This window comes from Aminobacter niigataensis, assembly GCF_014200015.1.
Lineage (GTDB): Bacteria > Pseudomonadota > Alphaproteobacteria > Rhizobiales > Rhizobiaceae > Aminobacter > Aminobacter niigataensis.
On sequence record NZ_JACHOT010000001.1, the window covers coordinates 1,550,656 to 1,607,744 of the forward strand.

Here is a 57,089-nt window from a genome sequence, read left to right on the forward strand (position 1 = left end):
ATCAGAATGCATTGGATTCTTTGAATAAAGCGCGCTGAGAGACTATACCGCCCAGTCAAGTGCGCTACCCGGCTGCGCTACACTCCGGACCGGTCGCGATGTATCTTGATAATGGCGTCCTGGTCAACCCAATTCGGCGGCTTTCCCGCCAAACTTCTCCATCGCCAGGCAAGATATTGATGCCGCTGGCCAAAATCCCAGTGGAGCCGTTTCAGCGCACCTGATCGAGCAGCCGCTTGCACTCGAGAAGGTCGAACAAGGCCTCCTGCAGCAGGGCGCGATTGTCACGGGAAAGCTTGCCGCTGTCGGCGGCAACGGGCCCGTCATCGTCGCCCTTGCCAAGCCCGAAGAAACGGCGGCTCGGCTTGGCCCGAGCCTCGCCGACCAGCATCTCCTCGTCGGCGCCGCGCGGCTGAGCTGCGGGCGTCATCGGTGCTTCGGCCTGCTTGCGCTGTGCGATCGCCTCGACAGCCTTCATGTCGCCGCTGCCGACCGCGACGAGGAACTGGTTGCCGTTGTCGCGCAACAGCTTCTGCACGCCCTTGATGGTGTAGCCCTGCTCGTAGAGCATGTGCCGAATGCCCTTGATGAGCTCGACATCCTGCGGCCGGTAATAGCGGCGGCCACCACCGCGCTTCATCGGCTTGATCTGGGTGAAACGCGTCTCCCAGAAGCGCAGCACGTGCTGCGGCAGGTCGAGGTCTTCGGCCACTTCGCTTATGGTGCGGAAGGCGTCGGGGCTCTTGTCCATGGTCGCCACTTTCGCAAAAACGATTCGTGATTCATTTCAGCGGTTTGCGCGGCAACATTCAAGCCCGGTGCGAATCACGCACCAGGCTTTCAACCGTTTAGAGCGAGGTATTCGCTATTTGGCGGCTTTCGACTTGCCGTTCTGGTGAGCCCGCAGGATACGGCTCTTGAGCACGTTGGACGCCTTGAAGGTCATCACCCGGCGCGGCAGGATCGGCACTTCTTCGCCGGTCTTGGGGTTGCGGCCGACACGTTCGTTCTTGTCGCGGACATGAAATGTGGCGAAAGACGACAATTTGACTGTCTCGCCGCGCACGATCGCTTCGCAGATTTCGTCGAGAACCGTTTCGACCAGTTGCGCCGATTCGGTGCGCGAAAGGCCGACTTTCCGGTAGACGGATTCAGCGAGGTCGGCACGCGTAAGTGTCTTTCCCCCCATGCGACGGTCCAATCCTCAAAAATCTGAAATTCAGCAAACGCGGCGGAGGTTAAGTAATTGATCCGTCAAGGTCAAGGACCGATGCCATGACCTTGGGGCGGACGCCATACGGGCTTGCCGAGGCGCCGAAATCACCACCTGAGAAGGACGGCACCCCAGGTAAAGCCACCGCCCATGGCTTCAAGCATGACGAGATCGCCCTTCTTGATGCGGCCGTCGGCAACGGCGGTGGAAAGCGCCAGCGGCACCGAGGCGGCGGATGTGTTGCCATGGAGATGCACGGTGACCACGGCCTTGTCTTCGGCGATGCCGAGTTTCTTGGCCGAGGCATCGATGATGCGCTTGTTGGCCTGATGCGGCACGAACCAGTCGAGCGTGTCGGCAGAAACGCCGGTCTGGGCAAAAACGTCCTCGATCACGTCGGTGATCATGCCGACTGCGTGCTTGAAGACTTCGCGTCCTTCCATCTTGAGATGGCCGACCGTGCCGGTCGTCGACGGCCCGCCGTCGACATAGAGCTTGTCCTTGTGGGTACCGTCGGAGCGCAGGCTGGCCGCCAGAACGCCACGGTCGGCGATAGTGCCCTGCCCTTCCTCGGCCTCGAGCACCAGCGCACCGGCACCATCGCCGAACAGCACGCAGGTCGAGCGGTCGCTCCAGTCAAGGATGCGCGAGAAGGTCTCGGAACCAATGACCAGGACGCGCTTGGCAAGACCGCCCTTGATGTAGAGGTCGGCAGTCGTGACGGCATAGACGAAGCCGCTGCACACCGCCTGCATGTCGAAAGCGAAACCGTGGCGCATGCCGAGCCGGTTCTGGATCTCGACTGCGGTCGCCGGGAATGTGTTGTTGGGCGTCGAGGTCGCCAGCACGATCAGGTCGATGTCGTCAGGCGTCAAGCCGGCATTGGCAAGGGCGGCACGGGCGGCCGCCTCGCCCAGCGAGGCCGTCGTTTCGTCGTCGGCGGCGATATGGCGCTGACGGATGCCGGTGCGCTGGGCGATCCACTCGTCCGAGGTCTCGACCATGCCTTCGAAATCGGCGTTCTTCATGATGCGGCGGGGCAGCGCCGAACCGATGCCGCGCACAACTGATCTGATCACTTTGAAAAATCCTATTCCTGATCTTCGACCGCAGCAGCGGGGCGCCCCATCTGAGCATGTGGGTTGCGTGCATGAAACAAATCCAGATCGGCCTCGATGCGGTCGAGCAGCCGGTTCCGGACCATATCATAGGCCATTTCGATGGCGGCAGCGAAGCCGTCCGCGTCGGCCCCGCCATGGCTCTTCACCACGATCCCGTTGAGGCCGAGGAACACGCCGCCATTGGCGCGACGCACATCCATCTTCTCGCGCAGGCGGTCGAATGCGCCCTTGGCGAAGATGTAGCCGATCTTGGCCATCAGCGTGCGGCTCATCGCTTCGCGCAGATAGCCGCCAATCTGGCGCGCGGTGCCTTCGGCGGTCTTGAGCGCGATGTTGCCCGAAAAACCCTCCGTGACAACGACGTCGGTGACGCCCTTGCCGATATCGTCGCCCTCGACGAAGCCCTGGTAGGTCATCGATGCCATGTTGGCCTCGCGCAGCATGCGTCCGGCTTCCTTGACCTCCTCCTGGCCCTTGATCTCTTCGACGCCGACATTGAGCAGGCCGACGGTGGGCCGCTCGATGCCGAACAGCGCCCGCGCCATGCCGGTGCCGAGAATGGCGAAATCGATGAGCTGGTGGGCGTCGGCACCGATGGTCGCGCCGACATCGAGCACCACGCTCTCGCCACGCGTCGTCGGCCAAAGGGCGGCGATCGCCGGCCGATCGATGGTGGCCATGGTGCGCAGGCAGAATTTCGACATCGCCATCAGCGCGCCGGTATTGCCGGCGGACACGCAGGCATCGGCGGTGTCGGACTTGACCGCCTCGATGGCCTTCCACATCGAGGATTTCCAGCGGCCCTGGCGCAGCGCCTGGCTGGGCTTGTCGTCCATCCTCACCGCAACCTCGCAGTGAACGAACTCGCTGACGGCGGCCAGCCGCGGATGCTTGGCCAATTCGGGGCGAACCACTTCCTCGCGGCCGTAGATGATGAAGCGAATATCGGTGCGCCTGGTGGCGACCTTGGCCAAGGCGGGAATGATCACGGAAGGGCCGTGATCGCCACCCATGGCATCAATGGAAATCTTGATCACGCGTCGGTCATCTCACTGTTGGCGTCGCAGGGCAGGCAAAAGTCCGGCGAAAATAGCGGTTCTGGACGACCGCACAACCGGGATTACGCGAAACGGCGGGCGTTTTCAAAGTTTCTTGGATATGAGGCGGAGCTTTTTCTGGAATTCGCTCTCGATCGGCTCGATGTCGTCGTCGCCGGAACTGGCGACCGCAGCACCCGTCTTGCGCGGATAAGGATCGATGGCCAGACCGAAGAATTCCTCGGCAAGGGCGCCTGCGTCAATCGTGTCGCCGGTGAAGGTTTCCGGGCTGTCGGGACCATCGGCATCCAGCAGGATTTCGCCGGCAGAATTGAAGCCCTGCCTGGCAAGCTTGGAATCTTCGGGCAGATAGACGCCTTCGATATCCTCGTCGATGGTCGCTTCGACCGGGTCGAGCGTGACGATGCATGCCTGGGTGATCCGAGCCTGCACGCGGCCGCTGACCTTGACGCCGTTGCGCTTCCATTTGGTGATCAAGAGGTCCGCCTTGTAGCGTTCTACCGACACCAGGTCGTGGGCCTCGGCAAGAGCTGCGCGCTGCGCCGCATCTGCATCTACGACAACGGCCATGCCCTTTTGTGGCAGCCGCGCGATGTTGACCGGGAAGGAAACCGGGCTTCGGGTCTCATCAAATTTCATGGGTCGCCTCCTTCAGGCTGCCTGCGGCACCGGATATGTCAGTTTGCCGGCACATATATCCTGCGAAGGCAGCTCTGCCAGAGCGCGATTCGCCGCAAAGACATAATCCGCGAGTTCCGAGGCCTGGGGCCATTCCTTGGCATCCGGACGAACGTTGCGCATCAGCGCCGCAGCAAGGGCCGCATGATCGACTCGCTCGAGCGCGTCCTTGTAGGACTCAGTGCGGCCGTAGAACATCTTCGCCAGCTTCTTCATGCGCTTGGGCACGCCGACATCGCTGATGCCGAGCTCACGCAGGGAATGATCGACATCGAGGAAGAACTCGTCGATCAGCTGCTGGGCAATGTCGGCGGAAGCCCCGGTTTCGCCGCGCAGGCGATGCTGGAACAGGAACATGTGCAGGGAAAGCATCTCGAAACGGCCAAGCGGCGTATCGGGCACGTCCCAGGCGGAATAAAATGGCTCCTGCCGCGCCGCTGCCACGATTCGTGTATAGAGCGCGTCCGTGATGGCGCGGTTGGCTTGGCGTTCACGGCCAAACAGACGCTGGAACATTTGAGGGCGGTCTCCCGGGGACCCGTTTCGCTAAGTGGCCTTGTTGCATCGGCGCGCAAGCTGGTTTACCGGTTTTGCGGCTTCGCGCAAGCAGAGGCTCTGGCACGACAGGATGGAGTTGTTGTTGCACTCGCTGAAATTCAAGATGCCATTTTCGTTGCGTCCGGCTGGCGCAGTTTCGCTAATCGTGGCCGCAGCCGCGCTTTCGGCGTGCAACACCTCGAAGACCTTCGGTGACCTGACCCCCAGCGAGACGCTGACCCAGGGCTACGTCATCGACCAGCAGTCGATCGATTCCGTGCCCGTTGGTTCCAGCCGCGAGCAGGTCTTGCTTGCGCTGGGCACGCCGTCGACGACAGCAACCTTCGACAACGAGGTGTTTTATTACATCTCGCAGACGCGCAAGCGCGCCGTCGCCTTCGCCAAGCCCAAGCTTGTCGAACAGCGCGTGCTGGCCGTCTATTTCGGCGCCGACGGGCGCGTCACCAACATCGCCAACTACGGCATGCAGGATGGCAAGGTGTTCGACTTCATCTCGCGCACGACGCCGACCGGCGGCAAGGACCAGAACTTCCTCGGCCAGCTGCTTGCAGGCGCGGGCAAGATGGGCTCGAGCGCGGCCAGCAGCATTTTCGGCGGCAGCTAGGCCCGCACAAGACTTTTCAGAAATCTCAGGCAACAGGACCCGCGGGAGCAATCCCGCGGGTTTTTCTTTGCGCCCACCACCGGCACGCGAAAAAACCCCGCCCGCATGGTGCGCGGACGGGGCTGAATCGAGCAGACAGCATCGGCAGGCCAACCGCCTGCCGGGTTTGATCAGCTATGCGCCAGGACGGCGAGCAGCAGGAGCGCGACGATATTGGTGATCTTGATCGCCGGGTTCACGGCCGGACCGGCGGTGTCCTTGTAGGGATCGCCGACGGTATCGCCCGTCACCGATGCCTTGTGCGCCTCCGAGCCCTTCAGGTGCTTGACGCCGTCCTTGTCGGTGAAGCCGTCCTCGAACGACTTCTTGGCGTTGTCCCATGCGCCGCCGCCCGAGGTCATCGAGATGGCCACGAACAAGCCGTTGACGATGACGCCGAGAAGCGAAGCGCCGAGGGCCGCGAAAGCCGAGGCCTTGGAACCGGAGATCAGAAGCACGCCGAAATAGACGACCAGCGGCGCCAGAACCGGCAGCAGCGACGGGATGATCATTTCCTTGATCGCCGCCTTGGTCAGCAAATCGACCGCACGGGCATAGTTGGGCTTTGACGTTCCCTTCATGATGCCCGGATCCTCGCGGAACTGCTTGCGCACCTCCTCGACGATGGCGCCCGCGGCCCGGCCGACGGCGGTCATGGCGATGCCGCCGAACAGATAGGGGATGAGGCCGCCGAAGATCAGGCCGGCGACGACGTAAGGGTTGGAGAGGTCGAACGACACCGTGCCGATATCAGCAAAGTACGGGTACTGCGCACTGTTGGCGGCGAAGTACTGCAGATCGTAGCTGTAGGCGGCAAACAGCACCAGCGCGCCGAGACCGGCGGAGCCGATGGCGTAGCCCTTGGTGACAGCCTTGGTGGTGTTGCCGACCGCGTCGAGCGCGTCGGTGGAATGGCGCACTTCCTTGGGCAGGCCGGCCATTTCGGCAATGCCACCGGCATTGTCGGTGACAGGGCCGAAGGCATCGAGCGCAACGATCATGCCGGCAAGGCCGAGCATCGTGGTAACCGCGATCGCCGTACCGAACAGGCCGGCAAGCTGGAACGTCGAGATGATGCCGCCGACGATGACGATCGCCGGAAGTGCCGTCGATTCGAGCGACACCGCCAGGCCCTGGATGACGTTGGTGCCGTGACCGGTGACCGACGCCTGGGCGATCGAGTTGACCGGCCGCTTGTTGGTGCCGGTGTAATACTCGGTGATGACGACGATCAGGCCCGTTACCACGAGGCCGACGAGGCCGCAGATGAACAGGTTCTGGCCCGTAATCAGCACGCCGCCACCGGTGCCGATCTCGCCCCAGCCGACAGTCAGCGACGTCGCCGCCCCAAGACCGACGATGGACAACAGGCCGGTGACGATCAGCCCCTTGTAGAGGGCGCCCATGATCGAGCCGTTGGAACCGAGCTTGACGAAGAAAGTGCCGATGATCGAGGTGATGATGCAGGCGCCGCAGATGGCGAGCGGATAGAGCATGACATTGGAAAGCACTTCCGTGCCGCCGAAGAAGATGGCGCCCAGGACCATGGTGGCGACGACGGTCACCGCATAGGTCTCGAACAGGTCGGCGGCCATGCCGGCACAATCGCCGACATTGTCGCCGACGTTGTCGGCGATGGTGGCCGGGTTGCGCGGATCATCCTCGGGAATTCCAGCTTCGACCTTGCCGACGAGATCGCCACCAACATCGGCACCCTTGGTGAAGATACCGCCACCGAGACGGGCGAAGATCGAGATCAGCGAGGCGCCAAAGCCGAGCGCCACGAGCGAATCGATGACAACGCGATCAGCAGGCCCGTAGCCCATCGGGCCGGTGAGAATGAGGTAGTAGACCGAGACACCAAGCAAGGCGAGGCCGGCAACCAGCATGCCGGTGATGGCGCCCGACTTGAAGGCGATATCGAGGCCGGCGGCGAGGCTGTTGGAGGCGGCCTGGGCGGTACGAACATTCGCGCGAACCGAGACATGCATGCCGATGAAACCGGCGGCCCCCGAAAGCACTGCACCAATCAAAAAGCCAATCGCCGCGGATGCGGAAAGCAGCCACCAAGCGAGCAGGAACACGACGACGCCGACGATGGCGATGGTGGTGTATTGGCGCGCCAGATATGCCTGCGCACCTTCCCGGATGGCGGCGGAGATTTCCTGCATGCGCGCATTGCCCTGATCGGCTGCGAGAACCGACTGAGTCGCCCATATGGCGTAAAGGACAGATAGCAGGCCGCAGGCGATGACGACGTAAAGCATTGTCATTGCCAATTCTCTTCCCTGATTGTGCCCGGAATTCCCCTCCCCGGGCTAGTGAACGAGACCGGCAGCCTCTACGCGGTTTCCGGCCCCTGGCGAACAATCCGAAACAGGGCAGCGAACGTCAAGACATCGCCAAGCTTTTGTCCCGGCTTTCGCTGCCTGCCCCGAATAGGCTGAACTCAAACGACAAATTCAACTCAGGCGAGATCATGGTCCGGCTGGTTGACGAAGATCAGCACAGCCAGCATCGTCATGTAGAACTTGAATGCGGCCTCCTGGCCGTTCCAGGTGCTGGACTGCCACATGGCGAACCACTCACCGCCGACGACCATGAAGCCGAGGAACCAGACAAGGAAACCCATGGTGGCGCCGATGACGACAAAGCCCTTGGCATCGTTGAATTCCCTGCCGGAACCCTTGCGGGCTTGCCAGAGCTTGAAAGCTGCGACCAGGAACAGCACGCAGGTCAATGCTTCGCCGACAATGATCAGCCAATAACCGGCGGTCCACAAAGCAGGGCTGGTGATCGAGCGATACATCAGCGCATTGCCCGGAAATGTGGTGTCCATGCTGAGCACATGCTGAACGAAGGCGAAATTGGAGCCATAGTCAGTGATGTTGCCGAACGCTACAAGGAAGGCGAAGGCCGCGAGGCAAAGGGACATTACGATCTTTGAGAGACGCAAGGTCATGGCAAGAACTCCTGCAGGTCAAACATCGGGGCATCAACCAGATCAATTGCCGAGTCTCGGCAACGATGCAACCGGCCGCCCGGTCAGCATTTCGCTGACAGCGACGGCAAAAGCATATGTCGGGAAGGCCGGCATCGACGTTGAGCTGGAAGCAATGCGGCTGTCTGCCGACTGTCAGATCGGGGACGTAGTGTCGATATCTTCTGGCGGCACCTCGCATGACTTTGCAGTCATGCGCCGCCGTTGGATCGTCGACCGGTCGCGCAGCCGGCTCGAAGTGACACTCGACCACCCCGTTCGCGGGCGGTGAAACGTCAGGCGTTGCGGGCGCCCTGCCCCATGCGCCTGGCAGCCATGCGCTCCAGCGCCGACAGTGCGTCATAGATCAGCACCGCAAGTGCCGCGACGATCAAGCCGCCCTGCAGGACGAAAGCGAGGTTGTTGGATTGCAGCCCGGCGATGATGACCTCGCCGAGCGTCTTGGCGGCAACTGTCGAGCCGATGGTCGCCGTGGCAAGGCTGATGACAACGGAAAGCCTGATGCCGGCGAGAATCACCGGCACGCTGAGCGGCAGCTCGATCTTGAGCAGGCGCTGCCAGCCCGTCATGCCCGCACCTCGCGCCGCCTCGACGACATTGGCCGGAGTGGTGGTCAGCCCAGTCAGCGTGTTCTCGAAGATCGGCAGCAGACCGTAGAGAAACAGCGCGATCAGGGTTGGCTTCTCGCCAAAGCCGACGGCCGGCACAGCCAGTGCAAGCACCGCCACTGGCGGAAACGTCTGGCCGATATTCACCAGGCTGCGTGACAAAGGCAGGAATTCGACGCCGGCCGGCCGCGTGACCAGGATGGCGAGCGCAACCGCAACGACGATCGCGGCAGCGGTGGCGATGGCGACCGTGCGCAAATGCTGGAACGCCAGCGACGAAAGGCTGCCCTGATTGTAGATCGCAGGTGCGCCATTCTGCGTCAGCGGCTTGAGCAACGGCTCGAACCATAGCGGGTTGCTCAGGAACGCGACCAACAGGGCCAGCAGGCAAAGCCGCAACAGCAGCGGAATCCAGGCCTTCATTGTGGCCTCGCGGCGCGCTTGACTAGGCCTTGGACTGTCACGCGCCCGATGGCCGTGCCATCTTCCGATGTCACCGGCATGGCAGCGCGTCCCGACCAGAGGAGTTCGGCGAGCGCGTCGCGCTGGCTCGCCTCGGCAGCTATGCCCTCGCCATCGGCACTGCCCGGCTCGACCGCATCGCGGACCTCTCCGAGCGACAGGAGCTTGAAAGGACGGTCGCTGGCCCCGACCAGCGTCTCGACGAATCCCGTCGCCGGTTTTGCCAGGATTTCGGCCGGCGATGCGTACTGGATGAGCTTGCCGGCATCCATGACGGCAATGCGGTCGCCCAGATGGACGGCTTCTTCCATGTCGTGGGTGACGAGGATGATGGTGGTGCCGAAGCGCTTCTGGATCGCCAGCAAATCTTGCTGTGCCTTGGTGCGGATGATCGGATCAAGCGCACCGAAGGGTTCGTCCATCAAAAGCACGTTGGGTTCGGCAGCAAGCGCGCGGGCGACACCGACGCGCTGCTGCTGGCCGCCCGACAGCTCGTGCGGGTAGCGCGGACCGAAGGCTGCCGGGTCGAGCTGCAGCAGCGACATCAACTCATCGACCCGGGCCTTGATGCGCGCAGCATCCCAACCGAGAAGCAACGGAACGGTACCTATGTTCTGCGCCACCGTGCGGTGGGGGAACAGCCCGTTGCCCTGGATGGCGTAGCCGATGCTGCGGCGAAGTTCGTGGCCCGGGACGGAACGGTTGTCGACACCGTCGAGCTTGATCGTGCCCGACGTGGGCTCCACCAGGCGGTTGATCATGCGCAGAAGCGTAGTCTTGCCGGAGCCCGAAGTGCCGACGATGACCGTCAGCGTGTGCGGCTCGATGACCATCGAGACATCGTCAACGACCGCGGCGTCGCCATAGCGCTTGGTGATGTTTTCGATTTCGATCATGCGGCCACCGTCGTGGATCTGCGGGTCGCGACTTGTTCGACCACCGCGTCGAGGATGATGGCAGCGGCAAAGGCCAGCGCCACAGTGGGGACCGCACCGAGCAGCACGAGGTCCATTGCCGTCTGGCCAACGCCCTGGAAGACGAAGACGCCGAAGCCGCCACCGCCGATCAGGGCAGCGATGGTGGCAAGGCCGATGTTCTGGACCAGCACGATGCGTATGCCGGTGAGGATGACGGGAAACGCCAGCGGAAACTCGACGCCCGACAGGCGCTGCCAGCCGGTCATGCCCATGCCGCGCGCCGCATCATTGGCAATTCGGGGAACCCCAGCGAGCCCGACGACGGTGTTCGCCACCACGGGAAGCAGCGAATAGAGAAACAGCGCGACGAATGACGGCGCCGCGCCGATGCCGCGAATGCCGAGCGCTGAAGCGCCGGGAACATTGGCGGCGACCCAGCCAAGCGGCGCGATCAGGATGCCGAACAGCGCGATGGAAGGAATGGTCTGGACGATGTTGAGCACATTGAGCACGCCCGCGCGCAGCGCTTCGACGCGATGGCACAGGATGCCCAGCGGTATCCCGACCAGCACCGCAGCGGCCAGCGAGCCGAGCGCCAGCTGGACATGGCGCTTCGCCTCGTTCCAGAAACTGTCGGCACGGTTGGCGTATTCCTTGAGGATCGACAGGCTGTCCCACTGACCCGAGGCGAGCAGAAGCCAAACCGCAGCGGCGGCAATGCCAAGTACTGCGACGCGCCCGACGGGTGAAAGCTGCAGCCTTGTCAGGACATCAGCGAGCAAAAGGGTGAAGGCAAAGATCAAGAGCCAAAAACCAGAGGCCGGCGAGATGCGGGCGAAGGTGTTGCCCTCCGGCGTCAGATAGCTGCCGGCATTACCGATCAGCAGGGCAAGGGAAACCAGGGCAATGGCACTGGCGCCAAGACGCGCGGCCAGCGGCGTCTTGAACAGGGCAACGAGGCCGGCCGCAACCAGGATGACCAGCAGCACAAGCCCTGCCGGAGACGGCAGAGCCTCGAGAATCGAGCGCGGCTCACCGGCCACGATGCGGTTGGCGCGAAAGGTGGCAAATGGCGCCAAGAAGGCGCCATAGGCGGTGATCGCGGCGATCACCACGCCCAGCTTGTCGAACCTGATGCCCACTGTCGCGATGCGTCCCCGGTTCCGGCGGCGCGCCTCTGATGAGGCGCGCCGAGGAAGCTTACTTCAGAAAGCCGTTCTTCTTCAGGAAATCTTCGGCAACAGCCTTGGCCGGCTCGCCGCCAACCTGGACGCGGCCGTTGAGCTCCTGAAGCGTGACGAGGTCGAGCTTTTCGAACACCGGCTTGAGCAGGGTTTCGATCTGTGGGTGCTCCTTGAGAACTGCCTCGCGAATGATCGGGGCCGGCTGATAGACCGGCTGCACACCCTTGTCGTCGTCGAGCACGACCAGGCCCGATGGAGCGATGCCGCCATCGGTGCCATAGACCATGGCCGCATTGGCGCCGTTGGTCTGGTTGGCGGCAGCGCCGATGGTGGCGGCCGTGTCGCCGCCCGACAGCGTGATCAACTGCTCGGGCTTGAGCGTGAAGCCGTAAGTCGTCTGGAACGCCGGCAATGCGGCGGCCGAATTGACGAACTCGGACGATGCCGCCAGCACGACGGTGCCACCGCCGGCGACGTATTTGCCGAAATCGCTGAGGGTGGCGAGCTTGTTGGCGTCGGCGAGGTCCTTGCGCAGCGCGATCGCCCAGGTGTTATTGGCCGGCGACGGCGACAGCCAGACGATCTTGTTGGCGTCGTAGTCGAGCTTCTTGGCGGTTTCGAAGCCCTTGGCGGCATCTTTCCAGACCGGATCATCGGCCTTTTCGAAGAAGAAGCCGGCGTTGCCGGTATATTCGGGATAGATGTCGATCTCGCCTGCCGCGATTGCCTTGCGGACGACCGGCGTCGCGCCGAGCTGGATGCGGTCGGTGGTGGCGATGTCGTTGGCGTTGAGCACGGCCTGGATGATGTTGCCGAGCACGCCGCCTTCGGTGTCGATCTTGGAAGACACGACCACCTGTGCGCTTGCGGCGCTGGTGGCAAGGCCGAGTGCGATTGCCGCTGCGGCGATTGTTCTGGTCTGACGCATGGTGAAGCCCCTTCTCGTTGCCGGAATTCGGTGACCGCATATGAGCATGGCGATCCAGCTTCCGTCGGGGCATACGATTTCACAATGCGCAGGGGCTGCGCAATATTATTTTGTATTTTGAAGTAATCGCCGGCCTCGATTGCCGACATCCTCCTGTCAGGCAGTCCGGCTCCGGCGCGCGAACGACAGAGTCGCCAGCGCGGCCAAGCAAACCGCGCAGATGGGGAAGACGATCCAGGCGAGCATGTCCCAGCCATAGGCGTTGTAAACTGCGCCCGACATCAGCGATGCAAGGGCCACCGAGCTGAACAGGATGAAGTCGTGAAAGCCTTGGACCTTGCCCTTTTCCGACGGGCGATAGGCTGTGGACACAATGGCGGTCGCGCCAATGAAGCCAAAATTCCAGCCGAGTCCGAGCAGGATGAGTGACGTCCAGAACTGCCAAAGCGCGATGCCCGACAGTGCCACGATGGCGCAGCCGATCAGCAGCAAGACGCCCAGGCCGACGATGCGCTCAGGGCCAAAGCGCTGGATCAGGCGCCCGGTGAAGAAGCTCGGGCCGAACATTGCCATGACATGCCAGGAAATGCCGAGCGTCGCCTCGTCCGGCGAAAATCCGCAGCCGACCATGGCGAGGGGTGCACCGGTCATAACGAAGGTCATCAGGGAATAGGTACCGACAGCACAGACGAGGGCGGCGGCAAAGCGCGGTTGCGCCAATATCTCGAGCATCGGGCGCGCGTCCGCCTGCGAGGCTTCGGCATGAACGCCGGTCACTTCCTTCACCCTGAGGAAGGACAGGATGACAGCGCCAACCGCTGCGAGCCCGATAATCGCGGCAAAGGAGCCGGCGAACATCACCGGCGCGAACATTTCACGCGTGAAAATGACGATCTGTGGCCCGAGGATGGCGGTGACAATGCCGCCGGCCAGCACGAAGGAAATCGCGTTCGCCTTGAATTCGGGCGGCGCGTTGTCGGCGGCGGCAAAACGGAACTGCTGCACGAAGGCGCTGCCGACGCCGAGCATCAGAAGGCCGAAGACAAACAGCCAGAACTCCGAGCGGAACAGCGCCAGCGTGGCGATCGCGCCGCCAACGGCGGTGACGGCAGTACCGAACATGAAGCCGCCGCGCTGTCCGAGGCCGCGAATGATCGCGGCAGCGGGAAGCGCACCAAGCGCCATGCCGACGCTGAAGCCGGTGATCGGGGCGGTCGCCAGCGACTTGTCGGTGTCGAGGAGGTAGAAGCCGGCCAGGCCGCCAAGCGAGAAGGCGATCGGTGCGGCGGAGCCGATGATGGCTTGCGATGCGGCGAGGATATATGCTGTCCGCCGCGCTTCGCGTTCGCCACCGGTCATAATGCGTCCTTGCCCTTACCCTCGCCGCGCAGCTTGCGGGAGACACGGTCGAGTACGGCGTTGACGAGCTTGGGCTCGTCGTCGGCGTAGAAGGCCTTGGCGATGTCGACATATTCCGACACGATCACAGCCACGGGAACGTCCTGGCGCTTCATCAACTCGTAGACACCGGCGCGCAGGATGGCGCGCAGCGTCGAATCGAGGCGCGACAGCGGCCAATCCTCGGTCAGGGACTGGCGGATCACCGGATCGACGGTCTTCTGGTTCTCCACCACGCCAGCGAGAATGGCGCGGAACCACTGGGCGTCGGCCTCGCGGTAGAGCGCGCCGTCGACTTCCTTGCCGAGGCGGAAGGCCTCGTATTCCGCGGTGATTTCGAGCAGGCCGCTGCCTGCGACGTCCATCTGGTAGAGCGCCTGGACGGCCGCAAGACGGGCAGCCCCGCGCTTGTTGGCCTGGCGTGCGGGCGGCTGGGCTTTGTCTTCGGGAGACGTCACGACCGTGCAGCTCCGAGTTTTTCGCGAACTGCGATCATGGTCAGTGCGGCACGCGCGGCAAAGCCGCCCTTGTCGCCTTCATTGCGGCGCGCACGGGCCCAGGCCTGGTCGTCGTTTTCGACAGTCAGGATGCCGTTGCCGACGCAGATCGATTCCGAAACCGCAAGGTCCATCAAGGCGCGGCAGGACTCGTTGGCAACGATGTCGAAGTGGTAGGTCTCGCCGCGAATGACGGTGCCGAGGGCGACATAGCCGTCATAATGCGTGCCTTCGTCGTCGGCAGCGTCGAGCGCAAACGAGATAACGGCCGGAATTTCGAGCGCGCCGGGAACGGTCACCACGTCATAGGATGCACCGGCATCGGCCAAGGCAGACTTGGCGCCGTCCAGCAGCGCGTCTGCGAGGTCGTCGTAAAAGCGCGCCTCAACAATGAGGAGCTTCAGTTTCTTGTCGTTGGCCATGTCAAATCTCCGGCAGGAGCGGCTGACTTAGGCCGAACCGGATGAGTTCGCAAGCGAAGTGTTAAGCACTGTGGCAGGAAACCGCTGACCGGCCGACCGGTGGCACGCAGCGTGGCTCAGAGCCCTTCCCTGGCAGCGTCGGCAAGGCGTGCCGCATAGCGCGCCATGGTGTCGACCTCGAGGTTGACGCGGTCGCCGACGTTGCGCTCGCCCCATGTCGTGACCTGCAGCGAGTGATGAATCAACAGCACGTCGAAGCGCGTGCCCTCGACCTTGTTGACGGTCAGCGACGTGCCGTCGAGCGCGACCGAGCCCTTGGGAGCAATGAATTTCGCCAGCTCGCGCGGGGCTTCCAGGCGAAAGCGCACCGCCTCGCCCTCGTCCTCGCGCGCCACGATCTCGGCCATGCCATCCACATGGCCCGACACGATATGGCCGCCGAGTTCGTCACCGATCTTGAGTGCGCGTTCGAGATTGACCTTGCGACCGGCCGCCCAGTCGCTTGCCGTGGTCAGGCGAAGTGCTTCTTCCCAGGCCTCGACCTCGAACCAGCGGGCATTGGACGTGGCTTCGGGCAGCGCCACCACGGTCAGGCAGACGCCGGAGCAGGAAATCGAGGCCCCGATGTCGATTGTCTTCGGGTCGTAGGCGGTGTCGAAGCGTAAGCGGACGCCCTGGTCGAGCGGTTTTGCAGACGCGACTGTGGCCACGTCGGTGACGATCCCGGTGAACATCAGATTTCCCTTATCCATTCGGCGAAGGTGTCCTCGCCGAAGCGAGCTTCGCGCACAAGGCTGAACCCTGCCGGTATATGGTCGCGACCGATGGGGGCCGCAATACCATCCGCCCCGATCGCCTCCGGACCGGAAAACAGCGCGATCCGGTCGACCAGACCTTCGTCGAGGAAGGCCCGTGCGGTGTCGGCTCCGCCTTCGACGATGATCCGCGACATGCCCTGATTGGCGAGATCCTCAAGCAGTTCGGGAAGTGCCACGCGGCCGTCATAGGTCTCTGTCGCCAGGAATTTCACGCCCGCGCGCTCGAGTTCGGCCCGGTTCTTCGGATCGCCTTCCGGGCACGCAGCGACAAACACCGGCACATCATGCGCCGATCGCGCCAGCTTCGACGTCGCCGGCAACCGCGCGAGCCTGTCGAGCACGATGCGTGCCGGCGAACGGTTGCGGAGCCCGGGCAAACGCACGGTCAATTCGGGATCGTCGGCAAGTGCGGTGCCGATGCCGACCAGGATGGCATCGATTTCGGCGCGCATGACGTGGACCTGGCGGCGGGCGACCTGCCCGGTGATCTCGATCTGTCCCTGGCCGCGCCTGCCGATCATGCCATCGGCGGAAAGCGCAAGTTTCAGAATCACTTCAGGGCGCTTCCTCAAGGACCGATTCATGTATCCGGCAAGCTGATCGGCGGCCTCGCGGGCAAGCACGCCTTCCTTGACCTCGATACCGGCGCCGCGAAGAATGGCGTATCCCCTGCCCGATACGCGCGGATCGGGGTCGCTGGCAGCGCCGACAACACGGGTTATGCCGGCGTTGACGAGCGCATTGGCACAGGGCGGCGTGCGGCCGTGATGAGCACACGGTTCGAGCGTGACATAGGCGGTGGCGCCCCGCGCAAGGTCGCCGGCTTCGGCCAGAGCTTCGGCCTCGGCGTGCGGACGGCCGCCGATGGCAGTGACGCCGCGCCCGACGATAACCGGTCCGTTGCCGCCGTCGCGGACAATGAGCGTGCCTACTGCCGGATTGGTCGAGGTCAGGCCGAGATTCTTCCGCGAAAGCCTGAGAGCGGCCGCGATGTAGCGGCGGTCGATCCTGTCCTGCTCGGATGCACTCATGTCCCTGGCCATCGCTCAGCCGGCTTCCTCTTCGCCTTTCAACTCGCCCAATACCTCATGGAAGTCCTTGGCCTCGCGGAAATTGCGATAGACCGAAGCGAAGCGCACATAAGCGACATCGTCGAGCGTCTTCAGCGCTTCCATCACAAGGCGGCCGATCTCGCCCGAGGGAACTTCCGTTTCGCCGGAGCTTTCGAGCTGGCGAACGATACCGGTCACCGCGCGCTCGATGCGCTCGGGATCGACGTTGCGCTTGCGCACGGCGATCTCGACCGACCGAGCCAGCTTGTCGCGGTCGAACGGCACTTTGCGGCCGGTCTTCTTGAGCACGACGAGGTCGCGCAGCTGCACGCGCTCGAATGTGGTGAAGCGGCCGCCGCAGACCGGGCAGATGCGCCGCCGGCGGATCGCAGCACCGTCCTCGGCCGGACGGGAGTCCTTCACCTGCGTGTCTTCAGACTGGCAATATGGGCAACGCATCGTTCGGCCTTGTCATTCGAATCCCCGACCGGGAAAGGCTTAAAGCATGATCCGGAAAAGTGGAAACCGCTTTTGGCGGCAAGCCCGGCCGAAAAGCAGGAGCCCCGTCCCGGACATGCCGGAACGGGGCTCCAAAGTTCTCAAGGGTGGACCAAAGGCCCTCCCCGCATCGGCGACTTAGCCGAGATAAGGATAAAGCGGGAAGCGCTCGGTCATGTCGACCACCTTGCGCTTGACCGCCGCCTCGACGGCAGCGTTGCCCTCGTCGGAATTCGCCGCCTTGAGGCCGTCCAGGACTTCGGCGATCAACTGGCCGATCTCGCGGAACTCGGCCTCGCCGAAGCCGCGGGTCGTGCCGGCCGGGGTGCCGAGACGGACGCCCGAGGTGACGAAGGGCTTTTCCGGATCGAAGGGAATGCCGTTCTTGTTGCAGGTGATGTTGGCGCGGCCCAGCGCTGCCTCGGCGCGCTTGCCGGTGGCATTCTTGGGACGCAGATCGACCAGCATCAGATGGTTGTCGGTGCCGCCCGAAACGATGTCGAGGCCGGTGTCCTTGAGGCTGGCGGCGAGCGCCTTGGCGTTGGCAGCGACATTTGCCGCGTAGGTCTTGAACTCCGGCTTCAGCGCCTCGCCGAAGGCAACCGCCTTGGCAGCGATGACGTGCATCAGCGGGCCGCCCTGGAGGCCGGGGAACACGGCCGAGTTCATCTTCTTGGCGATATCCTCGTCATTGGTGAGGATCATGCCGCCGCGCGGACCGCGCAGCGACTTGTGCGTGGTGGTGGTGACGACATGGGCATGCGGCAGCGGCGACGGGTGCACGCCGCCGGCAACCAGGCCAGCGATGTGGGCCATGTCGACCATTAGGTAGGCGCCGACTTCGTCGGCGATCTCGCGGAAACGCTTCCAGTCCCAGATACGCGAATAGGCGGTGCCGCCGGCGAGGATCAGCTTCGGCTTGGTCTCGCGGGCGAGGCGCGCGACCTCGTCCATGTCGAGCAGATTGTCGTCCTTGCGAACGCCGTAGGACACGACCTTAAACCACTTGCCGGACATGTTGACCGGCGAACCATGGGTCAGGTGACCGCCTGAATTCAGGTCGAGGCCCATGAAGGTGTCGCCCGGCTGCAGCAGGGCCAGGAAGACTGCCTGGTTCATCTGGCTGCCGGAGTTCGGCTGGACGTTGGCGAACTTGCAGTCGAACAGCTTCTTGGCGCGCTCGATGGCGAGTTCCTCGGCGACGTCGACGAACTGGCAGCCGCCATAGTAGCGCTTGCCGGGATAACCCTCGGCGTATTTGTTGGTCATGATCGAACCCTGCGCCTCGAGGACGGCGCGGGAAACGATGTTTTCCGAGGCGATCAGCTCGATCTCATGGCGCTGGCGCCCGAGTTCGTTGCGGATCGAGCCGAAGATTTCGGGATCGGCCTCCGACAGCGGGGTTCCAAAGAAGGATTCGAGGTTTTTCGAGGCGGCCATGGCTGAAGATCCTTAGGTCCGGAGGGGGCATCGGAGAGGTTCGGCGCGCCATTAACACACTTGACCCTGCGTCGCCACGTTTGGAGCGCGAAATTTCGTGGTCGCTTTGCGCCACAACGTCGCGACAACGAAAAAGGCCGCCCCGAAGGACGGCCTTTTCAAAGTCATTGTCGACGTTTCAGAGCGCCGAGGTGATCTGCAGCTCGTCGACCCCGTCGCGGCCATAGATGTCGTCGCGGAACTGAACGACGCCATCACCCGTCGACCAGGCCGAGACATAGGTGAAATAAACCGGCACCGGATTGGAGACGGGGACCGGGGTGTTTTCGCCCGACTTGATGGTCTGCTCGAAATGCTGGCGGCTCCAGCCCGGCGTGTCGCGCAGGATCCAGGTGACGAGGTCGCGGACGTTCTGGACGCGCACGCAGCCCGAGGAATCGAAGCGCATGAGCTTGTTGAACAGGCTCTGCTGCGGCGTGTCGTGCATGTAGACGCCGTCCGGGCTCGGGAAGTTGATCTTCACCGACGCCATGGCGTTGATGGCACCCGGGTCCTGGCGGAACAGGTACTTGGCGGCCTCTTCGGTCGACCAGTCGACGGTCATCGGATCGACCTCGCTGCCATCGGGGGCAATGAGGCGGATCTTGTTGTCCGTCAGGTAATTGGGGTTCTTGCGCATCAGCGGGATGATGTCCTTGCGGACGATCGACACCGGGGCATTCCAGTAGGGATTGACGACGATCTCGTTGATCTTGGAATTGACGATCGGCGACTGACGATCGACCTTGCCGACGATCGCGGTGTGGCGCAGAACGACGCGGTCGTCCTCGACGGCCTCGACCTGGGCGGCCGGAATGTTGACGTTGACATAGCGCTGGCCGAGCGTGCCGGCCTGCGCCTGCAGGCGGCCGAGATTGGTCTCGAGCTGGCCAAGGCGGACCTGGGCGCTGATGTTCATCGCCGCATAGGTGTACTGGCCCATGACACCGTCGGCCGGCAGGCCGTGACGCGCCTGGAAGCGCTTCAGCGCGGCGTCGACATAGGTATCGAAGGAGCTGGAGAGGCCGGCGCGCGCCGACAGGTCGCCGGACACCATCAGGCGCTTGCGCAGGACCTCGACATCAGGGTCCTCGACGCCCAGCTTGAGCTTCTTGGTGGCCGGAACGACCGGCCAGCCGCCCTGGGCTGCTATGTTCTGATACTGGCCGATGGCCTGCTGGGTGTAGGCCACGGTCTGCTGCGAGAACACGGGAAGCGTGCTGGCGACCTTGGCCCCCTGGCTCACCTTGGCGTCGAATTCATCGTCCCAGTTGCCGCGCCGCGACGAACCGAGCACTTCGCCGATCACGTCCTGAGCGCTGGCTGCACCCGAGATGGCTGCCATGGCGATCGCGCCGGCACCGGTGAGAAAGAAACGGCGGCTAGTTTTCATGGACATCCCAGACATATTCGCGCAACTCAACCGGCAGGAGATTTCCCGCGACGATATGACGGCCATACTTAACAATTAGCCAACCATAACCCGGCATCACTACGCGTGAAACGCGACTTCATTGCACGGGTTGCTGACGGCCGAACAGGCAGATCTGGCGCATCACTGTTGTTCGATAGTCATCCGAATATGGCGGCAACATGGCTGGGCCGCCTTTGATCGCACCGGCGCGATCCGAAAAAGGAAGAGCCGGTGCATTTCTGCAACCGGCCCTGCGACTGGAGGTCGTTTCCTTTTGGGCGGACTTGCGGCGCCGCGCGAGCCGTCTTGCTTACATGCGATAAGCGATGGTGTCGTTCCAGAAGCGGTCGAGGCGCTGCAGGGCGCGGTTCATCTGCTTGAACTCGTCGGTGTTGATGCCGCCGACCTGCTCGATTGAGCCAACGTGACGGTCATAAAGGCCGGCCACGACCTCGGCCACGTCCTGGCCCTTGGGCGTCAGGCTGACGCGGACCGAGCGACGGTCGATGCGCGAGCGCTGGTGGTTGATGAAGCCGAGCTCGACCAGCTTCTTGAGGTTGTAGGAGACATTCGAGCCGAGATAGTAGCCGCGGGAGCGCAATTCGCCGGCGGTCAGTTCCGCATTGCCGATGTTGAACAACAGCAGAGCCTGGATCGCATTGATGTCGCTGCGGCCGTTGCGGTCGAACTCATCCTTGATAACGTCAAGAAGACGGCGATGAAGTCTTTCAACAAGCTGCAGCGATTCCATGTAAAGCGAACGGATCGCTTCGTTACGGTCCTCGGAAACCATGGCGGGCTTAGCCACCTGACGCGAATTGATCATTGTCTTTGCCTCTCTGTTGTCGCCTGGTGACTTTTTTGTTTGTTGTCACCTTGATCGCGAACTTATCGAATACCCATAAAATTCGACTTAAACGTCAGGCTTAACAAGGGCTTACCAGCCAGTGGTTTCGAAAGAGGGTTAATGAAAACCCTTCCGAGTAAGAATAATTAACCTTGTATTTTATGGAACGTCCGGCAACGCCCTGAAAGCGTTGGCTACTGCGCGGAGCGGCGCCGTTTCAGGTGCAGGACAATACGGAACGCCGCGTAAATCACAGCCACCGCAATGTGCGAGACGACAATCAGCGGCCGCGAGCCGAACAGATCGGGAAAGCCGGCATACATGACGATCTCGGTGGCCGCGCAAATGAACCAGATGACCGGCCCCCAGGATGACAGCATCCACAGGCCGATGGCGGCGAAGGGAAAAAAGACGGAAAGCGTGACAGCCGCAATCTGCCAGTGAATAGGCATCAGGTCGAAGCGCCAGAGCGGGCCATCGTAGACGCCGATCAGGCGGACCCAATAGAGAATGCCGAACAGCAGGCAGTAGGCCGCAACCACACGCAGGAACCAGGCGAAGGCGTTTTCCGTGGCCGATGGATGCATTTCGTGGAGACGCCCTGCACTGTCGGTCACAGCGCAAGCTCCCTGTCGCCCAGCGTCTGGAAATAGCGGTCGATTTCCGCCGGATCGACATCGGCCAGCCGCGCCGGTTGCCAGACCGGCGTCGAGCCCTTGTCGATGATCGCGGCCCGGATGCCTTCATAAAAGTCGCGACCGGCAAGCATGCGGTTCAGGATGCGGAACTCCATGCGCATGCAGTCGTCCATCGACATCGTCAGCCCGGCCCTGATCTGCCGGAAGGCGACAGCAAGGCTGGTGGGCGAGCGCAATCGCAGGGTTGCGAGAGTCTTTGCCGCGAACTCACTGGTGTCCGCCTCGAGGCTCTCGATGATCTCGGCAAGCGATTGCCTGGAGAAATGCAGGGCGATGGCTTCAAGCGTTTCGCGGTCGGTCTCACGCTTGGCCGGGTGGAAAAACCCACGCAGCACCGCCTCCGGCTCGCCTGTTTCGCAAAGGCGCTCCACGAGCCCGATCTGTCCATCGGCGGCAATGGTGTGCGTGGCCAGACCCGACCAGAGCGCATCGCCATAGCGGATTCGATTGCCGGTCAGCGCCAGATACATGCCGAAATAGCCGCCAAGGTCGGGCAGCAAATGGCTGCCGCCGACATCGGGAAAAAACCCGATGCCCACTTCAGGCATGGCGAACTGGGCATTCTCGGTCATCACCCGGTGGGAGCCGTGGAAAGAGATGCCGACGCCGCCACCCATGACGATGCCGTCGATCAGCGAGACATAGGGCTTGGGAAAGCGCGCGATCTGGGCGTTCAACCGGTACTCGTCGGCAAAGAAGTCGACCGGCGGGCTGCCGGCGCGGCCGGCCTCGTAGATGTGCAAGATGTCGCCGCCCGCGGAGAAGGCCCTGCCCTCGGCCTTGACGACGACAAGCGCAACGTCGCGGTCGGCCTGCCATGCCTCGAGCGCACGAGACAGCGCGCCGACCATTTTGTGGGTCACCGCATTGAGAGCCTTCGGCCGCGTCAGGGTGACGATGCCAGCACTGCCGGTCCGCTCGAAACGGATTTCATCGCCGCCGCCAAAATCCATGTCCAAGAGATTCCCTCACATCGAAACCGCCTGCAGAGCTAATGTGCTGCGCGTGGGTGCGTCAATGCCGCAGGTCCCATCCTGCACCTTGGTCTTGGGCAAATCGGCATGCTAAAAACTGCACAATCCGGAGACGAGCGATGAACAAGTTCACCCCAGCCAAGCCAGCCGGCGCACGCAGCGTCGACGAAATCACCGGCAGCCGGCGCCTGCGCCGCATGCGCAAGGCCGACTGGTCGCGCCGCCTCGTGCAGGAAAACCGCCTCAGCGTCGACGACCTGATCTGGCCGATCTTCATCATCGACGGCGAGAACCGGCGCGAGGCCATTCCGGCGATGCCCGGCGTGTTCCGCCTGTCAATCGATCTCGCGGTCAAGGAAGCGGAACGTGCGGCCAAGCTCGGCATTCCGGCCATCGCCACCTTCCCCAATGTCGAAATGGGCCTGCGCGACCAGACCGGCGCGCATATCCTCGAACCCGACAACCTGATCAACCGCGCCACCCGCGCATTCAAGGCGGCGGTGCCCGAGATCGGCATCATCACCGATGTGGCGCTCGATCCGTTCACCAGCCACGGCCATGACGGCATCCTGCGCGGCGGCACCATCGTCAACGACGAGACCGTCGCCCAGGTGGCTGCGGCCGCCGTACTGCAGGCGGCTGCAGGCTCCGACATCATCGCGCCTTCCGACATGATGGACGGCCGCATCGGCGCCATCCGCGACGCGCTCGACGACAACGGTTTCCAGGACGTGGCGATCATGTCCTATGCGACCAAGTTCGCCTCCGCCTTCTACGGCCCCTATCGCGAGGCGATTGGCACGCAGGGCCTGCTCAAAGGCGACAAGAAGACCTACTACATCGATCACGCCAACTCGGACGAGGCCGTGCGCGAGGCCGAACAAGACCTCGCCGAAGGCGCGGACATGCTGATGGTCAAGCCGGGCCTGCCCTATCTCGACATCATCCGCCGCCTGAAGGACGAGTTCCGCGTGCCGACCTTCGCCTACCAGGTGTCGGGCGAGTACTCGATGATCAAGGCGGCTGGCGCCAACGGCTGGATCGATGGCGAAAAGGCGATGCTGGAAAGCCTGCTCGCCTTCAAGCGCGCGGGCTGCGACGGCATCCTGACCTATTTCGCGCCCGAGGTGGCTGAGATGCTGAAGGGCTGAGGCGGACGCCTCAGCTACAACACGCGCTGAATTTCCTATATCCTGCCTACATGAACAGGTCCGAGGCGGTCAGGAAACTTCAACAGAACGCCGATGCTATCCGCAGCATGGGCGCGACGTCGCTTTACCTGTTTGGTTCGACCGCCCGGAACGAGCAGTCATCCGGCAGCGACCTTGACCTTTTCATCGACTACGAGCCGGGGCGTCGCTTCTCGCTGATCAATCTGGTCGGGATCAAGCAGTTGCTGGAAGAGACCATGGCCGTCGAAGTGGACGTGACCACCCGAGACAGCCTGCACCCGCAACTCAGGGACGACATCGAACGCTCAGCCATCCGCGTGTTCTGATGGTCCGGCGCAAGATCGGTCCCATCCTGGCAGAAATTCTCGATGCACTCGATGGCATCGAGGCTGCGACCGCCAACAAGACGCTTCAAGACTTCCAGGACAACTGGCTGCTGAAGCACGGCGTGCAACGCGGCATCGAAATCATCTCGGAAGCTGCACGGCATTTGCCCGACGAACTCTTCGAACGTGCCCCAGAAGTACCGTGGAAACAGATTCGCGGGATCGGAAACGTGCTCAGACATGAATATCACAAGATTGCGGATCCAATCGTTTGGGCGGTGGTTACCGACCACCTACCGAACTTGCGCAGCGCCGTTCAGCGTCTGATAGCCGACCTCGGCACCGACGAATCTTGAATTCGCGTGTCGATTTCCCCATTTGCAAAGCTGCGCGGGCAATCTTGCCCGCCTATCGAGGGCACAATGACCGCACGCGTTCTGGACGGCGAAATCATCACCAGCAGGCTGGAGGACTCGCGCGCCTATGACGGCGTGCGGACGCGCCGGGTGCTGGCGTTCCTGGTCGACTATCTGATCGTCGGCCTGCTGCTGATTCCGTTTGCCATCATCGTCTTCTTTCTCGGGATCCTGACGCTCGGCCTCGGCTGGGCGCTGTTCGGCATCCTCGGCCCGGCAGTGGCACTGCTCTATGTCTGGACGACCCTCGGCGGCCCGAACCAGGCGACTACCGGCATGCGAATCATGGGCATCCGACTCGACCGCCTCGACGGCAGGCCGGTGGACGGCCTCCTGGCCATCGTGCATTCGGTGCTTTTCTGGGCCGGCAACGTGGTTTTGACGCCACTTGTCCTGCTGGTTTCGCTGTTTTCCGACCGCAAGCGCACGCTGCACGACCTGCTGCTTGGCACCGTTGTCAGCCGCAGCGACAGCTGAAATTGCCATTCGCCGAGTCAAAACGGGCATTTGCGCCAAAATGTGAAGGCAAAGAATCCACTTACCTCCACATTCATGTTGAATTTTTCGCGGGTAGCGCCAAGCTAGGGAACATTGATTGGGAGTCTTCCTGACGCTCGATGACGCAGCATCCTACCCATTCCCCGCAATTCTTCCTGACGGCGCCTTCCCCATGCCCCTATCTTGAAGGGCAATTCGAGCGGAAGGTCTTCACCCATCTGGTCGGCGACAAGGCCCCGGAAATGAACGACCTGCTGACCCAGGGTGGTTTCCGGCGTTCGCAGAACATCGCCTATCGGCCAGCCTGCGAAACCTGCAGGGCGTGCGTCTCCGTCCGCATCCTGGCCCAGGAATTCAAGGCGACGCGCAACATGCGCCGCGTGATCGAGCGCAATTCCGACATTGTCGGCGCCATGCATGACGCCGAGCCCTCGACCGAACAATATTCGCTGTTCCGCAGCTATCTCGACGCCCGCCACCGCAGGGGCGGCATGTCCGACATGACCGTGCTCGACTACGCGATGATGGTCGAGGACACCCATGTCGACACCAAGGTGATCGAATATCGCCGCCGTGGCCCCGACACCTTCATTACCGGTCAGGGCCAGGGCGAACTGATGGCCGTGGCGCTGACCGACCAGATGGCCGACGGCCTGTCGATGGTCTATTCCTACTACAATCCTGAAATGGACGAACGGTCGCTTGGCACCTTCATGATCCTCGATCATATTGCCCGCGCCCGCACCATGGGCCTGCCCCACGTCTATCTTGGATACTGGGTCAATGGGTCGCGCAAGATGAACTATAAGGTACGCTTCACCCCTCAGGAGCATCTCGGCATGAAAGGCTGGGAGCGCTTCGAAGGCGACATCTGAGCACGTCCGGCCCGTTTTCCACGCTGCCGTAGACCATCTGGCAGGGAAAATCGTGGCAAGCACTCATTCCAATCATTCCAAGGGCCTGTTGCTGACTGCGATAGGCGGTATGGCGCTGACAGTCGACATTCCACTGATCAAGCTCGCCGACGGCAATCACTGGTCGATCCTGCTGATGCGGAGCGGCGTGACGTTCCTGGCTGCCATCGTCATCTGGTTGGTCTGGCGCTCGTTCAGCCGCAACGCGCCGCAACTCATCCCTGGCCGGGCCGGGCTGGTTGTCGCCGTCCTCTACGGCATCGGCTCGATCGCGTTCGTCACCGCCGTATACAACACCTCGACGGCCAACCTGGTGTTCATCCTGGCCTTCAACACCGTGTTTGCAGCTGTGTTGTCGTGGATTTTTCTCAGGGAGTGGCCGCGCCCGGTGACCATGCTCGCCATGCTGGCCATGGTCGGCGGCGTGCTGATCATCGTCGGCAGCTCGATCGGCACCGGCCACCTGTTCGGCGACCTGATGGCCGTTGTCTCGGCTTTCTGCATTGCCTCGGCCATTACCATTTCGCGTTCCAGCGGCAAGGACATGGGCTTCACGGCACTCGTCGGCGTTCTCCTGCCCTGCCTGCTCGCCGCCTACATGGTCTCGAGAACCGGCTTTCAGATTGAGGCGCCATGGTGGATCATCTTCAACGGCGCAGTGATCATGCCGATCTCGTTCTTCTGTCTCGCCAACGGCCCGAAATACATTTCCGGCCCGGAAGTGGCGATGTTCTACCTGCTCGAGACGGTGCTTGCGCCGATCTGGGTCTGGATGATCTTTGCCGAGGTGCCGACACACAACAGCCTGATCGGCGGAGCGATCCTGATCGTCACGCTCGTCGCCCACTCGGCCTGGCAGCTTTCGGAAAGCCGCAAGCGCAGGGCAAGCGCGGCAGTTCAGCAGGCAGCATGAAGCGCAGGCCTAGGGCCCCTAGCCTGCCTGCGTTCGCTTGGCCGGGGGCAGGCCCTCGCTGACGGCTTCAATGGTGCGCGGCGCCCCCGCTTCGGGCAGCACGTTGGCCGCAATCGCCGCCGCCTCGTCGTTCAGCTCGATCTCGCGAATCCATTCGCGCCAGATCGCGACCAGCAGCGCCATCAGCACCGGGCCGATGAACAGGCCGAGCAGGCCCATCGTCTTGACGCCGCCGATGAGACCGAAAAAGGTCGGCAAGAAGGGCAGCTTGATGGGCCCTCCGACCAGCCTTGGCCTCAGCGTCTTGTCAACGATGAAGAGTTCGATTGAGCCCCAGCAAAACAGCGCCACACCAGCGACTGGCGAGCCACTGGCAACCAGATAGACCGAGACCAGCGTGAACGACAAAGGCGCCCCGCCAGGAATGAGCGCCATGAACCCGGTGATGACGCCGAGCGTGACCGGCGAGGGAACACCGGCGACCCAGTAGGCCAAGCCAAGAACGACGCCCTCACCTATGGCGATCACCGTCATGCCCATGACGGTGGCGCTGATCGTCTTGGGAACGACGCGCGAGATGCGCTCCCAGCGCATCGGCAGGATACGCTCGCCCAGCCGGTCGAGCTGCGCGACGAAGGATTCGCCGTCGCGATAGGTGAAGAACAGGGCGATCAGCATGAACAGCAGCGTCAGCATGATACCGAAGGCGCTGCCACCGGCAGCAAGCACGCCGCGGTAGATGCTGCCGATATTGGCGCCGCTGACGAGCTGGATCAGTTCACCGATGGAACCGGGATGACCAACATAGCGGGTCCATTGCTCGTTGAGCCATTCGCCGACGACCGGGAGATTGTTGATCCATTCCGGCGTCGCTGCGCCATGGCGGTTGGTCTCGAGCGCCCAGCCGAACCACTCGCGGATCTCATTGACCGCATAGGTCGCGGCAAAGGAGATCGGCACCACCAGGAAGGCAACGATGAACAGGAGCGCCAGCGTCGCACCGACAGTCCTGTTGCCGTCAACCGCCGCAAGAAGCCTTCGATAGAGCGGCCAGCTGGCGAATGCGATGACGAGTGCGGCCAGAACAGGGACCAGGAAGCCGTGAAAGAAATAGATGCCTGCGGCAACGATCAGCACCAGCAGCCAGCGCGCCGCCGACAAGGGCGGCACAAGGGCCGCGCGCATCGGCTGGGACGGGCCGAACAGCCTCGGCTCTCGCTCCGGTTTGCGGGATTCAGTCACTTTCAAGGGCCTTGATCTCCTCGGCCCTGAAGTGGACCCGATTGGACACCCGGCGCCGCTTTACGACGCCGATGGGAAGATCATAGAGGCTTATGCGAGGCAGCGCACGAAAACTTTGCCGCACTGCCGCATTCGAGACGCTAGCCAAAGCGGCCGGTGCGTGGGAAGCCTTTCGGCACCATGCGTCCGGCCGTGGCGCGCGTTCCGATCCACTCGACCAGTTCCTCTCGTGACCGGGTGAAGGTTCGGTCTGCGGAATCCAGCCAGCTCAAGCCGCTCTCCATCGTGAAGGTCTTCACGTCGAGCACGCCGCCATCCTTGTACTTCTGCAGCCTGACGCCCTTGCCGCGCGTCATCTCGGGGATCTGCTCGAGCGGGAACACCAGCATCTTCCGGTTCTCGCCGACGATGGCGAGATGATCACCCGCAAGCGCGATACAGCGCTTGGCTTCATCCGGCGTCTTGACGTTCATCACCTGCTTGCCCTTGCGGGTGTTGGCGACAACCTCTTCCTCGGGAACCGTGAAGCCATTGCCCTCGTGGCTGACCAGCAGCAGCTTGCGCTTGGGCTCATGGACGAAGGCGGTGACGATGTCCTGGTCGTTGTCCATGTCGACGATGATGCGGATCGGCTCGCCATGGCCACGGCCGCCCGGCAGGCGGTCAGCGCCAATGGTGTAGAACTTGCCGCCTGTCGTGAAGACCAGGATCTTGTCGGTCGTCTGGGCGTGGAGGGCCAGCTTGAGGCTGTCGCCTTCCTTGAAGGTGAGCTGCCCGAAGTCGGCCAGATGCCCCTTCATCGCTCGCAGCCAGCCCTTCTCCGAGACGACGACCGTGACCGGCTCCTTCTCGATCATCGCGTGCGCGATGTCGGTGAGGTCGTGGTCGGGGGCTTCGGCAAAGACGGTGCGGCGACGGCCGAGCTCGGTTTCGGGACCGTAGTGCTTGCGGACCTCGCTCACTTCCCACTTGATCGTCGACCACTGCTTGGCATCGGAAGCGAGCAGCGCTTCGATCTGCTTCTTCTCGGTGCTGAGCGCGTCGAACTCCTTGCGGATCTCGAATTCCTCGAGCTTGCGCAGGGCCCGCAGGCGCATGTTCAGGATGGCTTCGGCCTGGGTATCGGTCAGATCCCAGCGCGCCATCATCACCCGCTTGGGCTCATCCTCCTCACGGATGATGCGGATCACCTCGTCGATGTTGAGGTAGGCAATGAGATAGCCGCCGAGAATATCAAGGCGCTTCTCGATTTCGCCGAGGCGGAACTTCGATCGACGAACCAGCACCTCGCGGCGATGGTCCAGCCATTCGCGCAACACGCTCTTGAGCGACAGCACGTTCGGCACCTTGCCGCGTGACAGCACGTTCATGTTGAGCGGGAACCGGCTCTCGAGCTCGGTGAGCTTGAACAGCGATTCCATCAACAGGCCCGGGTCGACCGTACGGCTCTTGGGCACGAGTACGACACGAATGTCCTCGGCGCTTTCGTCGCGGATGTCTTCGAGCAGCGGCAGCTTGCGGGCGATCAAAAGCTCGGCGATCTTTTCGATCAAACGCGACTTCTGCACACCATAGGGGATTTCAGTGACAACGAGGTTCCAGGTGCCCCTGCCCTGATCCTCCTGCTGCCACATGGCGCGCATGCGGAAGCCGCCACGCCCGGTCTCGTAGGCGTTGACGATGGAAGCCCAGTCATCATCGACACTGCCGCCGGTGGGGAAATCGGGGCCGCGCACCTTGCAGTTCAGGCGCAGCTCTGGATCGTCCTTGATGCGATCCCATTCGCCCGGCGAGGTCATCAGGTCGGTAACTGAAGCGTCGGGATTGTCGATGAGGTAGAGGGCAGCGCTGCACAGCTCTGCGGCATTGTGCGGCGGGATCGAGGTCGCCATGCCGACGGCGATGCCGGACGAGCCGTTGGCAAGCAGATTGGGGAACGCGCCCGGCAGGACGACAGGTTCTTCGTCTTCCTCGTTGTAGGTCGGGCGATAATCGACGGCGTCCTCGGTGATGCCCTCGAGCAACGACACCGAGACCTCGGTCATGCGCGCTTCGGTGTAACGCATGGCCGCGGCGCTATCGCCGTCGATGTTACCGAAATTGCCCTGCCCGTCGACGAGGGGGTAGCGGACGGAGAAATCCTGCGCCAGACGCACCAGCGCGTCGTAGATCGACTGGTCGCCATGCGGGTGGAACTTGCCCATCACCTCGCCGACGATACGGGCGCATTTGGCGAAACCCTGGTCGGGATTGAGCCGCAGCAGCCGCATGGCATGCATGATGCGGCGATGGACCGGCTTCAGTCCGTCGCGCACATCCGGCAAGGCCCGGTGCATGATGGTCGACAGCGCATAGGCCAGATAGCGCTCTTCGAGCGCCTTCTTCAGGTCGACCGGTTCAATATTGTCGCCACCGTCATTTCCAGGCGGCAAAAGCCCTTTTCCCATGGGTTTGGACTAGCGGAACGGGTGATTCGCGACAAGCCTTATCGGCAAAAGCAAGGGGCGACACAGTCGCCCGGATGAGACAAATTTTTGCGCTCGCTAAAGTAGCAATTGCGCGATCATCTTGCCGTTCACCATTTTTGCGCGTGTTGCATTGCAGCGATTGCCTTTTGCGCCGAATTGCGGCCAATGTGGCGAGAATGCCTTTTTCCAGTCCAGTTCCTGACGGACAGGATATGGCGTGAACGATTCCTCACAAGTCTCAGGGAACCATGATGACGCAATACCGCTCTGCATTCAGCAAGCTCGCTCTATCGACCTTTCTCTTCACGCTTCCGCTCAATGCAGCACTGGCCCAGGACGCGACCGCGGTAGCCGAAAGGCTCAAGGCCGTCCTGGCAGCCCAGAACCTGACGCTCAGCTGGACCAGCGTGTCGGGCGACGCCTCCGAGACCGTGCTTGAAGGGACAAGCATCGCGATGGCCGGGGAAGACAAGCCGGTTTCCGTCGGCAAGGTCACGCTTGGCGGCATTACCGAGGAGAATGGCGGCTACAAGATCGAGACCCTCAGCACAGAGGCCTACAGCCTCACCGAAGGTACCACCAAGGTCGATGTCAGCCCGCTGACCATCGGCAATGTGTCGCTGCCGGCCGAAGGCTCGACCGATCCGCTGGCATCGTTCCTGATGTACGAGACCGCCAATCTCGACAACGTCAGCGTCAAGATCGGCGACAAGCAAGCCTTCCAGATGACCAACTTCGCGGCGGAGGTGACGCCTCCGGCCGACGGCAACGCCATGGAATTCACCGGTTCGGCAGAGAAATTCACCGCCGACCTCAGCCTCGTCGAAGACCCGCAGTCGAAGGCTGCGATCGACGCGCTCGGCTACCAGAACATCAGCGGCGACTTTCAGCTGGCTGGCACCTGGCAGCCGACCGACGGCCGCATGGCGCTGTCGAACTACGACATCACCGTCGACGACGCCGGTACACTCGGCATGACCTTCGACCTCGGCGGCTACACCGTCGATTTCCTCAAGTCGGTGCAGGACCTGCAGAAGAAGATGGCCGACCAGCCGGAAGGCACCGACAACTCGGCTCAGGGCCTCGCCATGCTCGGCCTGATGCAGCAGCTCACCTTCAACGGTGCGACCGTGCGCTTCGACGACGATTCGGTGACCAACAAGGTTCTCGAATATATCGGCAAGCAGCAGGGCATGTCAGCCAAGGACATCGCCAACCAGGCCAAGGCGATCGTGCCGTTCATGCTGATGGAACTCAACAATCCGGAACTGGCAGCGCAGGTGACGGCAGCCGTGACCGCCTATCTCGACAACCCCAAGTCGCTTGAGATCGCAGCCAAGCCCGCCTCGCCGGTTCCGTTCGCCCTGCTGGCGGCCAGCGGCATGTCCAACCCCAAGGAACTGCCCAAGACGCTCGGCCTGACGGTTACGGCCAACCAGGATTGATCCTTGGCAAGACGGCCAAACGGAAAAAGCCCGGCAGCGATGCCGGGCTTTTTTGTTGAATCGAAAGAGTCGCTTGCGCGGGCCTCTTAAGCTTCTTTCTTGGCCACGGCGACGCGCAGCGACAGCTCGCGCAGCTGCTGCGGCGAGGCTTCGGCAGGCGCATTCATCAGCAAGTCCTGCGCCTGCTGGTTCATCGGGAACAGCGTCACTTCACGCAGGTTCTTCGCACCGACAAGAAGCATGATCACGCGGTCGACGCCCGCAGCCATGCCGCCATGCGGCGGGGCGCCGTACTGGAAGGCGCGGTAGAGACCACCGAACTGCTCCTCGACCTCTTCACGCGACTTGCCGGTCAGCTCAAACGCCTTGACCATCAGCTCGGGCAACTGGTTTCGGATCGAACCGGATGCGATTTCGAAGCCGTTGCAGACCATGTCGTACTGATAGGCCTTGATGGTGAGCGGGTCCTGGTTGTTCAACGCATCCAGGCCGCCCTGCGGCATCGAGAACGGGTTGTGGGCGAAATCGATCTTCTTTTCGTCTTCCAGCCATTCGTAGAACGGGAAGTCGATGATCCAGCACAGCTCGAAACGCTCGCGGTCGACGAGGTTCAGCTCCTCGCCGGCGCGGGTGCGGGCAGCACCGGCAAACGAGACGAACTTCTTGGGATCGCCGGCAACGAAGAAAGCGGCGTCACCATCCGACAGGCCAAGCTGTTGGCGGATCGCCTCGGTGCGCTCTTCACCGATATTCTTGGCGATGGGACCAGCGCCTTCGAGCTTGTCGCCTTCCTTGCGCCAGAAGATGTAGCCGAGACCCGGCTGGCCCTCGCCCTGGGCCCAGGAGTTCATGCGGTCGCAGAATGCGCGCGAACCACCGGTCCTGGCCGGGATGGCCCAGACCTCGACCTTCGGGTTGGCGGCGATCATGCCTGCGAACACCTTGAAGCCCGAACCGTCGAAATGCTCTGTGACGGCCTGGATCTCGATCGGGTTGCGCAAGTCAGGCTTGTCGGTGCCATAGGTGCGCAGCGCGGTGTCGTAAGGAATGCGGCGGAACTGCTGCGTCACCGGCTTGCCGTCGGCAAACTTCTCGAACACGCCGCGCATCACCGGCTCCATCGTGTTCCAGACGTCTTCCTGGGTCACGAAGCTCATTTCGAGGTCGAGCTGGTAGAATTCGCCCGGCAGGCGGTCGGCGCGCGGGTCTTCGTCGCGGAAGCAAGGCGCGATCTGGAAATAGCGATCGAAGCCGGCGACCATCAGAAGCTGCTTGTACTGCTGCGGTGCCTGCGGCAGGGCGAAGAACTTGCCCGGATGGATGCGCGAAGGCACCAGGAAGTCGCGTGCACCTTCAGGCGACGATGCCGTCAGGATCGGCGTCGAATACTCGGTGAAACCCTCATCGGTCATGCGCGCGCGCATTTCGGCGATGATCTTGGTGCGGGCCACGATGTTCTTGTGCAGCGTCTCGCGGCGCAGGTCGAGGAAGCGATACTTGAGACGGATGTCCTCGGGGTATTCGGGTTCGCCGAACACCGGCAGCGGCAATTCCTTGGACTGCGACAAGACCTCGATCTCGCCGGCGAAAACCTCGATCTCACCGGTTGGCAGGTTGCCGTTGACGGCCTCGGCCATGCGCGCCTTGACCTCGCCATCGACGCGGATGACCCACTCGCCACGGACGGTCTCGGCGACCTTGAAGGCCGGCGAATCGGGATCGGCGACGATCTGGGTCAGGCCGTAGTGGTCGCGCATGTCGATGAACAGCAGGCCGCCGTGATCTCGCACGCGATGCACCCAGCCGGACAGGCGGACGGCGGAACCGACGTCGGATTTCCTCAATTGAGCGCAGGTGTGGCTGCGGTAACGGTGCATGGCAAATATTCCGGTTCGGGCTGTTGTCATACGGCGTCGAGGCGTCCGATGCGCCCGGGCCGAAATTTGGCGGGAAAAGCGCATGGGTGCCCGGTTTTGTCAAGGTAAAGCCACCGGTTCGGGCGGTTCCGCTACGCAGAACGCACCAGTTAAAGGCGCTTCTTCAGCCAGACGCGCGAATGGCCTGCCGGATAGTCATCGATACGGCCGAACTCCTCATAGCCCAGCCGCTTGTAAAACTCCGGCGCCTGAAAGGTGTACGAATCGAGATGAACGCCGACGCAACCCCTTTGCCTGGCGACCTCTTCGGCCCTGCCAAGCAACTGCACGCCGAGACCCCGGTTGCGATGTTTCGAGCTGATCCAGAGCCATTCCACGAAAAGCCACGAATATTCGGACGAGCCCTTCAATCCGCCAGCGAGCGAAGCGTCCTCGTCGCGCGCGACGATCCACAAATCCTGCTCATTGTGGGGCCCCGCCGTCTCGTAGTTGTAGGCGTTCAGGCCTTCGCCGATCAGCTGTGCTGTCTCCCGATCGATGCTCGTGCTGACCGTCAGTGTCGTCATCATCAGCTCCCGCTCTCGCCATCCGTCGGGACGACAGGCGCGCAAGCTAACCGTCTCGGCGCTCGACACGTTGGCGCAGCCGGCGGAATATGTCGCGCCAGTGGCCAACTGGCATTGACCGAATGGCCTAACTATAGCCAACTCACCTTTTCTCGCGTTGCCGAATGTCCTCCATACGTCCCCTCATCCCGCTTCTGATCACCGCCGGCATCCTGCTCGGCGGCAACGGCCTGCAAAGCACCTTGATTGCGTTGCGCGGGGCGCAGGAGGGCTTTTCGGCATCGACCATCGGGCTGATGGGCACCTTCTACTTCATGGGGTTCCTGCTCGGCTGTATCTTCATCACCCGCATCATGAAGGCCGTCGGCTATGTCCGGGCCTTCGCGGCGCTGGCAGCCATCGCTGCCGCCGCAACATTGATGCTGGTGCTGGTCATCGACCCGGTGATGTGGTCGCTCATCCGTTTCGCCACGGGCTTCTGCTTCGCCGGGCTGTTCACGGTGATGGAGAGCTGGCTCAACTCGGGCGTCTCCAACCATGACAGGGCCCGAGTGCTCGCCATCTACCGCATCATCGACATCGCTTCGGTGACCGGCGCGCAGTTCATGATCCCGGTGTTCGGCGCCGGCGGCTTCACCATCTTCGCCATCATGTCGATCATGATCACGCTGTCGCTGGTGCCGGTGTCGCTCGGCGACCGCTCCAACCCGACGCCGCCGGAGGACGTCAAGCTCGACTTGAAGCGCGCCTGGCGCATCTCGCCGCTCGGTAGCATCGGCTGCATCTTCGTCGGCGTCACCAACAGCGCGTTCCGGACGCTGAGCCCGATCTACGCCGAACAGATAGGCCTGTCGGTCACCGACGTCGTCACCTTCGTCAGTGTCGGCATCATCGGCGGCGCGCTGGTCCAGTACCCCCTCGGCTACATGTCCGACCTGTGGGATCGCCGCAAGGTGCTGCTTGTCACCACCGTCGGCGCGATGACCTCGGCGCTGATGCTGGTTTTCCTTGCAGGCAATTCGCCGCTGGCCAACTTCGTACTGATCTTCATCTTCGGCTCGTTCGCCATGCCGCTCTATTCGCTGTCGGCGGCGCACGCCAACGACCGGGCGGAAAAGGGCGAGTTCGTGCTGATCAACGCCGCACTGATGCTGTTCTACTCGGTCGGCGCGATCGCGGGTCCGTTAGTGGCCTCGATCGTCATGGAACAGTTTGGACCACATGCGCTTTTCAGTTTCAGCGCAGCCGTCTACGTCGCGTTCGTGGCGGTTATCGTTTATCGCATGGGATCGCGCTCGCCGGTGCCGGCCGGCCGGCGCGGCCGCTTCATCGCCTTGCTGCGGACGTCGCCGATTTTCGCCCGCCTAGCCGGGCGAAATGGCCCAACGAATGGTTCGGATGCCGACTAGACTTCCTCTCCGGATGCGGCAATCGCTTGACGAATGCCCGCTCGACTGAAATGGAAAGACAACGCGTTCTGATAAAAGCAATATTATGCATGTAATAACGACCCAGGACGAACTCGATACCGCCGTTGCCGCTCTCGAAAAATCCAACTTCGTCACGGTCGACACCGAGTTCATTCGCGAAACCACTTTCTGGCCCGAGCTCTGCCTGATCCAGATGGCAGCGCCTGGCGTTTCGGCGCTGGTCGATCCGCTGGCGCCTGGGCTCGACCTCAAGCCGTTCTTCGACCTGATGGCCAACGAGGCCGTGACCAAGGTCTTCCATGCCGCGCGGCAAGACATCGAAATCGTCTTCCATCTCGGCGGACTGATCCCTCACCCTGTTTTCGACACGCAGGTGGCGGCCATGGTCTGCGGCTTCGGCGACAGCGTCTCCTACGAGCAGATCGTCCAGAAGGTCACCGGCGGCCGCATCGACAAGTCATCGCGCTTCACCGACTGGCGCCACAGGCCGCTGTCGGAAAAGCAACTCGAATATGCGCTGGCCGACGTCACCCACCTGATCGATGTCTACCAACATCTCGTCACAGAGCTCGAGCGCGAAGGCCGCGCGCACTGGCTGAACGAAGAGATGGAAGTGCTGACCTCGCGGGCAACCTACGATCCGCACCCGGAAGACGCCTGGAAGCGGCTGAAGATGCGCCTGCGCAAACCGCAGGAACTGGCCATCGTGCAGGCCGTCGCCGCCTGGCGCGAGCGCGAGGCGCGCGAACGCAACGTGCCGCGCGGGCGCGTGCTCAAGGACGACGCGATCTACGAGATCGCCCAGCAGGCGCCGCGCGACACCACGGCGCTGTCGCGGCTGCGCACCACGCCCAAGGGCTGGGAGCGCTCCTCGTCGGCAACCGCCCTGCTAGCCGTTGTCAACGCGGCGCTCGAAATACCGCGCGACCAGATGCCCAAGCTGCCCAAGACCTTCCAGCCACCTGAGGGCTCGAGCGCGGCCGCCGAACTGCTCAAGGTGCTGCTGCGCCTGGTCTCGGAAAAAGAAGGCGTGGCGCCCAAGGTGCTTGCTTCGGGCGACGACATCGACCGTATCGCCGCCGAAGGTGAGGCCGCCGACGTCCCTGCCCTTCAGGGCTGGCGCCGCTCGGTGTTCGGCGAAACCGCTCTCAAGCTGGTGCGCGGCGAAATCGCCATCCGTTTCGACAAGCGCAAGATCGCAGTGTTCGAGATCGAAGCCTGAACGGCCTGATCGGCGCGGCTCAGACCGCGCCGGCAAGATGCAGCGCGAACCAGATCCACAGCAGCCCAAGTACCAGCCAGCCCAGAATGAAGGCCAGGCTGCGAAGCCTGACCCGGTTGGCGGTCAGGTGAACCCACGCGTGCGCATAACGTGTCGCCACGAACAGCCAGGCCAGCCCGACACTGACAAATGACGCGCCGTCGGTCACGTAGAGTGCCAGGCACGCTGTGTAGAATAGCACCGGCAGTTCGAACTGGTTGCTGGTGTTGTTGGCGGCGGTGACGCTCAACTCCGGCTCGGCGACGCGTGTCTTGAACTGGTTCACACGCGCCTCGCCGGCACGCACCGCCTGCCTGCGCCGCAGGCCCAGCACGACATAGACGATGTAGACCAAAAGAACCTGCGAGAGCATCGGCCAGAAAATAGCGGTCTGGTTCACAAGCATAACCTCAAGAAAAATGATCGACTAATCTGACCATCAATTGCTGCACTCCATTTCTGCTTAATGGAGAATTTACGGATCATGATCGAAACTGTGCTGCAGCAGTTCAATGGTCGACCGAAACATGATGCTCCCTGCAACCGCCAATCGCTACCAACCTGCTCTAGCAGTCATCCAAGCCGGAACCTATGCCCGTGAACGCGCAATGCGCGAGGATGCGCAGGCTGCGGGGGGCATGAAGCCGCTCGGCGACATGGCCCAGACTGCGCCGGCCCGCCCGAAAGACATGCAGGCCATCAACGAGTATTACTTCGGCATCAGCCTGACGCCGATGGAAGTGATGTTCTCGATGGTCGAGAGGGCCGTCGACTTTCTCAACGACAAGCTGGGTGTGGGCAGCGACGGCGACCCCAAAGCCGTCGAAGCCGGCAACAAGTGGCGTGAAGAAGCGCTGATCAAGAATGTCGGCGTCGGTTCGGGGGACGACTTCCGGATCCCGAAACCCGGCGAGAACGGCGTTACCTTCCGGGCTGTTGCCAAACTCGTCCTGGAGAAATTCAAGACCGAATTTCTGGCAGGCGACGGCGACCTCAGAAAGGCGCTGGAGGATGCGGCAGGCTTCCGTCTGGACGGGATGAGCGCAGTCGATCTGTTCAAGGCATTCGCGGAACCGGAAAGCGACGCCGCGCGGAGGGTGTATGACGCGGTGTCGGAAGGCCTTGCCGGCCAGGCCGGCAGCAAGGTTTCGCAGCGCTTGGAAGCGGCAACGTCCGGGGCCAAGTCGGTCGAAGAGACCCTCGCCGACCAAAAAGGGTCTTCAATCGACGTCGTCGACAAGGAAACGATTGCCGAGGACCTGAAGGCTGTCCGGACAGCCGAAGCGAAGGAAAAGCTCGACGAAGCAGCAGCCATTCCCGAGAAGATCAGAGACGCCCTCGAGGAAATTCAGGCCGGCAAGGACACGTCCGGCACGGACAGTTCGCAGGCGGCCTTGGCAATAGTCCAGGCCCTAAGCGGGATGAGCGAAACCGTGTCGTCCCCGGCAACTGGCCAGGATGCCCCCGAGATGGAACTGGACCTGTCCGGCATCGCCAGGGACGCTGCCAAGGAAGACCACGACGAGGGCACCAAGGGGGAAGCCCTGCGTGGGCTGCTTGCGCAATACCTCGAACTCATCGACGCATCGGACATCGACAAGAAACAGAAATTGTCCATTCGGCTATAGCCGATCAGCGTACCTTGCGGTCGCCGGTGGCTGGTGATCGCCTGACGCTTCGCAAGCCCGCAAGTACAAAGGTTGCGACGACCGCGACCGATACAGCCAGAAACGCAAACTTGGCGACGATCAGGCCGGAGGCGAGCGCCATCGACCTGGCTCCCGCCGATGGCGGGTCGGCGAGGATCCGCGCCACGACGATGTTCTGGGCATAGTCGGCAATCGTATAGGGCAGCACCAACGCTAGTGCTGCGACCGAGCGCATCGTCTCCGAAAGGCCAGCGAAACGCGGCAGCCTGTCGCCGGCCTTCAGGATCAGGCTGACCAGCGTCGCCGAAAGCAGCGCTGGGAAGACCAGGTCGAAGGTCAGGTAGTGCCAGACGAGAATGATCTCGGCGCCCGGCCGGCCGAGAGCCGCAATCCAGGCAAAGCCTTCGCTGTCGGAGAACCCCCAGAAACGCAGATCGAGCGACGGCAGGCCGCCGCTCAAGCTGCGGAAATAGAAGAACTCCAGCAGCGTCATTGCGGCGAATACTGCCGCAGTGACGACGCTTAGCGCAGCCGCGTGACGCCGCAGCCGCACGATCATTGGGCTCACATGCCGCCGGGGTAGTTCGGGCTTTCGCGCGTGATGGTCACGTCGTGGGCGTGGCTCTCGCGCAGGCCGGCATTGGAGATGCGCACGAAAGTGGCGCGCTCGCGGAAGTCGGCAAGATTACGCCCGCCGACATATCCCATCGCAGCCTTGAGGCCGCCGGCGAGCTGGTGCAGGACGCCGCCGACAGGGCCCTTGTAAGGCACCTGGCCCTCAATGCCTTCGGGAACCAGCTTGAGCGTGTCGCGAACCTCGGCCTGGAAGTAGCGGTCGGCCGAGCCGCGCGCCATGGCGCCCACCGAACCCATGCCGCGATATGCCTTGAACGAGCGGCCCTGGTGCAGGTAGACCTCGCCCGGGCTCTCTTCGGTACCGGCGAGAAGCGAGCCGATCATGGCCGCACCGGCGCCAGCGGCCAGAGCCTTGGCGAGATCGCCCGAATACTTGATGCCGCCGTCAGCGATGACGGTCACGCCGGCCTTCTGTGCCACCTCGACGGCCGACATAATGGCCGACAACTGCGGCACGCCGACACCGGCGACGATACGCGTGGTGCAGATCGAGCCCGGCCCGATGCCGACCTTGACGGCGTCGGCGCCCGCGTCGATCAGCGCCTGGGCGCCGTCGGCGGTGGCGATGTTGCCCGCCATGATGCGGATGGAGTTGGAAATCTTCTTGGCCCGCGCCACCGCATCGAGGACGCGCTGGGAATGGCCATGGGCGGTGTCGATGACGAGCAGGTCGACGCCGGCGTCGATCAGCCGCTCGGCACGCTCGAAGCCGTCATCGCCGACGCTGGTGGCAGCCGCGGCGCGCAGACGTCCCTGCGCATCCTTGGACGCGTTCGGGTTGAGCTGCGACTTCTCCATGTCCTTGACGGTGATGAGGCCGACGCAATTGCCGTGCTTGTCGACGACGAGCAGCTTTTCGATGCGGTGCTGGTGCAGCAGCCGCTTGGCCTCGTCCTGCTCGACCGTTTCCTTGACGGTGATCAGGTTCTCGCGCGTCATCAGCTCATAGACCTTCTGCGCCGGGTCGGAAGCGAAGCGCACATCGCGGTTGGTCAGGATGCCGACCAGGCGGCCGGTCTTCTGGCCACCGGCGCCGCCATTTTCGACGACCGGAATGCCCGAAATGCCGTGGGTTCGCATCAAGGTGAGTGCGTCGGCCAGCGTGGCGTCCGGGCCGATGGTGACCGGATTGACCACCATGCCCGATTCGAACTTCTTGACCTGGCGGACCTGCTCGGCCTGTTCGGCCGGGGTAAAGTTGCGATGGATCACACCGATGCCACCGGCCTGGGCCATGGCAATCGCCAGGCGGGCTTCAGTCACCGTGTCCATGGCCGCCGAAATGATCGGCACGTTGAGATCTATATCGCCGGCAATGCGGGTGCTGATGTCGGTTTCGCCGGGCATCACCTCGGAATGGCCGGGCTGCAACAGCACGTCGTCGAAGGTCAGCGCCAGAGCGCCGGTGGAGGATTCAATGATTTTTGCCATGGCCAACCTCGGAATACGTAAAAGGACGCTGGAACCAGTTGGTATGCAGCGCCGACTCGTCTTTTCCCTTTCAGGATTGGCGGTGGCTGGTACCACGTCTTCGAGCCGATGAAAAGCGCAGCTTGAGGCGCAATTGACACGGAGGCGATTTCATCGTGCCGACTGGACCGCACGGGCCGCATGTGTTGGCTGCGGACAGGCTGCCGCATCCATGTTAACGGTCGGATCGGACGGCGGCCTGGCTGCCGGCAGATGCAGACGCCACTGCGGAAAGTCCGTGAACAGAACCACCCCGCTCATCCTTGCCGTCGCCCTGTTCATGGAGAACATGGACTCGACCGTCATCGCCACCTCGCTGCCGGCGATCGCGACCGACATCGGCACGAGCCCGATCGCGCTCAAGCTGGCGCTGACGGCCTATCTCGTTTCGCTCGCCATATTCATCCCGATCAGCGCCTGGATGGCCGACCGTTTCGGCGCCAAGCTGGTCTTCCGCGTCGCCATCGGCGTTTTCATGCTGGGTTCGGTCGCCTGCGCCATCTCGGGGTCGCTCGGCGAATTCGTGCTCGCGCGCTTCCTGCAAGGCATGGGCGGTTCGATGATGACGCCGGTAGCGCGGCTGGTTCTGGTCCGCACCACCGAAAAGAGCGGCCTGGTGGCGGCAATGGCAACGCTAACCATCCCAGCACTCGTCGGTCCGCTCATCGGCCCGCCGGTCGGCGGCTTCATCACCACCTTCTTCGCCTGGCACTGGATTTTCCTGATCAACATTCCTATCGGCGCGCTGGGCATCTGGCTGTCGGGGCGCTTCCTGCCCGAGATTGCGCCGGAGGCAACGCGACCGATCGACGTGCCCGGCTTCTTCCTGTCGGCCATCGCTGCCTCAGGCGTGGTCTTCGGCCTGTCGGTGGTCAGCTTGCCGGCGCTGCCGCCTGTCGTCGGCGTCGTCACCATTGCCGTTGGCCTTACCGCAGCGCTGCTCTACATCCGCCACGCACGCCGGACGCCCTACCCGCTGCTTGAACTCAAACTCTTCGCCAATCCGGTCTTCCGCACGGCGATTGTCGGCGGCTCGCTGTTCCGCGTCGGTGTCGGCGCGGCGCCGTTCCTCTTGCCGCTGCTGTTCCAGCTCGGCTTCGGGCTGTCGCCATTCCAGTCGGGCATGATCACCTTCGCCACCGCAGCGGGAGCGCTGTCGATGAAGTTCGTCGCGCCGAAGATCCTGAAGAGCATGGGGTTCCGCACGGTGCTGACGGTCGCTTCGGTGGTTTCAGCCGGCCTGATGGCGGCCAATGCGCTGTTCACATCCCAGACGCCCTATCTCGTGATCCTTCTGGTGCTGTTCCTGTCAGGTTTCCTGCGGTCCTTGTTCTTCACCTCGTCGAACGCGCTGGTCTTTGCCGACATCGAGACCGCCCAGAGCGGCCAGGCAACCGCCATCTCGGCCGTTGCCCAGCAGACCTCGGTGGCGCTCGGCGTGGCAGTCGGCGGCGGCGCGCTCGAAATATGGTCGCTGGCCACCGGCCAGGCGATCGGCGGGGCCGGCTTCACCTTCGCGTTCCTGACAGTCGCACTGATTTCGGGACTGCCGGCTTTCATGTACGCACGCATGGCGGCCGATGCCGGCGGCTCGGTTTCCGGCCACCGCCTGCGTCAGCACGAGGCCGACGAGCCGCAGCAGCTATGAGGCGTCAGGCTCGGACCTGCCCTTGAAATCCTTGGCAAGCAAATAGAGCTCGGCCGATTCATCGCGCGAGGCCGGTGGCTTGACGTGATGGACGGTGCGGAAATTCTGCTTGAGCAGGGTCAGCAGCTCTGCCTCGGTGCCACCCTGGAAGGTCTTGGCCAGGAAATGGCCACCGGGCTTCAGTACCGAAATGGCGAAATCGGCAGCAACCTCGCAGAGATGCATGGTGCGGATGTGATCGGTGCGCCGGTGCCCCGTCGTCGGCGCCGCCATGTCGGACAGCACCAGATCAGGCGCGCCGCCGAGCGCCTCGGACAGGCGTGCCGGGGCGGCATCGTCGAGGAAATCCATCAGCAGCACGGGCGCTCCGGGCACCGCATCCATTTCGAGATAGTCGATGCCGACGACATGCGGCTTTTCCGCCGTCGAGTTGGTGCGGGCGGCCGCCACCTGGCACCAGCCACCGGGTGCGGCACCGAGGTCGATGACCTTCATGCCCGTCTTCAACAGATGATGTTTGTCGTCGATCTCGATCAGCTTATAGGCGGCGCGCGAGCGGTAGCCGTCGGCCTTCGAGCGCTGGACGTAGGGGTCGTTCATATGGCGCTCGAGCCAGCGGCGCGACGATTCCTTGAGGCCGTGCTTCTTCTTGATCTTGGTGCGCAGCACGCGCGTCGCGCCCGCTCCTACCGCTGGTTTTGGTTTCTTGGTCATGTACGCTGTCCGTTCCGCCAGTTGCGGCGCCACACGCCGTCGTCGGCCATCAATTCGCTCAAAATGCCCTCGCGCAAGCCACGATCGGCGACGCGCAGCCGTTCCGACGGCCAGACCGCCCGAATCGCTTCCAGGATGGCGCAGCCGGCCAGGACCAGGTCGGCGCGGTCGGCGCCGATGCAGGGATTGGCCACGCGCTGCTGGAAATCCCAGCCGAGCACTTTTTCGACCATGCGGTCGACGCTGGTTCCGTCCATCCACAGTCCGTCGACGCGGCGGCGGTCGTAGCGGTCGAGTTCGAGATGCACGCCGGCGAGCGTGGTGACCGTGCCCGAGGTGCCCAGCAGGTGGAATTTCGGGCTCGACACGACATGGGCCAGGCGGTCGCGCCCGTCGAACGAACGCAGGCGGGTGGCAACATCCTCGACCATCGCAGCAAAGATCTCGCGCGTCACCGTGCGGCCGCCGAAGCGCTCGGCGAGCGAAACCACCCCGACCGGCAGCGACGTCCACGAGACGATATGATTCGCCAGCCGCGGCGAGCGATGGCGCGAAACGTCGATCAGGGCGATCTCGGAGGAGCCACCGCCAATGTCGAACAACACGACCCCGTCGGTGTCGCGCTCGACCAGCGAGCCGCATCCCGAAACAGCCAGCCGCGCTTCCGTCTGGCGGTCGATGATCTCGAGCTTGAGGCCTGCCTCACGCTCGACGCGATCAATGAACTCCGCACCATTCGCGGCCGAACGGCAGGCCTCGGTGGCGATCAGGCGCGCTTTCTTGATCTTGCGGTTGCGCAGCTTGTCGCTGCAGACCTTGAGCGCCTCGACCGCCCTGTCCATGGCCGCCTGGCCGAGCCGACCGGACGCCGAGAGGCCCTCGCCCAGCCGCACGATGCGCGAGAAGGCGTCGATGACGCGAAACTGGCCCGGCCTTCCCGGCACAGCCACCAGCAGCCGGCAATTGTTGGTGCCAAGGTCGAGCGCCGCAAAGACCGGCAGGTCCGACACCGGCATGCGGCGCGGCTGTTCGGCCACCTCCGGCCTTGCGACCGGGTTGCTTGGCTTCAGAGAAACCGCTGGCCCGGCCACGGGTACTGTGGACTCCGCCGGCTTGCCGCCGGCCGCAAGCTGAACGCCGTCGCGCGCAAAAACCTTGCGGCCGCGGCGGCGCTTACGCCTTTTCCTGGTCTTGCCTTTTGGTTGCGCGGCGTCCCCATTGCCGTGACCGTTGACCGGTCGCACGGCGGCCTGACGGCCCGGTCGGGGAGCTTCCCCGCCATGACGCGACGGACCATCCCCGGAGACACCCGCATCCGACGCGCTGACGTCGGCTTCGCGGTCCTTCACCCTGCAATTTCCTTCTGGCGCCGCGCGAACCCTTCGGACGCTGCACGCGCATATCATCTTGTGTTGGCGCCAGACTATCAGTGCGGGACCCGATCACCAAGGCCCGCCGGCGCTGAAATTTGGCCGGCGCGTCCCGGCCTCGCCGCGTGGCCGGCTGCATCGCTATCGAAAATCACGGGTCGGGTTGAATAGCCGGCTTCGATGAGGCAAAGCTGAAGGACGAGCCGGTCATGCGAGCGGACGCATTGCCACAACGAGGAACTGAAACGCCAGACCGAAAGGAACGGGCAAGCGCTCCTGCATGAGAATCAAAGACTTCATCTGGCCCGTCATCGGGCTCGGCGCCGTCGCCGTTTCTGCCTGGCTGCTCTATCACGAATGGCGCGAAATCTCCCTCGACGATGTGTGGAGCGGCCTGACCGCCATCCCCTTCCACGGCTGGATACTCGCCGCGATCAGCTCCATCGTCGCCTATGGCGCGCTGGCCGGCTATGACCACATAGCGCTGCTGCATATCGGCAAGCGCGTGTCGTGGTTCTTCGTCACCGTCTGCTCCTTCACCACCTATGCCCTTTCGCACAATATCGGCGGCTCGGTATTCTCGGGCGCGGTGATCCGCTATCGCGCCTATGCCACCAAGGGGTTGACCGGCCAGGAGGTCGGCGTGCTCGTCGGCATCTGCTGGTTCACCTTCGTGCTTTCGAGCGTGTTCGTCGGCGGCGTGGTGATTCTGCTCGAGCCGAGCCTGCTCGACCGCTACACCGAGGGCAGCCACGAAGCATGGTGGATCGCGCTGGGCGTTGCCATGCTGCTTTCGGTCGGCGCCTATGTCTTCGGCAGCTGGCTGCATCTCAAGCCGCTCGCCATCCGCAGCTTCCGCCTGCACTATCCGGCACTGCCGATCGTGGCACGCCAGCTGATCATCGGCCCGCTGGAAATACTGGCGGCTGCGGCGATCATCTATTTCGTCCTGCCCGCCGAGCACAATCCGGGCTACCTGATCGTGCTGGGCATCTTCCTGTTCTCCTTCGCGGTGGCGCAGGCGTCGCACGCGCCGGGCGGACTGGGCGTGCTCGAAGTGGTGTTTCTCACCGGCCTGTCGGAAATGGACCCGGCGGCGGTGCTGGCAGCACTTCTGGTCTTCAGGCTGTTCTACCTCATCATCCCGCTCATTCTGGGGGTCATGGCGGTGCTTGCTTTCGAGCACTCGCAGTTCGGCCGGAGCGCCAACAAGGACGAGGCCTGAAAACCGAAATTGCCGCAACTGATGGGGTTGACTATTTTCCGCCGGCGGCTACAAGGCGCGCACAGGTGGCCGCGTCAAACGCGACCCGCCAGCGCCGGACAAGTTTCGGCCATGCTGGGGAATAGGTTAACGGTAGACCCACGGACTCTGACTCCGTTAGTCCTGGTTCGAATCCAGGTTCCCCAGCCAATAGTATTTTTTCTATATTTTTCAATTACTTGCTCAACCGAGCCCTACGGTAACCGGAACAGTTTTCCGCATCACTTTTCCGGATCACCGCCGACCTCTCGGAAAGGGACCCGGAGTGCTGCCACGCGGGCAGCCCCATATTTCATCGATAATGCTGTGACTGGAGAGGGCGTGCTTCCTTTCCAGCAAATAGAGGCGGCGCAGGCGATGGAATAGGACTGTTCAATGGCAGCAGCCTCAAGATACATAGCTGATAAGGGCGAGGGATGCGCGTGTCCGCGCGTCCCGGAGTCATTCGGGGCAGTATATGAGCGATACGCACGCAAATCTCTTGCTTAGTCTTTTTCAATGGCGCCCCTCCGACAAAAGGATCTCTGCGGAGAACTTTCTGACAGAAGCCTTTGTCTACTGCCTACGCGTGAACGTGGAGCTTCGCAAAAGCTGGCTCGATAATATTCTCGGCCAGGCAATAAGCGACGCCGACTTCGTCATCACTACGCGCGCTTCGCATCTCGACGACGAGCGGGCATCGACGATCTATCCTGATATCGACATCCGAGGGACTCTTGCATCCGGCGAGGGTTTCACGGTGCTTGTTGAGGTGAAGTGGGGAGCCCCATACAGCAAGGAGCAGATTGGCAAGTATGATCGGCTCCTAGCGAGCGCAGAAAACCCCCACCTCGTGTTCATAAGCCCGAGCGCAATGGATTGTCGTCGGGCGGAAGGCGACTCTGAGTCACTCACCTCGACATTTCGAGCGGTCCGATGGGATCAGCTATTTTCCTATCTGTCCGCCAGCTCCGACGGTTGCCGAGCGACGCGCGAATTGCTGGAATTCATGGACCAACAGGGTCTGAGCCCGCAGGAGCCGATTTCTCAAAGCTTGCTCGGTCAGTATCTAGCGACCAAACACTTCACGAAGCGGCTTTGGCGCTACTGCGAAAAGCTGATGAACGAATTCGATTGGGATTTCCTTCCGAAGTACTACCAAGCGCCGGAGGTGCAGTCGGTAAAGGAACAGTATGGACGTGTGGCGATTGTCTTCATGCGGTCCGGATGGAACGGGACAATAACGATTGGCTTTCTCTACTCGAACCATGACCACAAGGTGAAATTTGCCGACGGCAGTGACAACAGCGTCGACTTGATGATGCGCATCGAATCCTTTTCGAACGTCGACGGACGCGACGAGGTGGTTTCCATACTCCGTAGAAAGGTCGCAGAGGCCAGGAAGGCCGGTGGTGTCGTCCATGTTGCCAGTGGAAGCAGCAAAGAGAACGGACACACACTTTATATCTCGCAGAAAAGCCTCCAGGAATACCTGGCCGACGACAGTGAACTTAATCAGCTCGCGGCAATGCACCAACAAATCAAAGACTGGTCTAAAGCTTTGTTTCGGGATGGGGAGCTTGAAGTCGCCCTCAATCGCCTCGATGCGCAGCAACCACAGGAGTTGACCGCCACCCTGTCGGCACGAATCGACGGGCTGGCCGAGGCCCTCCCGGCGGATCGCTAGTGCCGCTGTGGAGCCCCCGCGAGGCAGCGGAGCTACTTGCGGCCGAAAATCGGCTTCCAGTCGGACCAAGTTGGAAGTATCCGAGACTCGCAAAAATGGACACAGCCTGGAGCGGGGATGGGGAACGGCAGCGATCCTAGGGATCGGCCGTCCACACCCACCAAAGGACTGAGAAGAGACTATGCGGAAGCCTGAGGCTTGGCCAATGCCCGCACAAGACGCCTGGCCGTCGCATTCGGCTCAGAGACATGGCCCTCAGCTGCTGACCGAATTTCATGGAGCCACTTCTGCTCCTCATTCGTCATGGACGCGCCGAACATGCGTTCGAACAGGCAAATCGCCTCCTCATCGTAGAACTGGCGCGCGGCCAAGCGGAAGAGCTGCCGTGCATCAACACCGAGAACCAAGGCAACCTCCTCCACCCGATCAAGGGGAAGCTTGACGTCTCCGCGGAGGATCATCTGGAAGAGAGAACCTGCCAAGAAACTTTCCGGAGGAACCGGCACTTCCGACATCCGACCGCTAAGGAAAGAAACGAGGCTAGAGGCACGGCTGGTCATTGATCACTCCTGCGCTTGTGTAGATGCATCATTTATAGCGCGCGAGAGTCGGGGCAGCTTAACTCCCATCGACCTGCCTCGAGGGTGTCGTGGCGCTGACAGCCCGTACCGATAGCCAACCTAAGGAAAAGCCCGCCCAATCACCCGCCATGATTGACATCGACACCTAAGCATCTGACCTTGTTATGGAAGTGGCTGGTGGCACGCAAAAAGGGCAACTCTGCGCGAAAAGGTGCCGGTCGGTTGCGCCCGGCTTGATCAGCGACATAGCGCTCATCAAGGTTCCGAGGCTGGCTTCCCTCTCTTCTGCGACCTCATATGCCTTTGAAACAAAGACATTATCTGACTGTCATGTTCCTGCGCGAGGCACATCATGAGGATCTGCCGCTCATCGAGTTGCAGGGCTTTTGCAACGCGCGGAACCTGCCAAAGATTTAGCTTTGAGAAGCCTGCCAAGTATGAACCGAATGACGACTTTGTAGTGAAGCCCGCAAGTTTCATGAACTCAGGCCTCTTGAGGCCTAGTTCAGCCATCCGATTGGCAATTAGCTATGCAAGGGCAATTCGAGCTTCCGGGTTAGACATCGCCTACCTCCTGCGCTTGCTTTGTCTTGACCGCTCCGGACCTTCTCCTCCAGACTCTCAGCATCACATCGATACGCGGTTGAACACGAGCGCGAGCCTCCAGTCGGTCCATACCCTGCAAGAGCAACGTGTCGTAGTCTGTCATCTCGTGACGGAGAAAATTCTGCATTGTTATGCCGACGGCCTTGCCCAGCCGTGCATCCCGCCACTCTTTCTGAGCAACTTCGAGGGCAAAATAAGCAACCGCGAAATCAGGGCAGCCGGGATGATTTTGACGAATATGCCGTTCTATGGCATCGACAGGGAAAGTGCGCACACCGTGCTCCTCATCGGCGAAGGAGCGCCCTTATAGTGCATCCAAAAATTTGAAGTAAAATAAGGTATTGCTTACTTTCGACAGTTATTCACAGCTCGTTCGAACGGGTATTCGCCACATCCAACTGCGCCCGGTTCGATCTCTGCGGAACTTTCGCCGCATGCTGATAATGCCCGCTTCCTGGGGAGTGGCCTTGAGTAGTTGCGAGCCTTGTTTGACTCGAGAAGCGAAGCCCTAGGGAAACTGGCGCTGCTGATAGGGATGCCTTTTGCACCCGAGGACTTCCGGCGAATGTATCCTCCTCAGCCAGTAGCATGCTTCGGAACTTCGCCTTCACCTTGAGAAGGGCGCGAGCCACCTTTTCCGAAAGCTACCTTTACATAATACCTTGACAGCCCCTGCCCTATGTAAAGGTCGGTCGCTGTTTCGGGCCAAAATGACAATTCTGCGCAAGGCAAATGTAAAGGTTGGCTACCCAGAAGCCCTGCATTTCCGGGCGGAACCTTGACAAAACTTTCCGTTTTCTTGACAAAAATGCCCGTTTTCAGAGTTTGCTGGAAAACGTAAAGGTTCGCATAGCCCTCTCGCAGAATGCATCACAAGAAAGGTCATGGATCGCGCCTCACCGACATGCTCCTGCATCAATAGTTGCGTGCAGACCTTGATCCGACACGCTCAACAATTGACCTAGACGAGCGGAAGCGCTGACGGATCAACTCGAAAACATATCCAGGCTGGGGCACGTCGAAGCGATAAATACTCATTCAAGGGCAGCTCTATTAGAAGCGCCCGCATGCCGAAGGGCTCTCAAATCGGCCAGAACTGAACGTTTGGCGGTGTGTAGCTGCGGAATGGAAGGAGGCTAAAAACAGAGAACCGCTGATGTCCGTGCAGTGACCTGGCCGTGAAGCCTCCTTTGGTAACAGGGCTGACCACCTGCATGGCCAGCCCTGTCTACATCAAATCGAAATTGCCGCAAGCTCGCGCCGGACACGGGTAACTTCATCGGCAACATCGTAGCTGTCGATCATCATTTCCAGCTCGTAGCGGATGCGATCGACATTCGCGATTGCGGCGTTGACGTTTCCGCGGAAGATCTTCTGCTTGTCCGTCAACTCGTCCCAATCATCTTCATCAGCGACGATGTTGGTCAGACTATCCCGGATGATGACATCACCGCCCGGATAGGTGTCAGGATAATGCCCTGCGGCCTTGCGCAAAAGCGCCGCCTCTACGGGATCGTTGTCGTCCGCTTCCCTTGCAAGGAGCTCATAGAGCCGACGGATCGACATCACGAAGCCCGAGGCACCGAACTGCTTCGCGAGCTCATCCGGATACGGAAGGCTAAAGTTGGCCATATTCATCGACGGGACGGCGGGCGTGCTGCTCATGATAAAATCTCCTTCTTGAGCTTTAGGGATCGCCGGGCAATCGGCGTCCTAGTTTGCTCAAGGGAGATTGATGGCTCTTGCTCCGCTTCACCTTCTTATTTGCTGCTGCCAAGCATTGACCGCCCATCATGATCATCTCCCGCTTTATGCTTTGCTTCTGCGGAGAATTATAGCGTTCTGCCGTAGCAACCGCATCGACGTTGCGGCTTATCTGCAACAGACAGTGTTGTCTGAAGCATCCTCCGGGATGCGGACGCCGGTTCGACGGCCCAACGATCCTTTTTCGTCCAACCCGAATCTGCTTAGGCATGCTGGCCCTGGATGGATTGCGCTCGGCTCGTGTCACCGGTCTATCTGAAATGCCATGGCACACGGAGGTTGACCTGCAACACGACGTCATCTTGTATCGGAATAGAGAACTCACAGATCCGGTCACACTGACATATGCCGAGAAGACGCTCAGGCGCTCACAGGCGCGCTTCGTCAACCGCGCTGCACTGACCCCGCAGATTGATCTAGGAAGCTACCAGTGCAACGCTGTAATCGATTGGATAGATATCTATTTCGAACTCTCGCGACGCACTCAGTATTGGAAACTGAACGACCGCATCGAGAAGCTGACTGGCCGGAAGGAATTCCCAGAAGCCTTGGACCTCGGGGAAGGCAAAACGGCAACGTGCTACAAGCTGCGCGTCCAGGAGCCAGATCTTGGAGCCGTCCGGAAGGTGCTGGACGACCTCGAGAGCGTATATGGCCTTGCAAAGCCCGTGGGCATTCGCGGGATCGAAATCAGTCTCGACTTCTACCCGAAATCGCCGAGCGAGGATGCTCGAGCCAGGATGCATGGAGTTCTGGTCCGGCACTTCTTTCCTTCGACACGCATCTTGAAGAGCAGCAGGATGTGGCCGCGGTTCATGCCGGGGAGCGTCGAGAAAACTGACTATACGGTGAGCCGCAACGATAGCGATAGCAGCCTCGACATCGGAGGCCGCATGACACCCGGAATGGATCGCCAGGCACTTTACGGCTCAACCTATTATGTCGGTGAACGCGATGACCCGAGAGCCTTCTGGCGCATTCAGAACAAGGTGCTGGATAAGCAGAACAAGGCTGCAGGCACCTGGGATGAGCTGCCGGATGACAAGAAGCGGGCCCGGATTGAGGTGACGCTCGGACGTGAGGGCTGCCGAGAGATAGGGCTGGAACAATTCAGCGATCTTGAAACACTGAAGATCACGCGCCTCCAGAAAGGCTTCTTCCAATTCATGAAGCCGACTTTCGCGATCGTCCGGCCTGGAAGTGCGCGACCTGGATCAGCGGCAGTCAAACGAAAGGTCGAGGAATACCGGAAGGAAAGGTTCCTGAACGCAGGGGTACTCGGACTCCAGATCCGGGAAGATGCGAAAGAGGAGCTGCGTGCGTTGGAAATGCCAACCATCAGAAGATGGCACAGAATGAGCGGAACCAAGATGCCGCTCAAACTGAGAGCGGGCGCCGGCGCGTACGGAACGATGATCGCGTACGAAGAGCTGACGAGGATGGTGGAGCGAGCGCTGGCTGGGCTTCAGAGGGAAGTAAGAGGAGAGATGAGTGAGTAGGTCTGGTTAAACTTGGATAGGCTTTGGTATATCAAGTTATTAGGTCCGCCCGCGCTCCGCTCGTCAATGAGGCTCCTAACTCGGCGCTGCAACTGTTCGCCAGCGTTTAGCGACTCGACATTTCCTCGGGAAAAACTTGCTTCGTCCCGTTCGAAATTGGAGAGAAACGGCAGCCGATCTCCCAGCCGCGATCGATTATTCATCACTGAAGAAGTCCTCATCTAGCCGCTTGAACTCAACGGCCCGGTAGCCTCGTACCCCGACGTCGTGCTCGATCATAAGATCAGCTAGTTCCCGGCCATCTATCAGAATAATCCGCTGTGCGAGATGCTTGACGTAGTCGCGAGCTGGTTGGCTGAAGGTCGAGGTGGTGACGAAGACGCCTTTCGTGGCGCCGAGGCCGACGAGGCTGCCGACGAAACCGTTGACGTCCGGACGGCCAACCGGATTGCCTGGAACGTAGCGCTTTGCTTGAACGTAAATACGGTCGAGGCCGAGACGGTCCTCATTGACGATTCCGTCGACACCCCCATCACCGGAGCGGCCGAGCTGAGCGGCAGCATCTTTGTGGCTACCGCCGTAGCCCATAGCGACCAGGAGGTCGACGATCAATTGCTCGAAGAAGGTGGGACTGTTCGAAAGAATGCGTTCCAGAAGCTCGTCGCGCAGGGCTGCCGTTAGAGCGGCATGGGCAGCGTCGATCTGCTCCTCCGGTGTGGTGGTCCCAGGAGTGGCCTCGCTCGGTTTCGCGGATGCGACCTCGTCCTCAGTAAGAACTCCCTCATTGCGATAGAACTCGCGAAACACCGGCTCACGCATCAGCAGGCTGACGTCGATCCGCTCCGGTGCCGTGGCCAGAAGTGCCCTGCCCTTGTCCGTCGCGAAGAAGCGGCCACGCGCGGGCGAGGCGATGAGTCCAGCTTTGCTCATGTAGAACTTTGCCCAGTGGATGCGATTGTGCAGCAGGCGCTGGCGCCCGCTCGGCAAAAGCTGATCCCGCTCCTCCGGCTTCAAACCCAGTTCATCGGCAATGCGCTCGGCAACATCGGCCACTCGCGTTTCACCCTTGGCGGCGAGACGCAGGACCGGCAGCATGAGTGTCTGGTAATCGGGGATCATCGCTCATACTGCCAGCGCTAAGGATTGGCGGAGACGGCGAGCCGTAGGGTTCATGTGCTCCTCACCACATCCATAAGCCTCGAATAATCCGTGACAACGTCATACTTAACCTGATCTGATGTCACATTGCTGCCGATCTCTGTGAAGAACCGTCGCGCGCACTCGATCTTTGTAGTCTCGAATTCCCGCATCTTCAGCGACGACAGCGTGCCCTTGGTTTCAGCGACGAAGTAAATGTGGCTGACCGAGCCTTCCTTGAACGAAATCGCCCAGTCTGGATTATAGTCCCCAACCGGGGTCGGGATTGAGAAGCCCCGCGGCAGTTTGGCGTACACGACGATCTCGCTGCTCGTATCCAACTGCTCGACGAAGCGCCGCTCAGTGTCGGAGTCGAGAAGGGCGTAGTCGTAGACGTGCTTCTTCAGCTTTTCGCTAGCCCTGGAGAAATCCTGAACGGTCTGGCTCGCGGTGAAGATATCACTCTCGTATCGCTCTGAAACAGCATCATAGGTCAGGCGCTCGATCACCATCGAGGCCTTCTGCTCGATGATCAGGCGTGAGGCCTCGCTGATGAAGTGCTCGGGGTTCTGTCTGAACTGAGCAAACACACTCGGCTGGATCTTCGACAGGATTTCAGCGATCGTTTGCCGCGTAAGCTGCGTGGCATCGGCAAGCTTAGCAAGCAGATCGTACTTCACCAGCGATGTGACGGTTTCCGCCTGATAGGTTGCCTGCTCCTTTTCGCGGAAGCTATTGCCATCCCCGATCGTGTCATAGGTCAGGCCTTCCTGTTGGATCCCACTCGTGACGGTATATTGCAGCGGCGTCACACGAAGATGGCTGTCGAGCGCGCTGACACTTTTGCGGATCAGTTCACCCGGATCGAACTCAACCCGATAGACGGCCTTCTGGTTGATCCTGCCCCAGAGCTCCTGGAATTCCCTGCGGTGGAAGTTGTCGTTCAGGGGATTGCTCTTCGAGCGGCGGTCATCCTGCAGCTTCGGCAACTGAAGTTCATTGAACACGCCATCGACGAGCTCTAGTATCTGGTCGGTGTAGGGCTTCAGATCATCGGGCAGATCCTCAATGGTTCCGCTTTCACGAGCGCGCAGGTATTTTTCGGTGATGTTTTTCTGCCGATCGACATATCCGTTCTGAACCAGGAAGAACTCGATACCTGCCGCCATGTCTGGCGACACCTCGACAATTCCGCCCTCGGTGTGCAGCACCTTACCCTTGAAATACTCCTCATTCGCCTGGCGCGGACGTGCCGTGAGCGCCTCGACCATCTCCTTCTGAAGCGCGTCGACGAAGTTCCTGTAGCTCTCGCTGGCGACGACCGTCAGCACGTTGATGTCGTGCACCGTCGCAGGACTGTCCATCCGGTCGCCATTCTGGTCGACGCTTAAGCGCAATCCGCGGCCGACTTCCTGTCGACGGGAGATCGTGTTGTCGCTGTGCTTCAGCATGCACATGACGAAGACGTTCGGGTTGTCCCACCCTTCACGCAGGGCCGAGTGGGAGAAGATGAACCGTGTGGGCTCGCCGAACGAGAGCAGCCGTTCCTTGTCTTTCAGGATGAGGTCGTAGGCGTCCGGATCCTCGGACTGCCCTTTGTTGTCGCCGGTCCTGGAGACGTCGGGGTCCTTCAGGCGATTGGTCTTTTTGTCGATCGAGAAATAGCCATTGTGGGTTGTTGCAGCGTCGATGCCGGCCAGATACTTCCGGTAAGCCTCGTTGTCGATCGCCAGTTGTGACAGGTATTCCTCCTTCAGGAGCGCATACTCCTCCTCGAAGACGCGGGCATACTCGCCCTTCTCGTCCGCCTGGGCGTAATCGCGATACTTCGCCACCTCATCGATGAAGAAGAGCGATAGCACCTTGATGCCACGGGAGAAGAGCTGCTTCTCCTTGTCGAAATGTGCCTTGATGGTTTCGCGAATCTGGATGCGGCGAATATCGCGCTCCGACACGTCTCCATTGGCTTCGCCAGCCTTCAGGATAAAGCCATTCGTGAACTCGACTGTTTCGTTGACAGCATCGATCTGGCTGATCGTGAAACCGTGATACTGGTCCAGCTCGCCGGACAGCACGAACAGATCGTCGCGAAATTCCAGGCGCCTAAGCTGCCGCTTGATCTCCCCGGAGGCCAGTTTCACCTCAAGCTCGATGCGAGCGACCGGCGCCCTTTTCGAGATGTCGATGCCTTCGAGATAGAGGTAAGCATTGTTGCCTGCCAGCCCACGGGTGTGGATGCCGCGAACGGCGATCTTCTTCACCAGCTTCTGGTTATAGGCATCGAGTGCGTCGAGCCGGTGGATGCGGCTGTGCTGCGTCTTGTGGGTCGCCGAGTAGCGCAGGATCATCAGCGGCTTGAACTTTGGCAGCGCCTCCATCGTCGCTGCACCTTCCATCTTCTGCGGCTCGTCGAGGATGATGATCGGTCTGTTCGAGGCGATGACGTCGATCGGCCTTCGAGACTGGAAATCATCCAGCTCTTCGTAGATGCGGCGGTTATCAGCGCCGCGCGCATTGAACGCCTGGATGTTGATGATCATGACGTTGATGCTGGCGTCGGACGAAAAGCTCTCCAGCTCATGCAGACGCTTGGAACTGTAGATGAAGAACCGGGCCTTCTTGCCATAGCTTTCTGTGAAATGATCGGCCGTGATCTCCAGGGACTTTGCAACGCCTTCGCGGATGGCGATGGACGGCACCATGATGATGAATTTCGACCAGCCATACCGCTTGTTCATTTCGAAGATGGTCTTGATGTAGCAGTAGGTCTTGCCAGTCCCCGTCTCCATTTCGACGTCGAGATGGATGCGGGTCGCGGCGAGAGCGTCCTTCTTGTAAGCCGCAGCCACGGCAACGCGCTCACCACGGGTGTTAAAGGTGGTGAAATCGATTAGGGACTGCGACAGGGGCAGGTTCTGGCGACGCTGGACTGTCTGGATGTTCTCCAGGATCTGCGGCTCACTGAGAGCAGAGTCAGAATTCTTGAACCCCTCCTCGAACGCGCTTGTCTGTGCCTTGCGACCTGGATCGATCCGGTAGGACAGGCTATCGTTCTTCGGCTGGCCTGCGAAGCAGTCGACAACCGCATCGACGGCGTTGGTTTGATACGGCTGGACCTTGAACTTGAGCTTCATCGGACGTCGGCTTTCTTAAATTTCTTTCGTAGCTCTCTTGGGGCTTTCGTAGAATGCTCATGCTTCGTGCTGCCTTCAGCGCCATCCCATTCACAGCGGAGTGAGCACCAAGTCTGCAAGAGCGGCCTCAGATTGCTTTGACGTCGGTGGTTGGGGAAAGCTGGCGGAATATCTGCTCAACATTAATCTTCACAGCATCCGAGACAAAACCGCTGTCGCGGAATACGACCCGCAGCGGCTCGCGCTTTGCCAGATCCTTGACTAGATCCTCGGAAACACCCTTATCGAAGCAGGCAACCAAGGCATTTTCATCCACGAAGAGCACGGTCTTTCCCAGCACCGTCTCGCGGCGGATCGGCAGCGTCAGGTCCACACCCCAGTCAACTAGCACCTGGAACAGTAGGTCCTCGGCGGCGCGGCCTTCTTTGACGTTGTCGACCATGTCGAGCAAGTTGCCCTGTTTGAGTTCGTCGGCGCGGTAGTAGACGTCCTTCATGTTCGAAGTGTCGAGTTTTAACACCCGGAAGCCCGTGACTTCGTCGCCCTCAGCCTTGAATTCCTCAACAACGTTGCTTAGGCGAAGCCGTCCCATATCGAAGATAGTTTCCATCTTGGTTTCGGGGACAGGCAGGGGCTCAGCAATCTGAACACCAATAAAGCGCCGATTGCCGCCGTCCATACGGTTTTGTAGCATGACGGCATGGGCCGTCGGCGCGCTGCCGGAGAAGAAATCCAACACGATAGCGCCCTCTCCGGGCTTAGTGGCCAATTGAACGATGCGCTGAAGCAACTCCACAGGCTTTACCGAGTTCAAGACATTTTCGGTATGCTCGAAGGGAACGTATTTAAGAAGTGCTTTCTTGGCATCTTGGGTGTGACCTACGTCATTGTAGAACCAGAGGGTTTGAGGTGTTCGCCCTGACGAGACCTCAGAAAGAAATTTTTTCACTGCTGG

Annotated in this window: 54 protein-coding genes and 1 tRNA gene (1 of these 55 running past the window's edge); 17 read left to right on the plus strand and 38 right to left on the minus strand. The window is 61.7% G+C overall.

The window, feature by feature from the left end:
* Positions 1-211: 211 nt before the first annotated feature.
* From GGQ99_RS07905 to GGQ99_RS07930, 6 genes are all read right to left on the minus strand, one after another.
* Positions 212-751 (minus strand): MerR family transcriptional regulator, encoded by a 540-nt coding sequence (locus GGQ99_RS07905; RefSeq protein ID WP_183261836.1) that lies wholly within the window; start codon positions 749-751, stop codon positions 212-214.
* A 114-nt stretch (positions 752-865) separates the two neighbouring features.
* Complete coding sequence (locus GGQ99_RS07910; protein ID WP_055971437.1) at positions 866-1,189, minus strand: integration host factor subunit alpha; 324 nt, start codon at positions 1,187-1,189, stop codon at positions 866-868.
* Positions 1,190-1,320: 131 nt separating this feature from the next.
* Complete coding sequence (locus GGQ99_RS07915; protein ID WP_108608482.1) at positions 1,321-2,292, minus strand: beta-ketoacyl-ACP synthase III; 972 nt, start codon at positions 2,290-2,292, stop codon at positions 1,321-1,323.
* A gap of 11 nt (positions 2,293-2,303) precedes the next feature.
* Positions 2,304-3,371, minus strand: coding sequence for a phosphate acyltransferase PlsX (gene plsX / locus GGQ99_RS07920; protein ID WP_183261838.1), 1,068 nt, complete (start codon positions 3,369-3,371; stop codon positions 2,304-2,306).
* Positions 3,372-3,476: 105 nt separating this feature from the next.
* Entirely contained in the window at positions 3,477-4,031 is a 555-nt protein-coding gene (locus tag GGQ99_RS07925) for a YceD family protein (protein ID WP_183261840.1), read from the minus strand.
* A 12-nt stretch (positions 4,032-4,043) separates the two neighbouring features.
* The gene (locus tag GGQ99_RS07930; protein ID WP_183261842.1) at positions 4,044-4,586 is read right to left on the minus strand and encodes a ubiquinol-cytochrome C chaperone family protein; all 543 of its coding nucleotides are present in this window, start codon (positions 4,584-4,586) and stop codon (positions 4,044-4,046) included.
* A 112-nt stretch (positions 4,587-4,698) separates the two neighbouring features.
* Between GGQ99_RS07930 and GGQ99_RS07935 the strand changes: the two genes are divergently transcribed.
* Complete coding sequence (locus GGQ99_RS07935) at positions 4,699-5,232, plus strand: outer membrane protein assembly factor BamE (RefSeq protein WP_183261844.1); 534 nt, start codon at positions 4,699-4,701, stop codon at positions 5,230-5,232.
* Between the two features lie 170 nt (positions 5,233-5,402).
* Here GGQ99_RS07935 and GGQ99_RS07940 read toward each other — a convergent pair whose 3' ends face one another.
* Both GGQ99_RS07940 and GGQ99_RS07945 read right to left on the minus strand, forming a co-directional pair.
* Complete coding sequence (locus GGQ99_RS07940; protein ID WP_108608486.1) at positions 5,403-7,544, minus strand: sodium-translocating pyrophosphatase; 2,142 nt, start codon at positions 7,542-7,544, stop codon at positions 5,403-5,405.
* A 194-nt stretch (positions 7,545-7,738) separates the two neighbouring features.
* A complete protein-coding gene (locus tag GGQ99_RS07945) occupies positions 7,739-8,233 on the minus strand; it encodes a DUF2165 family protein (RefSeq protein WP_183261846.1) in 495 nt (164 codons plus the stop codon).
* Here GGQ99_RS07945 and GGQ99_RS07950 point away from each other — a divergent pair.
* A complete protein-coding gene (locus tag GGQ99_RS07950) occupies positions 8,232-8,543 on the plus strand; it encodes a hypothetical protein (RefSeq protein ID WP_246389442.1) in 312 nt (103 codons plus the stop codon). The two genes, GGQ99_RS07945 and GGQ99_RS07950, sit on opposite strands and share 2 nt — an antisense overlap.
* A 4-nt stretch (positions 8,544-8,547) precedes the next feature.
* On the opposite strand, the gene GGQ99_RS07955 is transcribed toward GGQ99_RS07950, so the two are convergent.
* The 15 genes from GGQ99_RS07955 to GGQ99_RS08025 form a co-directional block, all read right to left on the minus strand.
* The gene (locus tag GGQ99_RS07955) at positions 8,548-9,303 is read right to left on the minus strand and encodes an ABC transporter permease (RefSeq protein ID WP_183261850.1); all 756 of its coding nucleotides are present in this window, start codon (positions 9,301-9,303) and stop codon (positions 8,548-8,550) included.
* Positions 9,300-10,238, minus strand: a complete 939-nt coding sequence (locus GGQ99_RS07960) for an ABC transporter ATP-binding protein (protein ID WP_183261853.1) — start codon at positions 10,236-10,238, stop codon at positions 9,300-9,302. The genes GGQ99_RS07955 and GGQ99_RS07960 overlap by 4 nt, the downstream gene beginning before the upstream one ends.
* Positions 10,235-11,401, minus strand: a complete 1,167-nt coding sequence (locus GGQ99_RS07965) for an ABC transporter permease subunit (protein WP_183261854.1) — start codon at positions 11,399-11,401, stop codon at positions 10,235-10,237. Before GGQ99_RS07965 ends, GGQ99_RS07960 begins: the two co-directional genes overlap by 4 nt.
* Before the next feature lie 58 nt (positions 11,402-11,459).
* Positions 11,460-12,371, minus strand: coding sequence for a glycine betaine ABC transporter substrate-binding protein OsmF (gene osmF / locus GGQ99_RS07970; protein ID WP_108608491.1), 912 nt, complete (start codon positions 12,369-12,371; stop codon positions 11,460-11,462).
* A 156-nt stretch (positions 12,372-12,527) separates the two neighbouring features.
* Positions 12,528-13,730: an MFS transporter gene (locus tag GGQ99_RS07975; RefSeq protein WP_108608492.1), complete on the minus strand. Its 1,203-nt coding sequence runs from the start codon at positions 13,728-13,730 to the stop codon at positions 12,528-12,530.
* Positions 13,727-14,227: a transcription antitermination factor NusB gene (gene nusB / locus GGQ99_RS07980; protein ID WP_108608493.1), complete on the minus strand. Its 501-nt coding sequence runs from the start codon at positions 14,225-14,227 to the stop codon at positions 13,727-13,729. Before nusB ends, GGQ99_RS07975 begins: the two co-directional genes overlap by 4 nt.
* Positions 14,224-14,688, minus strand: coding sequence for a 6,7-dimethyl-8-ribityllumazine synthase (locus GGQ99_RS07985; protein WP_108608494.1), 465 nt, complete (start codon positions 14,686-14,688; stop codon positions 14,224-14,226). Before GGQ99_RS07985 ends, nusB begins: the two co-directional genes overlap by 4 nt.
* Before the next feature lie 116 nt (positions 14,689-14,804).
* The gene (locus GGQ99_RS07990; RefSeq protein ID WP_108608495.1) at positions 14,805-15,422 is read right to left on the minus strand and encodes a riboflavin synthase; all 618 of its coding nucleotides are present in this window, start codon (positions 15,420-15,422) and stop codon (positions 14,805-14,807) included.
* Positions 15,422-16,549: a bifunctional diaminohydroxyphosphoribosylaminopyrimidine deaminase/5-amino-6-(5-phosphoribosylamino)uracil reductase RibD gene (gene ribD / locus GGQ99_RS07995; RefSeq protein ID WP_108608496.1), complete on the minus strand. Its 1,128-nt coding sequence runs from the start codon at positions 16,547-16,549 to the stop codon at positions 15,422-15,424. Before ribD ends, GGQ99_RS07990 begins: the two co-directional genes overlap by 1 nt.
* A gap of 3 nt (positions 16,550-16,552) precedes the next feature.
* Positions 16,553-17,017, minus strand: a complete 465-nt coding sequence (nrdR, locus tag GGQ99_RS08000) for a transcriptional regulator NrdR (RefSeq protein ID WP_108608497.1) — start codon at positions 17,015-17,017, stop codon at positions 16,553-16,555.
* 177 nt (positions 17,018-17,194) lie between these two features.
* Entirely contained in the window at positions 17,195-18,496 is a 1,302-nt protein-coding gene (gene glyA, locus GGQ99_RS08005; RefSeq protein WP_108608498.1) for a serine hydroxymethyltransferase, read from the minus strand.
* A gap of 178 nt (positions 18,497-18,674) precedes the next feature.
* Entirely contained in the window at positions 18,675-19,928 is a 1,254-nt protein-coding gene (locus GGQ99_RS08010; RefSeq protein ID WP_108609943.1) for a L,D-transpeptidase family protein, read from the minus strand.
* 331 nt (positions 19,929-20,259) lie between these two features.
* Positions 20,260-20,775 carry a transcriptional regulator LdtR gene (gene ldtR, locus GGQ99_RS08015; protein WP_055971496.1) on the minus strand — a complete coding sequence of 172 codons (516 nt, stop codon included), beginning with the start codon at positions 20,773-20,775 and terminating at the stop codon, positions 20,260-20,262.
* A 215-nt stretch (positions 20,776-20,990) separates the two neighbouring features.
* The gene (locus GGQ99_RS08020; RefSeq protein ID WP_183262390.1) at positions 20,991-21,383 is read right to left on the minus strand and encodes a DUF6163 family protein; all 393 of its coding nucleotides are present in this window, start codon (positions 21,381-21,383) and stop codon (positions 20,991-20,993) included.
* Between the two features lie 26 nt (positions 21,384-21,409).
* Positions 21,410-22,447 (minus strand): enoyl-CoA hydratase/isomerase family protein, encoded by a 1,038-nt coding sequence (locus tag GGQ99_RS08025; protein ID WP_183261856.1) that lies wholly within the window; start codon positions 22,445-22,447, stop codon positions 21,410-21,412.
* Positions 22,448-22,587: 140 nt separating this feature from the next.
* Between GGQ99_RS08025 and hemB the strand changes: the two genes are divergently transcribed.
* The 6 genes from hemB to GGQ99_RS08055 all read left to right on the plus strand — a co-directional run bounded on the left by hemB (position 22,588) and on the right by GGQ99_RS08055 (position 26,707).
* On the plus strand, positions 22,588-23,619 hold the full coding sequence (gene hemB / locus GGQ99_RS08030) for a porphobilinogen synthase (protein ID WP_183261858.1): 1,032 nt from the start codon (positions 22,588-22,590) through the stop codon (positions 23,617-23,619).
* 50 nt (positions 23,620-23,669) lie between these two features.
* Entirely contained in the window at positions 23,670-23,966 is a 297-nt protein-coding gene (locus GGQ99_RS08035) for a nucleotidyltransferase family protein (RefSeq protein ID WP_183261860.1), read from the plus strand.
* Positions 23,966-24,322 (plus strand): HepT-like ribonuclease domain-containing protein, encoded by a 357-nt coding sequence (locus GGQ99_RS08040; RefSeq protein ID WP_183261862.1) that lies wholly within the window; start codon positions 23,966-23,968, stop codon positions 24,320-24,322. The genes GGQ99_RS08035 and GGQ99_RS08040 overlap by 1 nt, the downstream gene beginning before the upstream one ends.
* Before the next feature lie 66 nt (positions 24,323-24,388).
* Entirely contained in the window at positions 24,389-24,859 is a 471-nt protein-coding gene (locus GGQ99_RS08045) for an RDD family protein (RefSeq protein ID WP_183261865.1), read from the plus strand.
* 140 nt (positions 24,860-24,999) lie between these two features.
* On the plus strand, positions 25,000-25,755 hold the full coding sequence (locus GGQ99_RS08050) for an arginyltransferase (protein ID WP_108608502.1): 756 nt from the start codon (positions 25,000-25,002) through the stop codon (positions 25,753-25,755).
* 52 nt (positions 25,756-25,807) lie between these two features.
* A complete protein-coding gene (locus tag GGQ99_RS08055; RefSeq protein ID WP_425486780.1) occupies positions 25,808-26,707 on the plus strand; it encodes a DMT family transporter in 900 nt (299 codons plus the stop codon).
* 18 nt (positions 26,708-26,725) lie between these two features.
* Here the strand turns inward: GGQ99_RS08055 and GGQ99_RS08060 are convergent, their stop codons facing one another.
* Positions 26,726-27,955: an AI-2E family transporter gene (locus GGQ99_RS08060; RefSeq protein ID WP_183261868.1), complete on the minus strand. Its 1,230-nt coding sequence runs from the start codon at positions 27,953-27,955 to the stop codon at positions 26,726-26,728.
* Positions 27,956-28,089: 134 nt separating this feature from the next.
* Positions 28,090-30,396: a DNA topoisomerase IV subunit A gene (gene parC, locus GGQ99_RS08065; RefSeq protein ID WP_183261870.1), complete on the minus strand. Its 2,307-nt coding sequence runs from the start codon at positions 30,394-30,396 to the stop codon at positions 28,090-28,092.
* 272 nt (positions 30,397-30,668) lie between these two features.
* On the opposite strand from parC, the gene GGQ99_RS08070 reads away from it, so the two are divergent.
* Positions 30,669-31,862: a hypothetical protein gene (locus GGQ99_RS08070; RefSeq protein ID WP_183261872.1), complete on the plus strand. Its 1,194-nt coding sequence runs from the start codon at positions 30,669-30,671 to the stop codon at positions 31,860-31,862.
* Positions 31,863-31,948: 86 nt separating this feature from the next.
* Here the strand turns inward: GGQ99_RS08070 and aspS are convergent, their stop codons facing one another.
* Both aspS and GGQ99_RS08080 read right to left on the minus strand, forming a co-directional pair.
* Positions 31,949-33,739 (minus strand): aspartate--tRNA ligase, encoded by a 1,791-nt coding sequence (gene aspS, locus GGQ99_RS08075; RefSeq protein ID WP_183261874.1) that lies wholly within the window; start codon positions 33,737-33,739, stop codon positions 31,949-31,951.
* A gap of 149 nt (positions 33,740-33,888) precedes the next feature.
* On the minus strand, positions 33,889-34,305 hold the full coding sequence (locus tag GGQ99_RS08080; RefSeq protein WP_183261876.1) for a GNAT family N-acetyltransferase: 417 nt from the start codon (positions 34,303-34,305) through the stop codon (positions 33,889-33,891).
* A gap of 164 nt (positions 34,306-34,469) precedes the next feature.
* On the opposite strand from GGQ99_RS08080, the gene GGQ99_RS08085 reads away from it, so the two are divergent.
* Both GGQ99_RS08085 and rnd read left to right on the plus strand, forming a co-directional pair.
* Positions 34,470-35,714, plus strand: coding sequence for an MFS transporter (locus GGQ99_RS08085; protein ID WP_183261878.1), 1,245 nt, complete (start codon positions 34,470-34,472; stop codon positions 35,712-35,714).
* 85 nt (positions 35,715-35,799) lie between these two features.
* Complete coding sequence (gene rnd, locus GGQ99_RS08090) at positions 35,800-36,957, plus strand: ribonuclease D (protein WP_183261880.1); 1,158 nt, start codon at positions 35,800-35,802, stop codon at positions 36,955-36,957.
* A 19-nt stretch (positions 36,958-36,976) separates the two neighbouring features.
* Here rnd and GGQ99_RS08095 read toward each other — a convergent pair whose 3' ends face one another.
* Entirely contained in the window at positions 36,977-37,396 is a 420-nt protein-coding gene (locus GGQ99_RS08095) for an MAPEG family protein (protein ID WP_183261882.1), read from the minus strand.
* Between the two features lie 112 nt (positions 37,397-37,508).
* Here GGQ99_RS08095 and GGQ99_RS08100 point away from each other — a divergent pair, with 112 nt between their 5' ends.
* Entirely contained in the window at positions 37,509-38,624 is a 1,116-nt protein-coding gene (locus tag GGQ99_RS08100; protein ID WP_183261884.1) for a hypothetical protein, read from the plus strand.
* Positions 38,625-38,628: 4 nt separating this feature from the next.
* Here GGQ99_RS08100 and GGQ99_RS08105 read toward each other — a convergent pair whose 3' ends face one another.
* Complete coding sequence (locus GGQ99_RS08105) at positions 38,629-39,204, minus strand: hypothetical protein (protein WP_183261886.1); 576 nt, start codon at positions 39,202-39,204, stop codon at positions 38,629-38,631.
* A gap of 5 nt (positions 39,205-39,209) precedes the next feature.
* On the minus strand, positions 39,210-40,712 hold the full coding sequence (gene guaB, locus GGQ99_RS08110; protein WP_183261889.1) for an IMP dehydrogenase: 1,503 nt from the start codon (positions 40,710-40,712) through the stop codon (positions 39,210-39,212).
* Positions 40,713-40,989: 277 nt separating this feature from the next.
* Here guaB and GGQ99_RS08115 point away from each other — a divergent pair, with 277 nt between their 5' ends.
* On the plus strand, positions 40,990-42,399 hold the full coding sequence (locus GGQ99_RS08115; RefSeq protein WP_183261890.1) for an MFS transporter: 1,410 nt from the start codon (positions 40,990-40,992) through the stop codon (positions 42,397-42,399).
* Here the strand turns inward: GGQ99_RS08115 and GGQ99_RS08120 are convergent.
* Together GGQ99_RS08120 and GGQ99_RS08125 are read right to left on the minus strand one after the other, a co-directional pair.
* On the minus strand, positions 42,394-43,113 hold the full coding sequence (locus GGQ99_RS08120) for an RlmE family RNA methyltransferase (protein ID WP_108608513.1): 720 nt from the start codon (positions 43,111-43,113) through the stop codon (positions 42,394-42,396). The two genes, GGQ99_RS08115 and GGQ99_RS08120, sit on opposite strands and share 6 nt — an antisense overlap.
* Complete coding sequence (locus tag GGQ99_RS08125) at positions 43,110-44,462, minus strand: Ppx/GppA phosphatase family protein (protein WP_183261892.1); 1,353 nt, start codon at positions 44,460-44,462, stop codon at positions 43,110-43,112. The genes GGQ99_RS08120 and GGQ99_RS08125 overlap by 4 nt, the downstream gene beginning before the upstream one ends.
* Before the next feature lie 301 nt (positions 44,463-44,763).
* Between GGQ99_RS08125 and GGQ99_RS08130 the strand changes: the two genes are divergently transcribed.
* The 3 genes from GGQ99_RS08130 (at position 44,764) to GGQ99_RS08140 (ending at position 47,413) form a co-directional block, all read left to right on the plus strand.
* Positions 44,764-45,708, plus strand: a complete 945-nt coding sequence (locus GGQ99_RS08130; RefSeq protein ID WP_183261894.1) for a lysylphosphatidylglycerol synthase transmembrane domain-containing protein — start codon at positions 44,764-44,766, stop codon at positions 45,706-45,708.
* A gap of 115 nt (positions 45,709-45,823) precedes the next feature.
* Positions 45,824-45,897: transfer RNA gene (locus GGQ99_RS08135), tRNA-Gln, on the plus strand.
* Positions 45,898-46,204: 307 nt separating this feature from the next.
* Positions 46,205-47,413 carry a PD-(D/E)XK nuclease family protein gene (locus GGQ99_RS08140; protein ID WP_183261896.1) on the plus strand — a complete coding sequence of 403 codons (1,209 nt, stop codon included), beginning with the start codon at positions 46,205-46,207 and terminating at the stop codon, positions 47,411-47,413.
* 179 nt (positions 47,414-47,592) lie between these two features.
* Here GGQ99_RS08140 and GGQ99_RS08145 read toward each other — a convergent pair whose 3' ends face one another.
* The 3 genes from GGQ99_RS08145 to GGQ99_RS08155 all read right to left on the minus strand — a co-directional run bounded on the left by GGQ99_RS08145 (position 47,593) and on the right by GGQ99_RS08155 (position 50,265).
* Positions 47,593-47,973, minus strand: coding sequence for a hypothetical protein (locus tag GGQ99_RS08145; protein ID WP_183261898.1), 381 nt, complete (start codon positions 47,971-47,973; stop codon positions 47,593-47,595).
* Positions 47,974-48,550: 577 nt separating this feature from the next.
* Positions 48,551-48,874, minus strand: a complete 324-nt coding sequence (locus tag GGQ99_RS26355; RefSeq protein ID WP_183261900.1) for a DUF2293 domain-containing protein — start codon at positions 48,872-48,874, stop codon at positions 48,551-48,553.
* Between the two features lie 959 nt (positions 48,875-49,833).
* Complete coding sequence (locus GGQ99_RS08155) at positions 49,834-50,265, minus strand: hypothetical protein (protein ID WP_183261902.1); 432 nt, start codon at positions 50,263-50,265, stop codon at positions 49,834-49,836.
* A 308-nt stretch (positions 50,266-50,573) separates the two neighbouring features.
* On the opposite strand from GGQ99_RS08155, the gene GGQ99_RS08160 reads away from it, so the two are divergent.
* On the plus strand, positions 50,574-51,863 hold the full coding sequence (locus tag GGQ99_RS08160; protein ID WP_246389444.1) for a hypothetical protein: 1,290 nt from the start codon (positions 50,574-50,576) through the stop codon (positions 51,861-51,863).
* A gap of 195 nt (positions 51,864-52,058) precedes the next feature.
* Here GGQ99_RS08160 and GGQ99_RS08165 read toward each other — a convergent pair whose 3' ends face one another.
* The 3 genes from GGQ99_RS08165 to GGQ99_RS08175 all read right to left on the minus strand — a co-directional run.
* On the minus strand, positions 52,059-52,982 hold the full coding sequence (locus GGQ99_RS08165) for a restriction endonuclease (protein ID WP_183261904.1): 924 nt from the start codon (positions 52,980-52,982) through the stop codon (positions 52,059-52,061).
* A 50-nt stretch (positions 52,983-53,032) separates the two neighbouring features.
* Positions 53,033-56,134, minus strand: a complete 3,102-nt coding sequence (locus GGQ99_RS08170; protein WP_183261905.1) for a type III restriction-modification system endonuclease — start codon at positions 56,132-56,134, stop codon at positions 53,033-53,035.
* Positions 56,135-56,261: 127 nt separating this feature from the next.
* Positions 56,262-57,089, minus strand: the end of a protein-coding gene (locus GGQ99_RS08175; protein ID WP_183261907.1) for a site-specific DNA-methyltransferase. It continues 1,038 nt past the right edge of the window; the window shows 828 of its 1,866 coding nt (coding positions 1,039-1,866); the start codon falls outside the window, past its right edge — the gene reads right to left on this strand; the stop codon is at positions 56,262-56,264.

Bases quoted from the DNA above. Each gene is read 5' to 3' on its own strand.
- nrdR (WP_108608497.1), bottom strand. From the start codon at position 17,017: ATGCGTTGCCCATATTGCCAGTCTGAAGACACGCAGGTGAAGGACTCC.
- guaB (WP_183261889.1), bottom strand. From the start codon at position 40,712: ATGGCAAAAATCATTGAATCCTCCACCGGCGCTCTGGCGCTGACCTTC.
- GGQ99_RS07935 (WP_183261844.1), top strand. From the start codon at position 4,699: ATGGAGTTGTTGTTGCACTCGCTGAAATTCAAGATGCCATTTTCGTTG.
- aspS (WP_183261874.1), bottom strand. From the start codon at position 33,739: ATGCACCGTTACCGCAGCCACACCTGCGCTCAATTGAGGAAATCCGAC.
- GGQ99_RS08155 (WP_183261902.1), bottom strand. From the start codon at position 50,265: ATGAGCAGCACGCCCGCCGTCCCGTCGATGAATATGGCCAACTTTAGC.
- GGQ99_RS07930 (WP_183261842.1), bottom strand. From the start codon at position 4,586: ATGTTCCAGCGTCTGTTTGGCCGTGAACGCCAAGCCAACCGCGCCATC.
- GGQ99_RS08130 (WP_183261894.1), top strand. From the start codon at position 44,764: ATGAGAATCAAAGACTTCATCTGGCCCGTCATCGGGCTCGGCGCCGTC.
- GGQ99_RS07945 (WP_183261846.1), bottom strand. From the start codon at position 8,233: ATGACCTTGCGTCTCTCAAAGATCGTAATGTCCCTTTGCCTCGCGGCC.
- GGQ99_RS08140 (WP_183261896.1), top strand. From the start codon at position 46,205: ATGAGCGATACGCACGCAAATCTCTTGCTTAGTCTTTTTCAATGGCGC.
- GGQ99_RS08085 (WP_183261878.1), top strand. From the start codon at position 34,470: ATGTCCTCCATACGTCCCCTCATCCCGCTTCTGATCACCGCCGGCATC.
- hemB (WP_183261858.1), top strand. From the start codon at position 22,588: ATGAACAAGTTCACCCCAGCCAAGCCAGCCGGCGCACGCAGCGTCGAC.
- GGQ99_RS08120 (WP_108608513.1), bottom strand. From the start codon at position 43,113: ATGACCAAGAAACCAAAACCAGCGGTAGGAGCGGGCGCGACGCGCGTG.
- GGQ99_RS07905 (WP_183261836.1), bottom strand. From the start codon at position 751: ATGGACAAGAGCCCCGACGCCTTCCGCACCATAAGCGAAGTGGCCGAA.
- GGQ99_RS07940 (WP_108608486.1), bottom strand. From the start codon at position 7,544: ATGACAATGCTTTACGTCGTCATCGCCTGCGGCCTGCTATCTGTCCTT.
- GGQ99_RS08035 (WP_183261860.1), top strand. From the start codon at position 23,670: ATGAACAGGTCCGAGGCGGTCAGGAAACTTCAACAGAACGCCGATGCT.
- parC (WP_183261870.1), bottom strand. From the start codon at position 30,396: ATGGGAAAAGGGCTTTTGCCGCCTGGAAATGACGGTGGCGACAATATT.
- GGQ99_RS08105 (WP_183261886.1), bottom strand. From the start codon at position 39,204: ATGATCGTGCGGCTGCGGCGTCACGCGGCTGCGCTAAGCGTCGTCACT.
- GGQ99_RS08070 (WP_183261872.1), top strand. From the start codon at position 30,669: ATGACGCAATACCGCTCTGCATTCAGCAAGCTCGCTCTATCGACCTTT.
- GGQ99_RS08025 (WP_183261856.1), bottom strand. From the start codon at position 22,447: ATGGATTTTGGCGGCGGCGATGAAATCCGTTTCGAGCGGACCGGCAGT.
- GGQ99_RS08170 (WP_183261905.1), bottom strand. From the start codon at position 56,134: ATGAAGCTCAAGTTCAAGGTCCAGCCGTATCAAACCAACGCCGTCGAT.
- GGQ99_RS07985 (WP_108608494.1), bottom strand. From the start codon at position 14,688: ATGGCCAACGACAAGAAACTGAAGCTCCTCATTGTTGAGGCGCGCTTT.
- ldtR (WP_055971496.1), bottom strand. From the start codon at position 20,775: ATGATCAATTCGCGTCAGGTGGCTAAGCCCGCCATGGTTTCCGAGGAC.
- GGQ99_RS07975 (WP_108608492.1), bottom strand. From the start codon at position 13,730: ATGACCGGTGGCGAACGCGAAGCGCGGCGGACAGCATATATCCTCGCC.
- GGQ99_RS08145 (WP_183261898.1), bottom strand. From the start codon at position 47,973: ATGACCAGCCGTGCCTCTAGCCTCGTTTCTTTCCTTAGCGGTCGGATG.
- GGQ99_RS08165 (WP_183261904.1), bottom strand. From the start codon at position 52,982: ATGATCCCCGATTACCAGACACTCATGCTGCCGGTCCTGCGTCTCGCC.
- GGQ99_RS07955 (WP_183261850.1), bottom strand. From the start codon at position 9,303: ATGAAGGCCTGGATTCCGCTGCTGTTGCGGCTTTGCCTGCTGGCCCTG.
- GGQ99_RS08050 (WP_108608502.1), top strand. From the start codon at position 25,000: ATGACGCAGCATCCTACCCATTCCCCGCAATTCTTCCTGACGGCGCCT.
- GGQ99_RS07910 (WP_055971437.1), bottom strand. From the start codon at position 1,189: ATGGGGGGAAAGACACTTACGCGTGCCGACCTCGCTGAATCCGTCTAC.
- rnd (WP_183261880.1), top strand. From the start codon at position 35,800: ATGCATGTAATAACGACCCAGGACGAACTCGATACCGCCGTTGCCGCT.
- GGQ99_RS08020 (WP_183262390.1), bottom strand. From the start codon at position 21,383: ATGCATCCATCGGCCACGGAAAACGCCTTCGCCTGGTTCCTGCGTGTG.
- ribD (WP_108608496.1), bottom strand. From the start codon at position 16,549: ATGGCCAGGGACATGAGTGCATCCGAGCAGGACAGGATCGACCGCCGC.
- GGQ99_RS07960 (WP_183261853.1), bottom strand. From the start codon at position 10,238: ATGATCGAAATCGAAAACATCACCAAGCGCTATGGCGACGCCGCGGTC.
- glyA (WP_108608498.1), bottom strand. From the start codon at position 18,496: ATGGCCGCCTCGAAAAACCTCGAATCCTTCTTTGGAACCCCGCTGTCG.
- GGQ99_RS07925 (WP_183261840.1), bottom strand. From the start codon at position 4,031: ATGAAATTTGATGAGACCCGAAGCCCGGTTTCCTTCCCGGTCAACATC.
- GGQ99_RS07950 (WP_246389442.1), top strand. From the start codon at position 8,232: ATGGCAAGAACTCCTGCAGGTCAAACATCGGGGCATCAACCAGATCAA.
- GGQ99_RS08160 (WP_246389444.1), top strand. From the start codon at position 50,574: ATGCTGGCCCTGGATGGATTGCGCTCGGCTCGTGTCACCGGTCTATCT.
- GGQ99_RS08080 (WP_183261876.1), bottom strand. From the start codon at position 34,305: ATGACGACACTGACGGTCAGCACGAGCATCGATCGGGAGACAGCACAG.
- GGQ99_RS08040 (WP_183261862.1), top strand. From the start codon at position 23,966: ATGGTCCGGCGCAAGATCGGTCCCATCCTGGCAGAAATTCTCGATGCA.
- GGQ99_RS07990 (WP_108608495.1), bottom strand. From the start codon at position 15,422: ATGTTCACCGGGATCGTCACCGACGTGGCCACAGTCGCGTCTGCAAAA.
- GGQ99_RS08010 (WP_108609943.1), bottom strand. From the start codon at position 19,928: ATGAAAACTAGCCGCCGTTTCTTTCTCACCGGTGCCGGCGCGATCGCC.
- osmF (WP_108608491.1), bottom strand. From the start codon at position 12,371: ATGCGTCAGACCAGAACAATCGCCGCAGCGGCAATCGCACTCGGCCTT.
- GGQ99_RS08100 (WP_183261884.1), top strand. From the start codon at position 37,509: ATGGTCGACCGAAACATGATGCTCCCTGCAACCGCCAATCGCTACCAA.
- GGQ99_RS08045 (WP_183261865.1), top strand. From the start codon at position 24,389: ATGACCGCACGCGTTCTGGACGGCGAAATCATCACCAGCAGGCTGGAG.